This is a genomic window from Okeania sp. SIO2B3 (assembly GCF_010672525.1).
GTDB lineage: Bacteria > Cyanobacteriota > Cyanobacteriia > Cyanobacteriales > Microcoleaceae > Okeania.
Genome location: NZ_JAAHGH010000045.1, coordinates 1 through 54,050, shown reverse-complemented (window position 1 = coordinate 54,050; position 54,050 = coordinate 1). Strand labels below are relative to the sequence as shown.

Sequence of the window (54,050 nt, the reverse complement as noted above, 5' to 3'; positions counted from 1 at the left end):
TCTCCCGGCTCAGGTTATTTAGATCAAGCTCTGGAAATAGTTCAGGTTAATCAAGGGAATTTACCAGTATTAGGTGGAGATAATCTTTACTCTGCAAAGACTCTTGAGAAAGGTGGAGATAGTGCTGTAGGAATGGTTGTAGCTGTAGCGTGGGACATTGAAGGAAATGAAACAGGTTCAGATTTTCCCAAACGCTCTCAAGAACTTTGGGGAACTTCAAGTGTGAATTGGCGAACAATTACTGCATATGATGCGACTCAAGCTCTGGTGAAAGCAATTGACGATCAAGCTCAACCTACTCGTGAAGGTGTTCGGGAGAAGTTATCATCAGGGTTTTCTACACCAGGAGCGTTCAAAGCAGTTAAATTTTCAGACACTGGTGACTATGATGGTGATATTCAATTAGTGGAAGTTGTGAAGATTGGCGATGGGTATGATTTTGTACCTCTTAAGCGTTAACGGAGTAGCGGTGGCGGGTTTATCAGATAATTTCAGGACTTACGAAATTCACCTCGAAAATGCCATCTGTAGGGGCGAATGGCATTGGCTAACGCCAAGCTCCGCTAACGCCCTCACTGAATTTAGTAACCCAACAATTATATACCCTATTCTATATATTTGTTGTAAGCTTGAAAATATTTACAGCGCTTCCCGTTGTTATGAGGTACACCCCGAAAATGAGGTCCAAAGCCTTCCCTTTTAAGGGGATGAAAAAATATTCAGTTCTTTAGTAGTCGGTACTGATAACTGATAACTGATAACTGAAATGACCCTGTACCTAATTTGCCCGAAATATGCTGTAAAAGATTAAACTATTCTAACTATTTTCTAATTCCTGACTCCTAAAAAAAAGCTATAATTTTCTCAAATAAATAATTACTAACATGATACTTAGGCATCGTTATAAAATTATCTCTGAGTTAGGAAAGGGTGGCTTTGTAACTACTTATTTAGCAGTTGATTTAGACCTTCCCGACCGTCCTCAATGTGTTGTTAAACAACTAACTCCATCTGACCCGCGTCCCCAAGTTTTTCAAGTTGCTAAAAGTTTATTTGATAAGGAAGCAAAAATATTACATCGTCTGGGAAAACACGAGCAAATTCCTCGGTTATTTGCCTACTTTGAAGAGGGTGGGCAATTTTATTTAGTTCAAGAATTTATTGAAGGTAATGATTTAACAAATGAAATTTACCCTGGTAAAAAAATTAGTGAAAAACAAGCAATTAAACTATTAGCTGAAATTTTAGAAGTTTTAAAATATGTACATGAGGAAAATGTAATTCATCGTGACTTGAAACCTCAGAATATTATGCGGAGAAAATCTGATGGAAAAATAGTTTTAATTGACTTTGGGGCAGTCAAAGAAATTAAAGGATTAACTGTTATTAGAGGAGGTCAAACAAGTATAACAATAGCAGTAGGAACTCCCGGATATATGCCTATGGAACAAGCAGCAGGTCAACCGAAGTTTTGTAGCGATATTTATGCTGTGGGAATTATGGCTATTGAAGCATTAACTGGAGTTGATGTAAATCAATTTTCTAAAGATACCTCAACTGGTGAAATTATCTGGAAAGATCGAGTTAATGTGAGTGATGATTTAGGTCGAGTTCTGGATAAAATGGTGTTGTATGATTGGAGAGATCGTTATCATAGTATTGCCTTATTATTATAATCTAATAGTTCTAACCCTTCTTCTTTTGCCAATTCAGTCATTAAAAATTGGATAATTTGAAACTTATCTCCACGGGATAATTTTTCTAGTTGAATAAGCAGCTCAGAATTTAACATCATCAATAAAATTAGTTGAATTTAGTTATTACTATACTATAATTTAAAGTAATCATTTTTTCAATAAAGCAATTATGAGTCAATCCCAATTACTAACTATAAAATTAAATGCCCAAGATTATATTGGTGCAGCCTAGCGTAGCTATATTGCCTAGTAAAAAAAGTTCAAAAATTCAATTGATCCATAAATATTATAGCCCAAAGATTACTTTAATTAATAAATCGGCTTGACAATATTTAAAAGATTAAACTACTCTAACTATTTTCTAACTCCTGACTCCTAAAAAAAGCTATAATTTCCTCAAAAAAATAATGACTAGCAAAATACTTAGACATCGTTATCAAATTATCTCAGAGTTAGGTAAAGGTGGTTTTGGAACTACTTATTTAGCGGTGGATTTAGACCTTCCTAATCATCCTCAATGTGTGGTTAAACAACTAGCCCCATCTGACCCGCGACCACAAGTTTTTCAAGTTGCAAAAACTTTATTTAAAAAAGAAGCAATAACATTACAACGTCTCGGAGAACACAATCAAATTCCCAGATTATTTGCCTATTTTGAAGAGGGTGGACAATTTTATTTAGTTCAAGAATTCATAGAAGGAAATGATTTAACAAAAGAAATTTATCCAGGGAAAAGTTTTAGTGAAAATCAGACTATTCAACTCTTAACTGAAATCTTGGAAGTTTTAAAGTATGTACACCAGCAAAATGTAATTCATCGTGACTTAAAACTGCAAAATATTATGCGGAGAAAATCTGATGAAAAAATTGTGTTAATAGATTTTGGGGCAGTGAAAGAAATTAAGGGATTAGCAATTACAACTGGGGGTCATACAACTATGACAATAGCAGTGGGAACTCCTGGATATATGCCTAGCGAACAAGCAGCTGGTCAGCCTAGATTTTGTAGTGATATTTATGCTGTGGGAATGATTGGCATTGAAGCATTAACTGGTATACAAGCAAATCGATTAGTTAAAGACAATTCAACAGGTGAAATTATCTGGAAAAATCAAGTTAATGTTAGCGATAAATTAGTTTTAATTCTAGATAAAATGGTGTCAGATTATTGGAAAAATCGTTATCAAAGTATTGATGAAGTAATAGTTAAATTATCTAAGATTAATAATAATCTCAATTACCAATCGCCACAAGAAATATCACAACAACATACAGTTGTAATAAATAGTAATCAGCATAATAGTCAGCCATCAACTACTATTTCTCCCGCTTCTTCCTCATCAACTTCTGCTAAAAATTTAGTCAAAATAGGTGTAGGTATTGGTATTGCCTTCAGTCTTATGATTGCTACTATTATTATTAATAATATTCCTAGAGGACAGGAAACATCCTCATCTTCACCTACTAGAAATAGTCAAAATGAGGGAGCATCAGTTAAAACATCAACTCCCAACCTCATATCCGACGCCACTAATATTTCTGAAGTTCGCACCCTCAGCGGTCATAACAACTGGATTCGTTCCATTGCAATTAGTTCCGACGGACGGACTGTTGTTAGCGGTAGCTGGGACAATACTATAAAAGTTTGGGATTTGGTAAATGGTAACCTCCAAGGAACTTTTACTACTCAGAGTGACAAGATTTTTGCTGTTGCTATTACCCCCGATGGACAGACTGTTATTAGTGGTGGCGCTGACGACAGCATCAACATCTGGGATTTGGCTACAGAAAGTCTGAAAGCGACTCTCACAGGTCATAGCAAAGCAGTTTATTCTATTGCCATCAGTCAAGACGGACAAACTGTTATTAGTGGTAGCGCTGACGGCACTATCAAAATTTGGGATTTGGCTACAGAAAGTCTGAAAGCTACTCTCAATGGTCATAGCAAAGCAGTTTATTCTGTCGCTATTAGCTCTGAAAAACAGATTATTGTCAGTGGTGGTGGTGATGGCAGTATCAAAATCTGGAATTTAGCAACAGGTAGTCTGATAAATACTCTTTCTGGTCACAGCGATCGGGTTTTTGCTGTAGCTATCAGTCCCGATGGACAGACTGTTGTCAGTGGTAGTGCGGACGGGACTATCAAAATCTGGGATATGGCAACGGGTAGTCTCAAAAATACTCTCACTGGTCATAGCAACGAAGTTTGGTCTGTAGCTATTAGTCCCGATGGCCAGACTATTGTTAGTGGTAGTGAGGACACAACTATCAAAATTTGGGATTTAGCAACGGGTAGTCTCAAAAATACTCTCACTGGTCATACATGGGTAGTGACTTCTATTGCCATCAGTTCCGACGGACAAACTATTGTTAGTGGTAGCGATGACAAAACTATTAAAGTTTGGTCGGCGCCTTAGTAGGTAGAATATTGATGCAATATCAAATCCAGTTAAACAGCCATAGAATGGTTAAGTCAGGAGGAGTCAATCCACCCGCGGACCCCTCCGGTGGAGCAGGGTCTATTTATTGTCACGCGAGCGAAAAATTGATGGGGGGATGGGGAGATGGAGACCCACCCCTAGCCCCTCCCAGGAGGGGAATTTGGGGGGATGGGGAGATGGGAGATGGAGATATTTGTATATTTGCACAATTAAATGTACTTCATATTAATATTCTCCCCAGGCAATGAATTAGCCCTGCGACCGTGGAGGGGAACTCAGAAGTCAGGATTCATATCAAATCCGGTTGAAGACTGATCATATATTTGGGGGTTGGGAGTAGGGGAGTAGGAGAGTAGGAGGGTAGGGGAGATTAAATATTGAAGTAATTTAAGAAATTATAAACATATCAGGACTTACGCAAAGACACTGTGTATAGAGTCCAGTAACTATTGGACAATAGTTATGAGTACTATATATAGCGTATCTGCGTAAGTCCTACATATATTATATAAGCGGATTCTATATCAGGAGGAGAGAGAATTACAAAGATGAGCGTAGTTATGACGATTGGAGATTTTTTTTATGTTCAATAAAACGGATTTGATATAATATGCACCGAAGTCAATTCCAGGAAGCTTTTTTTAATGTTAAAATTAGTAAGTAATACCAATTTGATAAATGTTTGCTACAAATAGCTAGGGTGTTTTTAAAGGATATGGAGTCATGAGTAAGGAGTCAGAATGAATGTTTTCGATGTCATTTATTAGCCCATAAATCATATTTTTAATCAAAGATACATCTATTTAAAAGTTTTTTAATCACCCTTATTATTCGTAACATTCTTTTTAAAATTGGTATAATATGTCCGGATAATTAATGATAAAAAACTTTCTCAAAAAAACAATGGCTGAAAAAATACTTAAAAATCGCTATAAAATCATATCAGAGTTAGGCAAGGGTGGTTTTGGAAATACTTATTTATCAGTAGATTTAGACCTTCCCAATTATCCTCAATGTGTCGTTAAACAATTGGCTCCATCTGACCCACGACCACAGGTTTTTCAAGTGGCAAAAACTTTATTTGAAAAAGAAGCAAAAATATTACAACGTTTAGGAGAACACGATCAAATTCCTAGCTTATGTGCGTATTTTGAAGAAGGCGAACAATTTTATCTAGTTCAAGAATTGATTGAAGGAGATGATTTAACAAAAGAGATTTATTCTGGGCAAAAAATTGGTGAGAAGAAAATAATTCAACTCTTCATTGAAATCTTAGAAGTTTTAAAGTATGTACATCACCAAAAAGTAATACATCGTGACTTAAAACCTCAGAATATTATGCGGAGGAAATTTGATGGAAAAATTGTATTAATAGATTTTGGTGCTGTTAAAGAAATTAATGAATTAACAGTAACAAGTACAGGTTATACAACTGCAACAGTAGCAGTAGGAACTCTTGGATATATGCCTAGCGAACAGGCAGCAGGAAAACCTAAGTTTTGTAGTGATATTTATGCTGTGGGAATGATGGGTATTGAAGCATTAACTGGAATTCCGGTTAGTAATTTACGAGAAGACAACTCCACTGGTGAAATTATCTGGAAAAACCAAGTTAATGTTAGTGAAACTTTGGTTCGAGTTATTGATAAAATGGTGTCTGATTATTGGAAAGATCGTTATCAAAATGTAGAAGAAGCGATCGGCGAATTAAGCAATATTAGTAATAATAATGTTAGCTATCCGTTACAGTATTCGATATCACAGAAAGAAACAGTTTTAATAGATAATAATCAGTCAAATATTCCTGTTACTCCTCCTGTTACTTCTGCTTTACCATCATTAGTGCCAGAACCTTTACCAACTCCTAATAACACTTGGGTCAAAATAGGTTTAGGTATTGCTTTAGGTGCTATTTTTACTTCTACAATTATTTATAATATTCCAAAAAAACCAGACATACATCTTCAACTTTCTGCCACTGCCTCACCTTCGCCTCTTTCTGAAGTTAAAACCCTAACTGGTCATTCAGAGGGAATATGTCCTGATGACTGCATTGCTATCAGCTCAGATGGGCAGACTATTGTTAGTGGTAGCAAAGACAAAACTATCAAAGTCTGGGATTTGACAACAGGCAGCCTTAAAGTTATCCTAACAGATAGTGATTCTGTTGATTCTGTAGCTATTAGTCCCGACGGAAAAACGGTTATTAGTGGTGATTATGACAACAGTATAAAAGTCTGGGATGTAGCCACAGAAACTCTCAAAGCTACCTTTACTGGTCATAGCGACCCAGTTGTTTCTGTCGCTTTCAGTCCTGACGGCAAGACAGTTATTAGTGCTAGCCTTGACAAGACTATCAAAGTCTGGGATTTAGCTACAGGAACTCTCAAAGCTACTTTGACTGGTCATGACGCTCGGATTTTGTCTCTTGCCATCAGTCCCGACGGGAAGACTATTGTTAGTGGCAGTGATGACAAAACCATCAAAGTTTGGGACTTAGCCACAGGAGCTATCAAAGGCACTTTGACTGGTCATAGTGCTCGGATTTTATCTGTTGCTATCAGTCCCAACGGGAAGAGAGTTGTTAGTGGTAGTAGCGACAAAACTATTAAAGTCTGGGATTTAGCTACAGGAACTCTCATGGCTACCCTCATTGGTCATAAAGACGATGTTAACTCTGTCACCTTCACCCCTGACGGACAGACTATTGTTAGTGCTAGTGATGATAGAACTATCAAAATTTGGGATTTCAAGACCGAAACTCTCAAGGCCACCCTGACTGGTCATAGTGATGATGTTTATTCTGTCGCGATCAGTCCCGATGGAAAGACTATTGTTAGTGGTAGCGATGACAAAACTATCAAAATTTGGGAGATGCCTTAGCAGAAGGAAGAAGATTTTTTATCACTAATTATCCGGACATGATATAATATCAATTACCATGTATGAATTCCGTTCTACTAAACTTACCCAAACTTACCCATGAGGGTTTTGGAGCTAGCTTCCTGCGCGTGCTGACGCAATGCTGCGCAAACACAAAAGACCACTGACCGCAGTCTGCAACTTATCTTCTCCACAGGCTTCAAATCGGTGGGAACTCCACCTACTGACTCACATAGTTTTCTAGGTTGACAGCAGCATTAAAGTCTCTGTCAGCAGTAAAACCACAGGCACTACATTCATACGTCCTCACACTCAATGGGATTTTCTGTTTATGCCCACACTGAGAACATATTTGAGAACATTGTTAACTTTTAATTTAGTCTTGATTGATTGCATTTCAATTTATCGGCCACCTCTTTTAATAGTTTAATAAATTATACATAAGTCTAGTATATCACAGTAAATGTCTATTTATGTTTAACTTTGTCTAATTATTTTAATACTGTTGATAGCCCTAAAAAGTTTGAAACAATCTCTGGCTAGAGATTATTGGTCGCCAATTATTTAGGCGATCGCCTAAACAACTCAATTCCCTAGAAAGTTCAAAACAATCTCTGGCTAGAGGTTATTGGCCACTAATTATTTAGGCGATCGCCTAAACAACTCAATGGCCCTACAAGATTAAAATATTTTCTTGGTGGCTAATAAGGGATTTAATTTGGAGTAAAGTCAGAGCTTTATAACTGGAGTAGGATATCTGTTGGGAAGAAAAGATTAATTTCTCAAGTTGGCTTAGAGATTCAGGCCAAGTTCGAGGAATACAAGGCCAAGTTGAATAGCGACTCCGATAGACAGAAAAAATCACAAACAGGAAAATTTACCAACTTAGTCCACTCTCGAACTGTAGCTTTTACCTTGAGGAGACTATTTCCATTGTTAAAAAAAAATTGCGTTGATTAGTTTTCTATTTTTACGTTGTAAAGTAATGAGCATGATAGACAAAAGTTATTTTTATACAAGTCAAGTGCTATCATCGAGGAACTTGCAAAACTGAAAGCATTTTTACCTCATATCACAAGGGGTAAATACAGAAAGCGAAAATTTATCTAAAGTTCATCAAACTTACTCATAATTATAGCTCTCAAACTAAAATAAGTAATTTTGCTCAGTGTTTCTGCTTCCTTGTCTACTTTGCCTGAGGTGCTATCCCTTTAGCTTGGTGGGTTGAAAATCTCCATAGACATCATTCTCGATTTTATTGACTACTGGCTGATGAATACTGACTACTGACTACTGATTTGATAATTAGCTATAGAACTTAAAAGAATTTAAGACCACTCTGCATTTTATATGTAAAATAGTCAGAATTGATTAATGCCAAGAATTAACAATGTCTTAGACATAAATAAAGAGTGAAAAAAGATGTTTCTGTATTGGCCATATACTTAAAAGCATCTTACATATAGAGACTCAAGCTGTAATCAAAGTGACATTCTTGTGGGTGAAAAGTGTATTTGTTCCAGAATCAAAGATCGGTCAATAATGACAATTCAAACAACACTTAGTCATAATGTAAAAAACAATACAGAATACAGTATTGCCTCTTTTTGTTGAAATTTGAGAAGCTACATCAGAGTAAACAACTGAAAAAAATATTAGTTTTACTCATCCTAATTGTAGTTCTACTTTTAGGTTACTTCCTAATCATAGAATGAATTAGTGAATAAACAAGATGCCATAAGGAAAACAAGATTTTCAGCACTAAACCTCTGAAATATAGACTTAAAACCTACTGGCCATTAGACCAGAGTATCTTAAAAAACACTTAAATAAAAAGACTCATCATCTCTTGGCAATATACTTTATCTAAATGGAGAAATCAACTAATGAAAACTCAAATTGCATTGGGTGTAAAAACTAATACAGAATACGGTAGTCGTACTTTTGTATACGAAGTTGAAGGTTTACGTCAGAGTAATATTACTGACAAAACAAATAGCCCCATCCGTCACAGTGGAACTGTTTATATCACTGTACCTTATACCCGCATGAACCAAGAAATGCAAAGGATTACACGGATGGGAGGCAAAATTATCAGCATTAAAGCTGTGAGTGAAAGCTCTCAAATTAACGGTCAAACAACTACAGGAAAAACAACTAAACCCATGACTCAAGCTAAACCTAAGTCACATAAGGATGTTCCGGTCAACACCTATCGCCCCAAAAATCCATTCATCGGCAAATGTCTTTCCAGCACTGAATTAGTACGTGAGGGTGGTGAAGGTACTGTTCGTCACTTAGTATTTGACCTTTCTGGTAGCGACTTGCACTATCTAGAAGGTCAAAGTATTGGTATTATTCCACCGGGAACAGATGATAAGGGTAAACCTCATAAGTTAAGGCTTTATTCCATCGCTTCTACTCGTCACGGCGATAATCTTGACGATCAAACAGTGTCTCTGTGTGTACGCCGTCTAGAATACAATCACCCAGAAACTGGCGAAAGAATCTATGGTGTATGTTCTTCTTACCTATGTGGTATGGAAGAAGGTGCAGATGTGGCCATTACTGGGCCTGTAGGTAAGGAAATGTTATTGCCTGATGATGAAGATGCAACTATTATTATGATCGCAACAGGTACAGGAATTGCTCCTTTCCGTGCTTTTATCTGGCGGATGTTTAAGGAAAGAGAACAAAACCCTGATTATCAGTTTAAAGGTTTGGCCTGGTTATTCTTTGGTTGTGCTTACACTCCCAATATTCTCTACAAAGAAGAGCTTGAAGAACTACAACGTCAGTTCCCTGATAATTTCCGCGTAACTTATGCTATTAGTCGCGAACAAAAGAATAAAGATGGCGGCAAAATGTATATTCAGCACAGAATTCAAGAAAATGCTGATGAGTTGTGGGAAGAGATTCAAAAGCCAAATACTCATACTTACATCTGTGGTTTAAAAGGTATGGAGGGTGGCATTGATGAAGGAATGTCTGCTGTTACCGAGAAGTTTGATGTTAATTGGAGCGAGTATCAGAAGCAGTTGAAAAAAGACCATCGTTGGCACGTTGAAACTTACTAATATTGGTGTGCATTCATCAAAATTTAGCAGTTATGCTATAGTAGTAAGTTAATCATCAATTCATTTTCGATCGCCGAGGGAGAGGTATCAAATAAGCCTCTCCCTTTTCGGTTTTAGGGACAAAAAACATCTGCCTCAGAATTGTTCGTGAGAAACAAATTCTGCTAGTATCAAGTTGGTTGAGTTACTAGCAAATTGGGATAAAGGATGAACATTTCCTGGAGATTTTTCCATATATAGGTTTGTGTCACATTTGTCAAATTTAATTAATCCAACTTGATTCGGCAAGGGGTCTCCCGTTATACGAATGTTAGCGGGAGGGGAATTGCCGACCAACAAATAAACCGCCTAGCGCCCGCTTAATCAGGTTTTTTTCGGTAAACGCTTGATGTAGTCTCGAATGATTTCCGCGAACATTGAATCTTTCCTTTTAGCGTATCGATTAAATTTTTCATAATTTACTTGATTTACTCAAATTACTATCCGTTTATCTCTTGTCATTGTATGGCTTTTTGTGTTACTCTGAACCATATTAGGAGTGGCGGTAATACGCACCTGATAACAGCACACAGAGAATAACAAAGAGTATGGGGTTCAATTCAGAAGTTCTAGTCAGCCTGTGAAAAGGTAAAACTCTTAAGGTTGCTAGATGAGTACAGAATTGTTCACTACAAAAAGGCGGTGGGTCTAATCGTCTCTGTCTTTGGAGGGCTCGCGTGGTTGCACTCCCTGTGTTTCGCTCCGCGACATGTAACGCGCAGCGTTGCACCTGCAAAACAGAAAGCCCTATCCGTGAGCTTGGGAAGCCTACATCATAATCTTTGATTTGATTTAGGAGAACGTCACAATCAAAATTAGGAGAACAAAATGAACTTTGGTAATCTTGCTAAAATTGTCGCTGGTGTTGCTGGTGTAGCAGCTACTGGGTATGGTGTAAAAAAAGCTGTAGATTATTTCCAGAACCGCGATCAAGAAGAACCCGATCCAGAAGCAACTGAAGACGCAGAAGTAGAGCTAGAAGCTGATGATATTGCTTTTGCGACTGTGGAACCTGAGTCAGTACAACCTTTCCTTGATGCCAGCTTTGGTGCTCCTGGTCGTTATGTTCCCACTCGTCCACCCAAAGTATTTGAATATCAAGACCAACAATATATGCTAATATGGTCTTACGATAATGAGAAAGAAAAAAATCAATTGATGGGTTTCCAATACACTGATGCAGGTAGGCAAATGGTTGCTAGTGTAGGATATACTGCTGATGCTACTGACTATAATGTTAACTTAGACGGTACAAATTTAGCTGTTGAAGTTAATGGAGAACAAATTACATCTGGTCAAGGTGAAACTGATGGTGCAGATGAAGTTGATTTAGTTCCCATTGGCTAACTTCTAGTAATTAAGTGGTAGTGGTGTATCGTTGGTAATAATGATTAATAGAATTACTAGCTAAACTATTAGTAATTGAGTTTTGCATCTGCCACAAGAATGCACCACTACCAAAAAATTAGTTGAAAATGATAGCCAGGGCTTGTAACTGTTGGCTAAAATCTGGTATTATCTATAAAAATCTGGGATTATCTGTTTATGCTACTTGGATATCATACTAAATTACACCCAAATAAACAGCAAAAAACATTACTGGCTAAACACGCAGGTGTAGCTCGTCACGCCTGGAATTGGGGATTATGGTTAACTAGAAATATCCTTAGTCACAATTGCAATAATCCTGATGGGAAACTTAAATTTCCTACTGCAATCGATCTGCATAAACTTTTAGTAGCAATGGTTAAACCTAAAAACTATTGGTATTATGAAGTATCTTGAGTCTGCGCCTCAATATGCTTTGAGGTATTTATCAGATGCTTGGAAGCGTTGCTTTAGTATCCCATACGCATAACCCTACACATTCCTATAATCATCAGGCATGGTATCACACAATTGGTAACAAAATCGTAAATATTGTACCTTGAGCAACTGTAGAATCATAAGTAATGTTACCACTATGGGCGCTCTGGAGTAAAAGCTTCTGTAGTGAGGTTGTTTTCTAGGTAGAGGATGCCAATAAGTTTTCCTTGGTAGAGAAGTAACGAAATAGTAAAGATTGTACCTTGAGCAAATGTAGAATCACAAGTAATCGTACCACCATGTTTGTCTGTAATACCAATTTGATAAATATTTGCTACAAATAGTTAGGCTATTGCTATACAATACCGATGCTACCGGACATGATATGAAGAATCTCAAATATTTGTCATTCAATAGTTTAGCAACTGTCAAAAAATACAAATCATTCCCACGCATCAGCAACGTCCGAAATGAAAACCGCTTTATGAATTATTTCTGATTGCTATAGTAGTTAAAAACCTTTAAATCCTAAGCCTGTTTCTCTTTGCTGAGGATGAGCCTTTTGAGCAAGTTGATTAATAGCAGTTTCGTTTCTATTCCCGACTTGGCTCAATATCATTCCAACTAAAATAATAGCTCCCCCGATATAGTGAGCAGCGATGGGTTTTTCTCCTAATATTAAATAGGCTGCTATAACTCCAGCAATGGGATTAAATGCACTGGCAATAGAAGCATCAGAACTACTGGTTTTACTTAATCCTTTTAACCACAGAATTTGACCTATTACGATAATAACTGCGCTATAAATTAACATCCATTGCCATAAAAAAGGCGACAATAGTTCCATAAAATGACCGCTGCCATAAAAATATAATGCAGCTATAAAGAAGATAAAACTTCCAAAACCATTACGAATAATATTAAAAAATCCTACGGGAATTCGATGAAGACGTGCTTTGCTAATAGTATTAGAAATTGCCGCAGCGACCGCTCCAATTGCTGCTAAAATCTCTCCTGAACTGATAGATATCATATTTGTAGAATCAACTGAGTTTTGCCCAAAATTTTGCAAAACTATAATTAGAATAACTCCGACAAATGAAATAATTGCTCCAGTAATTTTCCACCGATTAACTTTTTCTCCTAGCAAAAAAATAGCTAAGGCTAAAGTTAAGGGAGGTTCAATACGTCCAATTAATATTACATTGTTAACCATTGTGCGAGAAATTGCTTCAAATGAGGCAGCAGGAGATAGAGCGCCAGCTAAGAATGCAACGGCTAACATACTTGCCCAATCTTGACTTGAAAATTGTTGAAAGTAACGTAGATTTAGTTGTTTTCTATAGATAATAATTAAAATTAATAGGGCGCAGATATTTCCCACAAATAAAACATTACAAAATGAAATGGGATTTTCTCCAGGAAATTTTTCGGCACCAATTTCTGTTAATTGTTTTGTAATTGCGTTAGAAGCACCGAAAATAATGATTGCTAATAATAAGTAAATTTGTCCGGGAATTTTTTGCCAAAGGTTGGAGATATTTGCTATTTTTTGATTCATTTTTAACTATGGCTTGCTGGTTAAATTTAAAAGTATTGACATATAAAGACAAGTGCCTTTTTGGGGTCGAAAAAAATGCCTGGGATCACGTCTAAAATGCTTAAAAAGTTAGTATTTTAGGCTCATAGTTGGGCAGAAAAATCCCAAATTGATAATTCAAATCCGAATAATTAAGGTAAAAATCCTCTCACTCGCTGTCGAGAAACAAGAAAAATTTTTCATAATTATTCAGCCCATTCCGTTTTCACTCTGGAGGTAATAATTAATAATTAATTGTTAATTATTAATTATTGAATCCTACCTCCTCACTCATTCCAATTTCTCCTATCTTCCCCTCCTGGGAGGGGGAGGGGCGAGGGGTGGGTTGTCTCCTGTCTCCTATCCCTACTAAAAGACTTGTGAGCGCAAACCCTAACTAGAGTTTCCAAGATTGATGACAAGTCCAAGAGTTATTGGGGTGACGTTCATAAAATCGTAATTCCCATAATACCTCTGCTTGGGAATTGATAATTTTTTTTGCTATTTTTGCTAGTGTTTGTTGTTGTTCTGATGGAAATTTGTAGGCTAAACTGAGATGTAAATTATTTTTGAGGCGTAATTCATCAATACGAGTTTTTGAATTGGCAAGATTAGCAAAGTTAGCAATTAATTTTTCTAGCCAAATTGATTTTAATTGGAGATAATGAAAGTCTGTTTTTAATTCCATATTTACAACAACTATAGGTGGGAATGGGCTGTTATGACGAGCATTTTTTAAGGCAGTATCTAAAGCTTGAATATATATTGGAACTGCAGTTAATTGGTCGTGAAAAAAACCTGTTAAGGTACAGTGGGGCATATATTGATGTGCAGAATTTTCACTACATTCTGCACGAGTAGTGGTGAAATATTCTTCTAGTTGATTATTTAGTTCACCTACTGGGCAAGCATATACGATAAATTCTCGTAGCATTAGATTATAGATTAAATTTATGATTTTTGAGTATACAGCAGAAGGAAGAAGGAAGAAGGAAGAAGGAAGAAGGAAAAATCTTACCGATAAAGGAGAGAAAAAATTTTCACGCTCCGCATCAATCCTCTTCTTTTCAAGCAGAGGTAATTGGTAATTAATAATTATTAATTGTTGAAGTTGTCTTATACCAATTTGAAAAAAGAATGTTACGAATAGTAAGAGCTATAAAAATATTTTACCGAATTATTAATAATTAATTATTAATTATTAATTATTAAATAATTCGCGCCTTGAAGCCTCCCCTTGATCGGGGAAAAAAGCGGTCGTTTTGCTACGCAACATGTAAAGCGCAGCTTCCCATAGGGTGGGATGGCGAGGTCTCGGAGCTGTCCGACCATCGACCAAGAGAAGAAATAATATCTCCTGATATTCAATTCCGTAACGGTTTGAACCAGAGGTAATTATCAATTATCCATTATCCATTATCCATTAATGAAAAGAGATGTCTATTTGACAAAAAAGATAAATTATGCCCTAAAAAATGGTATTAAAGTCATTCCCATACGACTCGGTCCTCCTGACTTCCCCTCCCCTCCTGGGAGGGGTTAGGGGTGGGTTGACTCCTAAGAAATACCCTAGATATTTGTAGCAAAAATTTATCAATTTGGTATTAGTTTTAAGCTTTTGATATGTCCTAACTTTTCCTTCGACTGCTATACAGCGCTTTTCAAATTGATGAACCACATCGTCACAAAAAAAATCGTGTAGGGGCGTTTTGCTCCGCAACATATAAAGCAGCAGCTTTGCGGAGCGCAAATGGCCATTCGCCCCTACTTATTATTTGTAACATTCTTTTTTCACCCCTGATATTACTCTCCTCTCCTGAATTCTGACTCCTGAATATAGAACTCCATTCCACTTTCCTACGGAATGTTAGGCAAACAGGAACAAAAACTTTCTTTTACTCTCCACTCCTGACTCCTGACTCCTGACTCCTGACTTCTCATATTGTTTTTTTATTAAGAAAACTGTAGAGCTAGGGTGTCAGACATAGGTTTTTGAGGTAAGTAAGAACTAGAATTTACATATTTATTAACTATTTCTAGAACTTGTTTTTCTCTAATTGGTTTAATCAGATAACCTGAACATCCTACCATTGTTGCTCGAACTCTATCTATTAATCGATTACTGCTTGTTAAAATTATTACTGGTGTTTCTTTTAATGTTGAAATACGACGAATCTGGGCACAAATTTCATAACCATTTGCTATAGGCATGATTAAGTCTAAAAAAATCAGATCGGGTTTTCTTTCTATCAAGGTTATGATTGCTTTGAGTGAGCTGTTAATTCCGACAAAATCAAAACTATTAGCAGTCACAATTTGTTTCATTTGATGGCAAACTATTAGACTATCATCTATACAGGCAATTAAAGGTTGACTTCTTTTCTCTTGGTGAAGTTCTGTTTGTTTATATAACTGTAGATTGGTTTTTTGTAAGTGGGGAAACATTACGGGAATATCTGGTATTTTTCTCAGCTTAATTAATCCTTTTTGAATATGAGGCAAGAGAAATTTTGCTAGACGAAACTGGTCTGATTTTATTTTACTCGCGATATCTCTTAAACTACGTTTACTGTTGATTAATTTTCCTAATTTAGTATAGAGAGTGGGTGATATTTGTTTTTGGAATTGTTCTGGTTGAGATAAAACTATTCCAAAGTTAGGAGATAAATGTTTTAACCCTGAATTACTCCAATTACGCCAATTTTCTACTGCTTTTTTAAGAATGCTTTTCGTGTCAATTAAAGCTCTTGGCCAATTCAGGATATTTTGCTCAATATTTGGTTCAATTTTATAACTTATTTGTCTCTGATTTTCCTGTTGTAATATATCAAATAATACTTCTAAAATTATTGATTTAACAATCTTGTCAAACTGTTCTCTCGTAATTTGTTGTTCTTGCAGTAAGCTACACAATAATTGATAAATCCAGCAATTATGATTATTATTAATTTGGAAGCAGTCTAAATTTATCGGATTAATTTTAATTTGGTAACGTATGATATGTTGTCGTAATTGTCTTCGAGAATATTGTCCACTATCACCCCAAACTATACGACCTCTAAAAAAGTAAAGATTCCACTTATCTATGGAGCTAGCTACTACATTCAAACTACCTGTAAATTGCTTGCTACTAATAGCGCTCAGTTGATTAGTGAGACTCGGATTATTAATATTTGCAGTGGATAACATAAGTTGTCTAAAATAGTAATATTTGTAACGGATATTTTTTCTTATAAAACATAGTATACTTACGTATAATTTTTCGATACTGGTATTTAAGATATTTTTAACTTTATAACAATAAAATACTAAAAGTTTTGTAAATGTAGTGGTGAATTAAAATAATATTAGTTTTGGCTAAACTGAAACTTCTATTCCTTCGTTCGTTGCTACCAAAAGCTGATTATCAAGTGAGATTAGCCTCAAAGTCAGTTTTAGATTAATACTATTACGAAGGTTAAATTTTGTTATAGCTAAACAATTGCAAATAACTTATAAGCTTGTTTGATCTGGTTTTTCTGGTAACTTAGGAGGATAATTTTGTAAATATCGTTTTACTACTGCCAATATTTTTTTCGGTTCAAGAGGCTTGGTTATATACCCTGTAGCTCCCACCATTTTAGCACGAACCCTATCGACTACTCCATCATTTCCGGTGATGATAATTATAGGTGTATTCTCAAAAATGGGTACTCGTCGCAATTGAGTGCAAATTTCATAACCATTGGCAATTGGCATCATTAAGTCTAAAAAAATTAGATCGGGCTTATTTTCAATAATTATTGGTAATGCTTTAATAGAATCTTGAATTCCGATAAATCTATAATCTGCACTTTTAAGAATTCTCTCTAACATATAACAAATTTGTTTACTATCATCGACACAAACAATTAATTTTCGGACTTTAGTTGGAGCTTTCTTTTGATTGATATCGGGCTGTAATCCTGGACTTCCTTCAATACGTTCTTTATCTGGAACTGCTTTAAGAATAATTAATTCATTACGCACATAAGGCATTAAAAATAAAGTTAATTGACGCAAATCTTTATGCATCAAAATAGCCATTTCTCGGAGAGTTCTTTGACCATCGACTAATTTCGTGATTGCTTTAAAAGAGTTGGGTTTAGCTATTTGTTCTAACAATTTTTGTTTGATAATCTCAGGAACTAAATTAGGAGAATATTCAGTTAAATTAGACTGCTGCCATGCTAAAAATGATTTATGAAGAGTAGGAATTATAGCTTCAGGAGGAATAATTGCAGACATTAAAATTAAGGATTTTTCCAATCCTTTTGGAGATATATTATAAGCTAATAACTCTTGTGATTGCTGTAGTAAAATATCAAACAAAACTTCTTTGATATTCTCAATGACAACTGTTTTAAGTTGCCTGACACTTGAGACTTTTTTTCTATATAAAATAGAGAGCAGATGATAGTAATAATAATTCAGATCGTTCTGTTCTCGTAACTTCATATTAGCCAGAGAAATATTCGGGCAAAATTGATTCCAAATCCGATGAAACCTGCGGTTAGGATGTTCGCCACCAGCAGCCCAAACCAAACGACCAACACAAAAGAAGATCATCCAACTTTTCTGAGAACCTTTGACTTCTAACTTCCCTGTAAATTGATCGGGAAGCTCATTGAGCAACAAATTAAAAAGTTTATTTTTCCGATTTTCATTACTGTTCATTTTTAATACCAATTGAATAAAGAATTAGGGAAATCAAAATTGAAAGCTATAGAATATAAATATATAAGAAAATATTGTAGATGATTTTTGAGTACAGTATTCTAATACTAATCAAAATTATTTCCTATTTTCCAGCGAAATTTATTGGTAGTGTAAAAATGCAACTGTCAGAATGATTTTTTTGAAAAAAAAGGATATAAAGGCAAATAAATCTATCATTTCATGTATTTCTATAATTTATTGGTTCTTATTTTACACTGAAATTTTTTGATTAAAAGTAGTATAAGTCCTACTCATCCGAAATCAACTCCCTAATACACAAAAATTTCTAATAACTAGAATCTGAGAGAGACAAAATAGTACAAAATATCTTTTAAGAGAATATAGGGTAAGACCCATAATGTTAAATGGCCAGATTCAGATTATATGGTCTTTAAAGTTACAGTTCTATCCAAAATCTATCACTTGCCGTAAATTAGCAGGACTCCTACAGTGAAGAATTCCTATCTCTACCTTAGTTACTTGAGCGCGATCGCTATTATTCTTTTTCCAGTACCGACCATCACAAATATCTCGAATGTCTTGGCCCAAACTCCCGAAGTGGAAAGTTCGCCAGAATCTTCTGCCTCCAAGGCTGAAGCAGATCAGTTATTTGGAACAGGTCTGGAACAATTTCGGACAGGAAAATTTGATGAGGCACTCGAAAGCTATGAAAAAGTTTTAGCCATTCGTAAGGAGCTGGGAGACCAGGCCGGAATTGCCCAAACCCTGAATAATATGGGGGATGTTTATGTTAACCAAAGGGAATATGCACAAGCTTTAGATGTTTTGCAACAAGCTTTAACTATTCGCCGAAAAATAAATGACCGCCCAGGGATATCGGAAACTCTGAACCTTATTGGTTTTACCTATCAACGACAGAGGGAATTTTCCCAAGCGTTAAATCTACATCAAGAAGCTTTAGATATTTCTCAAGCAGTGAATGACCGTCCTAATGAAGGAGAGTCATTGCATAATATTGCTGCGGTTAAGGCCAGTCAGGGACAACTTGACCAAGCACTTGAATTTTATGAACAGGCACTGACTATTCGTGAAGAAGTGGGCGATCGCCGAAATAGAGGACGTACTCTCAACAATATGGGAGTGGTTTACTTTCGGATGGGTAATTATGACAAAGCTTTGGAAACATATCAAAAAGCTTTAACTGTGCGTAGAGAAATTAATGATAATGCTGGAGTTGGTAGGTTATTAAATAATATAGGTTTTGTCTATCGGGAAAAGGGTGAAGACTCTGAAGCTCTGAAATATTTTCGGCAAGCTGTGGCGATGTTAGAAGGTATTGGCGACCAAAGAAGTGTGGGGCGAATTTATGGTTTTATGGGGAAACTTTATGAAAAGCAAGGGGATGATGTTCAAGCATTAGAGGTTTATGAAAAAGGGTTGGAAGCTGCTAAAGTTGCGGAGGATAAAACTGCTCAGTTAGAGGCTTTGAATTATTTGGGTGATGCTTATTATGAGATAGGAGAAGATGCTAAAGCACAATCAATTTATGAACAAAGTTTAGCTTTTTATCAAGAAGCAGAAGATAAGGCGGGTGAAGGTAAAGCAACTGTTGGTTTAGGGAAAGTTTATAACCGTTTGGGTGAAAATGATAAAGCCAAGCAAGTTTTACTAAAGGCTTTGCCTATGAATAAGGAAGTAGGGGAAAATTCGGCTCTTGCTGCCAATTTTAATGCTTTGGGTGAAGCTTATTATAGTTCTGGCGATTATTCTATTGCTCTGAATTATCATAAACTTGCTTTGAATAATTTACCAGATAAAGAAGATAAAAATTCTGTTGCTGTGGCTTATGAAGGAATAGGAGATTCTTTATTTCAACTCAGACAATATCCCCAAGCTTTAGAAAATTTAGAGCAAGCATTAGCAATATATAAAGAGAGTGAAGAAACGGTTAAAGAGGGTAAAATTTATGAGCAGTTAGGCACAATATTAGCAGCTCAGGAAAAACCTGAATTGGCAGTAGTTTTTTACAAGCAAGCTATTAATTTGAATGAAGTTATACGGAGTCAGGAAAGTGAGAAAAGTTTCTTAGAAAAGCCTGAAGAAATTTATCGGAATTTAGCAGGTTTATTATTACAACAAGAACGTATTTTGGAAGCTCAACAAGTATTAGATTTGTTGAAAATTCAAGAATTAGATAATTATCTAGGGAATATTAAGGGGAATGAAGCAACAGCAACCGGAGTTAAACTATTAGCTGCTGAAGAACAAATCCTGACTGAAGAAACAACAGATATTTTAGAACGGGAGATTGACAAAAATAATTTAAAAGAAGATTTTCCAGAATTTAAGAATTTGCAAGCAAAATTACAAAAATTACCTGGAACAGTGCTATTTTATCCGTTAATATTGGCAGATAAATTAGAATTAGTATTAATCAAAGCAGAAGGCGACCCAATACACAAAACCATAGAAGTAAAAGCAGAAGAAATAGAACAAGCGATCGCTGAGTTTCGGCAAACAATTTTGACTCCGGTTGGAGATGTCAAAGATTCTGCGGAAAAACTCTATAATTGGTTAATCAAACCAATAGAAAATGAATTAATTAAAGCAAATGTAAATACTATTCTTTATGCACCAGATAATCAACTACATTATCTTCCTTTAGCAGCACTTTATGACGGAGAAAAATGGTTAGTAGAAAGTTTTGGAGTGAATAATATAATTGCAGCTAGTCTAACTAATTTTGAGACTCAACCTAAGAATCAACCCCGCGTATTAGCAGCAGCTTTAACCGAAGGTAATTATCAAGTTAAGATAGGAACTCGCCAAGTTGAATTAACACCAACAACAGTAAAATTAGTCGAAAATTTAACAGAAACAATTCCTGGTTCTCGTAAACTTGTTAACAGCGAATTTAGTTCTGAAACAACAATTAGCAGTTTTAATGACTACAATATTGTACATTTAGATACCCCCGTTGTCTTGTTAAATGGAGAAACAGGAAATGGGAAACCAGAAGACTCTTTCATATTATTTGGAGATGGCGATCGAGTAAATCTGCGGGATATGGAAAATTGGTCATTACCGAATGTAGATTTAGTCGTATTAAGCGCTGCTGAAACTAACATTGGCGGACAAATAGGTAATGGGGAAGAAATAGTCGGTTTTGGTTATCAAATGCAAAATGCCGGAGTTGAAACAATAGTTACTTCCTTGTGGCGAGTTAATGATGATTCAGCTCAATTAATGAATACTTTTTACACAGTATTACAAGAAGGAAAAAGCAGAACAGAAGCATTGCGGGAAGCTCAAATAAATATGATTACTGGAAAGGATAAAGAAGCAAATAATCCTTACTATTGGTCATCATTTATCTTGATGGGAAATGGATTTTAATTATTAGACTTCTTGCAGAAGTCAGGAGTCAGGAGTCAGGAGGGAATAAAGAAGAAGAAAGAAGGAAGAGGGAAGAAGGAATAAGAAAAAAGCTTGATTAGTAATATCTTACTGTTTGAGCTATTTGATAAGTTAAATGTAGTAATGACGACTGCTATATCAATTAGAAACCCGGTTACTGAAATTAACCGAGTTTTTTTTGTGCATAACCTCTAATCAATCAGATATATGTTGATGTGAAAGAGGTTGAGGTTTCCTTTTATATAATAGAAGAAGAAAGAGAGAAGAAGGAATAAGAAAAAAGCTTGATTAGTAATATTCTGCTGTTTGAGCTATTTCATAAGTCAAATACAGTAATGGCGACTTTTATCTCTCAAAGTAACAAGTTGCTGAGGACTTGCTGATGATGAACCTCAGACAGGAAAATGTTTTTCCCCTGTTCCCTATTCTCTATTCCCTATTCCCTATTCCCTATTCCCTATTCCCTGCTATAGACATAAAAATATTTGTACTATCTACCCCAAAAAACTATGTTTCCTTCAAACTATCCTGAAAATTCTACCGATAATCTTCTTCCAGTTATTGATGTGAATAACATTTCTATCATACCCGAACCCAAACAATTAAATAGTTATGAAAGTTATGAAGAAGAAATTTTATCTGTTAATAATATCTTAACAGATAAAATTGCTACAGATGAAATAAATTTCCCCCCACACATCAACAGTAATATTACTCCTTACCCAGAATCTCAAACTGAAGTTATCGAAAACCATTCCGGAACAGATATACTAACTGGTGAATTAATTGACTCTCAGAGAATAGCAAGTCAAATCAACCCATTCCCACAGTCAGATAACACCTTGATAAGCGCTCGCGATATTGGGGTTTTGAATACCAATCAAACTTGGAATGATTTTGTAGGTGACTTCGACTCCGTAGACTATTATCGTTTCCATTTGAATACAACCAGTGACTTTAACTTATTTTTATCTGGTTTGAGTGCAGACGCTGATGTAGACTTGCTCGAAGACAAAAATAACGATGGTTTTGAAGAAATAATTGATTATTCCATTGCTTCTGGCAGCGCATCCGAAGAAATTAATGTGTCTAATTTAGACCCCGGTACTTATTACGTTAAAGTAAGTCAATACAGTGGAGATACAAATTATAATCTGAGTCTGTCAGCAACACCTTCATTTAATTCTGGATCTTCATTTAATTCTGGTGGTTATAATAGTATCTATGGATATGGTTTAGTTGATGCAAGTGCAGCAGTTGCTCAAACTATCAACGCACCAACTCCTTTTCCTGAAGCTTTTGATTTTAATAATTGGGATGTCGAAGCAATTAATGCTCCCGAAGTCTGGAATCAAGGTTATACCGGGCAAGGTATTGTAGTAGCAGTTGTAGATAGTGGGGTAGACTACAATCACTTTGATTTAGCAGGTAATATCTGGAGTAACATCAATGAAATTCCTAATAATGGTTTTGATGACGATGGTAATGGATATGTAGATGATGTTAGGGGATGGGATATTATCAATAATGATAATGACCCGATAGACTTTTTGGGTCACGGTACTCATATTGCAGGTACGATCGCCGCTCAACAAAATGGCTTAGGAATTACAGGAATTGCTCCTAATGCTAAAATTATGCCTGTTAAAGTAGGAAATTTTGAGACAATTGCACCTGATAATGCTGCTGCTGGAATTTACTATGCAGTTAATAATGGTGCCCATGTGATTAATATGAGCTTTGGGAGAGATTTTTATTCTCCTGTAGTAGATGATGCCATCCGTTACGCAACAGAAAGAGGAGTTGTGGTAGTTATGGCAGCAGGTAATGACGGTAGTAGTTTTCCTAAATATCCAGCTAATAATCTACAACAATGGGGAATTGCTGCTGGAGCAACAGATTTTATAGGCAGAATTAGTGACTTTTCTAACCGTGCTGGGTCACTAACACTAAATTATGTTGTTGCTCCTGGAGAAAATATTTATTCAACTCTTCCTAATAATAATTTTGGAAGTCGAAGTGGTACATCATTTGCTGCTCCTCATGTTGCTGGTGTAGCTGCTTTAGTTTTGAGTGCTAATCCTTTTTTAACTCCCGACCAAGTAGAATCTATAATTACCACTACAGCTAATCCTAACCAAGTTATAGTTTAGGGAAGAAGAAAGAGGGAAGAGGGAAGAAGGAAGAAGGAAGTAAAGAAAAATCGGCGTTGGTGAATCAAACTATGAATTACAGCGGTTTTCATTGGGTAGACCACAGTAGAGACGTTCCATGGAACGTCCCTACAAGGTTTTGCTTGCGAAGATGTGGTTCATCAATTTGAAAACCGCTGTAAGATATTTGGGCGAACCTTCAATAATGAATAATGAATAATGAATAATGAATAATTACCTCTCCTTGAAAAGAAGAGGATTGACTAATCATGAAAATTTTTATTTATTATCCCCTTAAAAGGGGAGGCACATACCCACAATTTTTCGGTAATCAAGATATGATATCATGTCCGCTGGTATCGTTTGTGTAAACCCAAGAGTGAATATCTACAGGAAATTTAAGTTTTTTCTTGCTCTTAAGTATTCCTGCCTGTTGCCTGTTGCCAGATGAGCTGTTGCCTACCTTTGCTATACAAGACCGATGCTACCAGACATGATATGAATTATAAATACCCCTTTCATTACTTGCTCCCGAACAACATAAGAACGAACTAATCTGTAGGGACATTGCATGCAACCTCTCTACCTATTCCCTGTTCCCTATTCTCTCCTACTAGCTAATAATCGCTCAAAACGTTATTGAATCCTACTAATTACTTAATCATTGAAGTCTTGCATAAGTAGGGTTTGCTGATTAAATCTAAAAGCATTGACTTATATTGGTTGAGCGCATTTTTTAGTGAAAAAAAGTCCAAGTTTAATGGTCGTAATGGTTCAAAAAAGAGCGCATTTTAGGCTCATAGCTGCGCAGAATAATCCCTTGATTATTCTTCCTCCTACCTCCTCTATAATTCCCATTTCTCCTGTCTCCCTCTCCTGGGAGAGGCCCGCGGGTGGGTTGTCTCCTGTCTCCTACCCCTACCACTCATACTTTATTCAGCAAGCCCTAAGTATAGCATTCTTTTTGATAAATGGTATAACAGACAATAGCGAACAAAGCATTTCCCTCTTCCTTCTTCCTTCCACAAATATTGCATAACCTCTAGGAATATAGAAATATGTTCCAATTGACGGGATAAATATCCTGATATTAGAGCAAACTTTTGACCAGGAAAAAGATTATACAATTAACAATAATCAGCATTGTGGATTGAATATCTTACGGCTTAATGTTTTATAGCAGTCGAAGCAAAGGTTAGGACAGATCGAGAGTTTAAAACTAAGACAACGTAATACTTTTCCTTCTTCCTTCTCTCTTCTACTATAAGCTAATATATCTGGATAATTGTCCATTTTTATTTATCTCAAATCTAAAAGTGAATGGGTACTGCTTCTAAATACTGGAAACAGATTAAAATTAATAGTTCTGGGTCTCGTCAAATCCTGGAAATTACAGAGGCAAAACAATTTTTTACCTTAAATTTTCCAGAGTATGTAATAGATAGTGAAATTTCGGACATTAATATTCAGCGTCAACTTTTAGCATGGGTGCAAGATAATTCAGATACTAATCTAGAGAGAGATTCTTTATTAGCAGAACGCTGTCTTCTCTGTTTTATCTCTTGGCAAATTGACCGAGTTTGTCAACAATTAGCCACTAATTTTGGTAAAAATTATGGCTTTACTAGCCAAAATTTATTCCCTTATGTTTTGACCGATGATGGCAGAATTTCTAGTCAAAAAAATCAAACTTCTTCTTGTTCTTTTGCCCAAGAAATTCTCCAAAGTTTTAACCCAAATCAAAGCAATTTAGCTAGCTGGACAACTAGAAAAGTTAAACAGCATCCTGAACTGAATAGTTTCTTACTAGAATGTGGAGTCTATTTAATTAGTGATTGGGCAATCCTGAATGATACTCCTCCCAAACAAATAGAGAAAATTTTCTCATTATTCTATAATTTTACTGCTTTTGAAACTCGGGAAAGTATCGATATTTTATCAAGTTATCATGCTATTTATCGGGCGCAACGTCGCCAAAAAAGTTTATCAAGAGCAGGGAGAAAATGCTTACCACCAACCACAGAACAATTAGAACAAATTTCTCAATTAATCGAAACTAAAACTGGTAAAAATATTTCTCCAAAGCAAGTATTTACTAAATTGCAAGACCTGGCTTCTCAAGTACGAGAATATCGAATTTCTGTGAGAAGTGGTTCTCTACCGACAATACCATTAGATACTTCTAACCAGAAATCTTTAGATAATCAGATTTCTCTTGTTCAAGAAGCTGATACTATAGATGAACAAAATGAATTTTTGAGCAATTATAGAAAGCAATTTCTTTTAAGTTTAGATGATGCTATAGCTAAAGTGACTGATACTTGGCTGCAATTACTAAAGAGAAGAAAAAACCAAAAATTGGAACAATTTCTCCAAGCGTTGTATCTATATCATTGTCAGGGAAAATCAATGACAGAAATTGCTCAAAATGTGGGTTTAAAAGCGCAATATCAAGTAACTCGATTACTAAAATTAAAATCTTTTCGGGCTGATATTAGACAGGAATTATTAATTAGTTTGCGCGGTCGGATCTTAGATATTGCTCAAGATTATGCAGACCCACAACATCTAAAAACTATAGATAATAAAATAGAAATTGCTCTAGATGAACAAATAAATAGAGTATTTCAAGAAGTAGAATCAGACAGTTATAAGTCTCAATCTAGTCCTCAAGAAAATTTATTTGCTCAAAGAGTTTGTCATCATCTAGACCGGATTTAGTTATTGTAATTTATTTTGAAGAAGGCAGAAGGTTCATTAATGGATAATGGATAATTACCTCTAATTAAAACCCTAAACAATTTTAAACGCACCCATTGACCGAAAAATTGAGTAGTTACGCCTCCTCTTTTAAGGAGATAAAAAAAGGTACTGATAACTGATAACTGATAACTGATAACTGAAATGACGGTGGGGTATTAAACCCGCAAAAGAAAAGATAAAACTTATTATCAAGGAAAACTTTAAATGAAAAATGAACTAACTAATAAATTAGAAGACTTGCTAGATTTTCAAGGTATTGCTACAGAATCTATTCATTTATCATTAGATAAAGTTGAGCAAGCAATCAAAATTAGCAATCAAATCCCTAACGAATTGCGACAATGGCAAACATATTTGAATGGGTTAGCTTTGTTTGGATTTGAACAATGGTTAGAAGAACGAGGTACAGATAATTTAACAGTTAATTTGGCTGATGCTTCTATTTTTAATCCAGTTCTTTCTAACTCAATTCCAGCCGTTTGTAATCTGAATATTAATCAGTTTAAAGTTTGTCTAATTACTCAAGGTAGTTTTATAGATGAAGAAGTTAGTCTACCTAGAGCAGTAGTAGATTTACCAGAGTTCGCCCATCATTTATATGTAGTAGTAGAAGTACAAGAAGAGTTAGAAACAGTTGTGATTAATAGTTTTATTTCTTATGCAGATTTAATACGCAATAAAACACAGCTTAATCTAATGCCAGATGAAGATTGGGATTATCAAATTCCCTGGAGTTGCTTTGATACAGAAATAGATAATTTATTACTTTATCTTCGTTGTTTGGATGTAGCAGGAATTCCCTTACCAGAGGTAAAACCTAAGTCTAAGTCAAATAATTTAGCTTTAGCTAAAGCTGAATTAACAAAATTATTACCTCAGCTATCCGCACAAAATTTATGGGTTTTTTTTAACTGGGAACAGGGAAAAACTATCCTCACTAATTCTGAGTTATTAAATTGGATATATAATTGGCAATTGCAAATAGAAATAGAGCAGGGGAATATTCCGAATAATTCAGTAGAAGTTACAGAAAATTCAGAAAACTCTTTAAGTAACCTGAGTAAATATTTACCAGATTTACTTAATCTCTTGACTGAACCAACAATTAATGTGGGGCGTTGGTTAAAGAATGAATTAGATGATTTTGCCAATGAATTATCCTGGGTTTTACTACCAGAATTATCGGCACTATCTCCTATGAGAGGAATATCTTCTCCTACAGAAGAAATTGCTGGAATTATCAGAGAGTTGCCCAAAAATAATGTACATATTCCTCCTGATGCTAGGGTTGCTTATCACGATTTATTATTAGCTGGAATTCCTTTAAGATTGTATGCTTTAACCTGGTCTTTAGTCTCAAGTTCAACATTAGAATGGATGTTGCTATTAATATTAAGTACACCTACAGGGATGGGTTTACCGGAAAAAATAAAATTACGGGTTAGTGATGCAACGGGAATTTTAGTTGAACAGAAATTAAATTCCAATGAGGATGATTTTTATATATTTACTAATGTTGTAGGAGGTTGGAATGAGAAGTTTATTGCTACAGTTTATTTAACACCAGAAAATCAGAAAACTTTTCCCCCTTTTGAATTTAATCCTTGAGGAAGGAAGAAGGAAGAAGGAAGAAGGCAGAAAACAGAAAACAGAAAACAGAAAACAGAAAACAGAAGGCAGAAGGGAAAATTGCTTATCAACTCAAACCCCAAACAATTTTAAGCGCCCCCATTGACCGAAAAATTGGGTAGTTACGCATCCTCTTTTAAGGAGATAAAAAAAAGGATATTTTGTAGTTCAATCCCAATGCTTTCCTAGGTCATGCTGCGCAAACAGCTATAGGTACTGAAAACTGGGAACTGAAAACTGATAACTGAAAACTGATAACTGAAATGACGGTGGGGTATTGAACCCGCTACAGAAAAGATTATTTTGATCGGTTTGGCATTATCCAATTTTGCAACAATAATGCTCAATTGACTTTTAACTTATAATTTTTAACTTTTAACTTTTGACTTATAACTTCCGTGTTTTGAGCTGATCGAATCTAACTTTTGACTTATAACTTTTGACTTTTGACTTCCGTGAATGTATGCATAACCTGCCAAATTTGAGAAATAGAGTAGTTTACAACCGGAAAATTACAGCACTCTTCTGGAGGAACTACTTATGGGGTCCACTGCTATCCATTCCACAAAACTAAAACAACTATCTCAAACAGGCGATCGCTTATTCGATCTGGGACAATTTGAAATTGCATTAAATACTTTTCAGGAAGCATTAAAAATTGTCCTCACATCTGAGCAACAAATAAATATTTTAAACCGCATTGGATTAGTTTATCGTGGTCTGGAAAAATATGATTGTGCTTTAAAATATCTCAATTTAGCCTTACAACTTGCTCAAGAAATTGGCGACCAAAATCAAGTTGTAATGATTTTGAATGATATTGGCGAAACATATTGTTTATCTATAGAATATACATCTGCCTTAAGATACTATGCTCAAGCTTTAGAAATTGCCCAATATTTTTCTAATTTATTAGGCATTGGTATAGTTCTTAATCATTTAGGGGAAATATACAATTTACTAGGGTTATTTGAAAAAACTCTTAACTGTTGTCAAAAATCTCTAGAAATTTTCCATAAACTTGAAAGAAAATCAGAATTAGATAAATTAGCTTGCCAAATTAACATTGCTACAGCTCTTTATAATATAGGAGAAGCTTACTTGTGGATGGGTCGATATACCCAAGCAAAAGAAATTCTAGAACTTACTGTAGCTATTCGTCAGAAAATTTGCAAAGTAACTTTGAATAAATTTAGTCAAACTCCAGATTCTTTAGATAAAAATATTCTCCACAATAATTATCCTAACAGTAAAAAATCATCTCAAACAAACCAGCTACTTCAACAAGAAAAAATTTGCTTGAGTCAAAGTATTATCTCCCAACATGGAGCAGACTTAGCCAATACTATGAATTTAATCGAGAAAGTTTATCGCTACATAGGTCAACTGCAAAAAGCAGAGAAGTATCGTCAACAAAAACTTGAAATTTGGGAAACTTGTGGAGAAAAGTATGTAATTTATAATACCTATATTTTGCCCTTTTATTTAAGATTTTCTTGTCATTATGCGTAAAAATAACTTATCAGATTAGTAGGCAATATTTTGCATAAAAATTTCATAAAATGTAGTTCATAAGTAGTTATTTTTTTCCAAATATTTATATAGTAGGGTAACTACTTTATAATTAACCAGTGCATCGATCAAAAAATTAACTTTAATCAGGGAACAATGCTATGACAGGGAGCAATACTATGAAATCTTATCCTAGCCATCAAAATGAATTAAAACATCTATCTCAAACAGGCGATCGTTTCTATAGTATAGGTCAACTAGAAACTGCATTAAAAATTTTTCAAAGAGCTTTAGAAATTACTAGATTAATTAATAACCAGGAACAAAGGCTCAATATTGTCTATAGGATTGGATTAGTTCACTGTAAAATAGGAGAATATGCCAATGCTCTTAAATATCTAGAACTAGCCTTAGAATTAGCAAAAAAAATAGGAAACAAAGCAAAAATTGCCACTATATATAATGAAAAAGGAGAAATTTATTATCTTTTAAAAGAATATACTTCTGCTTTGAAGTGTTATTCACAAGCTCTAATAACATTTAGTAAACTCAAAGATATAGTAGGTATCGGCAAAACAATTAATCACATTAGCACGATTTATAATTTAACTGAATTATCAGCTCAATCCCTAGAGTATTCTCGCAAATCTTTAAATATTTTCCAAAAGCTTGCTCAATCGGCAAAAAATGATAAATTGACAATTCAAATCAACGAATCAATTGCACTACATAATATGGGAGAAGCATATTTTATCATCAGTAGACCTCGTCAAGCTAAAGCCTTTTTAGAACTTGCTTTAGAGATTAGGCAAAAGCTATGGGAAGATTCTCTAGACCGGTTAGCACTAACAGTAAATAATATTCCTAAAGTAGAAAAAAATCATCATTCTAGCCATATATATCCTCACAAAAAGGCAACTTATGAACAGAAAGAAAAAGATGGATTTCGCAGAAGTATTTTTGCTGAATATGGTAAAGATTTAGTAAAAACTCTTGATTTAATCGAAAAAGTTTACCAAAATATAGGGCAAGAAATGCAAGCTAAGAATTATCATCAACAAGCGATAGAAATTCGTGAAAAAATTAATAGTAATTCTTGGTTAGTTACCACTTAAGCTGAAGTAAGATTATACAAAATTTGTAAGCATTCCCTAGGTCATGCTGCGCAAACAGCTTTTGAATATATTCAAACCATTACTAAGATTAGCCGATCACCTTTTTCTTTCGGTGCGGAATGCGAAAGCAAACGTAACTTTTAATTCTCTTTGGAGACTAATCCCTCTTTCGATGCAATAATAAGTTAATAACTGATAACTAATAGCTGATAGTTGATAACTGACCGCTGAATTCTCACCAAAATTCAAAAAAAAATTGTGTATTAATAGCCTTTTTCTGGGAATTAGGAGTTATACCAAAAAGCATTTTTCTGCTCCCTACTCCCTACTCCCCTACTCCCCTACTTGCAAGCTTAATAAAATGTAGAAAAATTTTTGAGAAATGGTTTAATACCCCGCCGTCTATAGGGTGTTGACAAGTTTGTTACTATTTAAATCCCCATCCACTTCTTCCTTCTTCCTTCTTCCTTCTTCCTTCTTCCTTCTTCCTTCTTTATTCTTCCTGATTTAAGCCACAAATTCTCCTTGAGCGACCATGATAACTTTACCACCAACAAATACTTCTATTCCTTCTACTTTTTTCTCTGCTTGTAACAATAATAAAGAAGGTCGATTAATTTCATATCCCTGTTCTACCCTAATATTAATTTTTGCCTCACCAAAATAATTATACTCGGCTAAATATCCTGCCAAACAACCATTAGCACTGCCCGTTGCCGGGTCTTCAGTAATTCCTAAATATGGTGCAAACATTCTCACACTTAAATTATTAATACTATTGTATGTCTCTGGGCAAAATATTAAAATCTCTGTCACTTTTGCTATCTGAATAAACTGATAATATTTATCCAAATTTACTTTAGCTTTCTTCAATGCCTTGAGACTTTTCAAAGGCACAATAATAAAAGGCATCCCTGTCGAAACTTCCTGAATAGGAAACCTCATATCTATATCACCCACCTCTAAATTTAATACCTCTGCTAAAAATTCAATTTGATATTTTTCAGCAAAAGTAGGCACATTCTGACCCATCCATAAAACTTCACCTTCCCAACTAACAGTTATTTGTCCTACAGCCAGATTTAAAATCACTTTTTCAACCGAATTTTTAATAATTTCTCGTTGAATAATGTACGCAGTACCTAATGTTGGATGACCAGCAAAAGGCAATTCTTTAGTAGGAGTAAATATCCGCACATCATAACCGTCATTTCGTTGCTTTGAAGATAAAATAAAAGTAGTTTCTGAATAATTCATCTCTCTAGCAATTTGCAACATTTCATCATCAGAAAGATTCTCAACTTCAGAACCTTTAAACACAGCCAGTTGATTACCAGCATATTTAGTTTCAGCAAATACATCTACAATGTAAAAATTCATAGTATTTTGTTACTTTTAGGTTGAAATTTGATCGAATTTATCTCAACGTTGGCCCTTGACCCGCGCTCTCCCGTAGGGGAGCACAGAGATGGGAAAACCAATCAATAAGAGCGGTTTTCCAGATAAGCATATTAAAATACAAGTGTTACTCAACCAAAAACCAAGGTTGAGACTACTATCGCTTTTTAATCAAGTCGCCGAGGGGCACTGGTCGATTATTTATCGGACACGGAGGAAGCGTGATTACTGGTAAGCCAGCATTTTCCAGCGAGGTGTCAACCCGCCCAGAGTCATTTGTTCAGCTTGGTCTGTTTGAATGATGGATGGGAATCCCGCGCTGTACCGTCAGGTCAGCGTCGGGAGGATGTCAACAAACCATCAAAATTTACAGCTACAGAACACCTAGTGTCTAGTTGCAAAAATTAGTAATATTATCAGGACTTACGCAAAGGCACTATTTATAGAGTAAAGTAACTGTTGGACAATAGTTTTGAGCGCTATATATAGCGTATCTGCGTAAGTCCTAATTATTTTTGAGTTGACTTGGTTTGATTTTAGGTGAGTTTAGGCTTTTTTCATGTTGAAAATTCGGTAAATAGTCAATTATCAACATACTGTGTACCAAGCAAAATTTTTCGCGTTTGTCTTAAATATTTAGACTTTTAGCTTAACGACCAATACTCCTCTGAATTTGATACCCTAACTAAAATGGTCTTGGGAATAGAAAAGTAGTGGATATATATATTGGACGTGGAAAAACAGCTCGCAGAGCTTATGGAATCGATGAAATTGCCCTAGTTCCTGGGGGACGAACACTCGATCCAAGCTTAGCAGACACTAGATGGAGCATCGGCGGCATTGAAAGAGAAATTCCCATTATTGCCAGCGCAATGGATGGAGTAATTGATGTCAAAATGGCCATTCTATTATCTGAGTTAGGAGCAATGGGAGTCCTCAACTTAGAAGGTATTCAAACTCGCTATCCTGACCCAGCGCCAATATTAGAAAAAATTAGCTCTGTGGGCAAAGATGAATTTGTGGGTTTAATGCAAGAACTGTATTCAGCTCCAATTCAACCCGAATTAATTTCTCAGAGAATTAAGGAAATAAAAAGCCAAGGTGGCATTGCAGCAGTAAGCTTAACACCTGCGGGAGCAGTGAAATATGGAAAAGTAGTTGCTGATGCTGGTGCAGACTTATTTTTTGTCCAGGCAACAGTTGTTTCAACTGCATTTCTTTCACCAGAGTCAGTAGAAAACCTCGATTTGTTTAAGCTTTGTCAAGAAATGCCTATACCTGTGGTTTTAGGTAACTGTGTTACTTATGAAGTAGCCTTAAATTTAATGAAAGTAGGGGCTGCAGGGGTGCTAGTGGGTATTGGCCCTGGTGCTGCCTGTACATCTCGTGGTGTTTTAGGTGTCGGAGTTCCCCAAGCTACTGCTGTAGCTGACTGTGCTGCAGCACGAAATGATTATTACCAAGAAACGGGGAATTATGTCCCAGTTATTGCGGACGGGGGCTTAATTACTGGCGGAGATATTTGTAAATGTATTGCTTGTGGCGCTGATGGGGTGATGATTGGTTCGCCTATAGCTAGGGCTTCGGAAGCACCTGGACGTGACTATCATTGGGGTATGGCTACTCCTAGTCCCGTTTTGCCACGAGGCACTCGGATCAAGGTAGGTACTACTGGCACTATCAAGCAAATTCTGCGTGGTCCAGCACTATTGGACGATGGTACACATAATTTATTGGGCGCTCTTAAAACGAGTATGGCCACTTTAGGAGCTAAAGATTTGAAAGAAATGCAGCAGGTTGAGGTAGTTATTGCTCCTTCATTGTTGACTGAGGGTAAAGTTTATCAAAAAGCCCAACAATTAGGTATGGGTAAGTAGATTTACTGACCGGAAAATTGGGTCTTAAACCTCGCCCTTGTAGGGCGACTTTTAGATCGTTTTTGGTTGAATAAATTATGTTATAATATTATTAGTTGCCGGGGGCTGCGCCTCCTCCGGAGGAGCTTTCCTATGGGAATGCTACGCTAACGGAAGCTCGTGCGCGGACGCGGAGAAAAGCGTAAGACTAACGCATTAGTTAGCAGCATCCAATGTTAGCGGAAACTCTGAACCAGCAAAACGTCAACCCCCTAAATAGCTAAGGCTCAGTAGGAATCTCTGTCGCTTGAGCGCGGAGAGGATGTCAATTAAGATATCTTATACCCTTGACAAAATTTGTGAAATAGTTTTGAAATTTACAAATTACCCTGGAATTATCTGAAAAGAAATGCCACAATAGAAATAGCGGAGATGCATGTTTCCGTTCACTCCTCACACCACACTCCGCCCGAGCTTTTTTTAGTTTGGGCGGTTCCTTATGGCCACTTAAGGCTCGATCGGATAAATTTTTTTGATTTTAATGATTAGAGTATCACAGATTCAGCGTAAGCTACTGAAGTTAATTGCTTAATTGTTTATCACATTTATCGTCCAAATCAAGTACTGTACACTTGAAGAAGGAAGAAGGAAGAAGGAAGAAAAAGTGGATTGGGACTCAAACCCCAACCAATTTTCAATACCGTGCCGTGTAAATGGTGTGGTATTAAACCCAAAAGAATAAAGATAAATTATAGTTACTTGTTTGCTTAGTTAGTTATTTGCAGCTTGATAAAGTTAAAGTTATGGATAGATATCTAGAGTTTTTGAGAATAGGGAAAAACTTAACTTTAAAAAAAGATTCCGCACTTTGTATTTTAATTTTTATATGTACTACTTGACACAGAATAAGATATAAAAGAAAGTATGAACAAAGCTAATACTTTAAAGATTGTATGGTGGACTTAACTAACTAAAGTGACATTGTACTTAGAGAAGGCTTTAATTGAATATTCTATGATAGTTTGTTAACCTTGATACCAGTCTATACTATACTCTTTATAGACACATTGGTAGAATCAAAACCTACCATATTTTTCAGGATTTGATTTTAAGTTTTTCCCAAAACACTTAAACTAAAATAAATTTGGTGTTTTATGGGAAAAGTGAACTTGTTACAATCAAAAAATACCAAATTATAATAAAGGTGTTTTAAAACAGACGTAACTGGCAACTGATGAACTGTATAAAAAAATTTTGAGTTGCACTAAGCCCAGTAAATAGGCATACCTTTGCGGTCAGGCAGACCGTGGCTTGGACTAGCAACCAAGTCTGAAACGCTTGTGAAGCCAGCTTGGCTGATATATTTGGGAGAAATTCTAGGGTTTCGTTAGTACCAACTTAAGTATAGTCAAGAGGCAATCTGAAAGAAGCAGGAATCCTACGCCATACTATAAAGATTCATATTGAAGGATTAGTAAAGAATGACAGCAGCAACACCAGTTACCGATAGCAGTTTCAAGCAAGAAGTGCTTGAAAGTGATGTTCCAGTTTTAGTAGATTTCTGGGCACCTTGGTGCGGGCCATGCCGGATGGTGGCTCCTGTAGTTGAAGAAATTGCAGGGCAATACGAAGGACAAATAAAAGTAGTCAAAGTAAATACGGACGAAAATCCTAATGTAGCAAGTCAGTATGGGATTCGCAGTATTCCTACCTTGATGATTTTTAAGGGAGGCCAAAGAGTTGATATGGTGGTTGGAGCTGTTCCTAAAACTACATTGGCTCAAACTTTAGAAAAGTACCTATAAGTTAATGGTTGAGAACCTTTGAAATAGATATGTAGAAAGTTGCACAAAACTGTTTGTGTCCATAAATGTTTAGAACTAATTTAAGATAGACTGAACATTTGATTAAGTATCTCTAGAACAACAGGAAAAACGATCTAAATTGAGATATGTTTATGCTTAAAAGTAAAAAGTAGTTCTCAGTTATATTCTCATTGAGAGAATAATGCTTTGTACGGTTTCTAGTGGACTAATCTCAATAATTAAACTGTTTTCTTTCTACAGTCTTAGTTCTCAAGCAAGTAAGGTAGAATCAACCTATTTTATAACTTAACCGAGATTCTCAGTGGTCTCGGAAATTTTGTATTTTTATTTATAAATAAGAAAGTCCCAATCTAATATGGAGGAATGCGCATTAAGAGAAGCAATAGTGGAAAAAAAATTGGACAGTATTCGATATATAAAATGGCCTTCATTAATGAAAGGAGATGTCCCTTTGACAAAGCGGTGCGACCCCGCGACGACACCAGCTCGCTTGTGGAATGCTGACTCCTTTTCGGGAACGCGCACCAAGAGAAAAAGATAATTTACGTCCTAAAAAATGGTATGAAAGCTATTTCCATACGACTCCTGAGGACTGAGTTCCCCTCCTGGGAGGGGCTAGGGGTGGGTTGACTCCTAAGAAATACCCTAGCTATTTGTAGCAAACATTTATCAATTTGGTATTACAATACCGATGCTACCGGACATGATATGACCCGTCCGAACATGATATTATATCATGTCCGGATAAGAGCGTGATCAAAAACTTTTTCTCGTAAGCGCCTTTTCTTCCCTTCTACCTTCCCCTCCTGGGAGGGGGAGGGGCTAGGGGTGGGTTGCCTCCTGCCTCCTGTCTTCCTTCCTCCAAAGTGTAAGTATTCAACCGGATTTGATCTAACAACCGCCCTACTAAAAAACTGCTAAAACAGAGCGATCGCCCTATTTGATCTACCCAAGGCGATCGCTTCTAAGTTTTAGCCAAATACCACTACTGACATAAGTTAAGACTTACTCCATCAATACGAGTACCATAACCATCAGCTACTTCATTGAGATTATCAAAACTGAGAACAGTTTCAGTGCTTTTAGCTTGGAGGTTGTAGGTTTTCACCTCCCATGTAGTTTCAGCGTCAACTTTATCCAGTGCTTCAACTAATTCATCTCCCCAACGTAAATTCAGTTTGTCATGTTCTGTAGTTGAAGTGCCACTACCTGTAAATGCAAAAGTTAGCTTGTAGGTCTTCCCTGGTTGGGTAGGAATTTTCTGATAAATTTTGGTGATGGTTTTACCGTATTCTTGAGTTGCTAAACTATCTAGATCTACAAATTGTGACCCATCGTAGACATCAGTGAGGTTGGGGTAGGTGATGTATAGACTATTAAGTTCGATAACTAGCCCTTGAACTAGCTCCCAACCTTCAATTGATGTTTCAAAACCATAACCAGGGACTACTGGTTTTTCAAAGCTGCCATTGATTACTAAGTTGTTTGGTGCTGTATTGTCACAAGTCGGTTTTTCCACAATATCGTTAATATTGATAGTAAATGCTTTCTGGAAAATTCCTCCAGCAGAGTCAGTAGTTTGGACTCGAATACTATAGGTAGACTGTGTTTGATAGTCTGGTGAATTTGTGATTTTGAGTTGGTTTCCATCTATAGTGAAGGCTGAGTTATCAGTATCTTCGTTACCCCTGACTAATTGGTAGGTAAAGGTATTATCCTCAGTTTCTGTGGTAGAGAATGTTCCCACTACACTGTTAGCTGGTATGTTTTCATCAATAGTGTTGTTGCTCAGTGTAAGGTTGGTGGGAGGTTCGTTAATATCGTTAATATTGATAGTAAATGCTTTCTGGAAAATTCCTCCAGCAGAGTCAGTAGTTTGGACTCGAATACTATAGGTAGACTGTGTTTGATAGTCTGGTGAATTTGTGATTTTGAGTTGGTTTCCATCTATAGTGAAGGCTGAGTTATCAGTATCTCCGTTACCCCTGACTAATTGGTAGGTAAAGGTATTATCCTCAGTTTCTGTGGTAGAGAATGTTCCCACTACACTGTTCGCTGGTTCGTTTTCATCAATAGTGTTGTTGCTCAGTGTAAGGTTGGTGGGAGGATAATTGATATCGTTAATATTGATAGTAAATACCTTCTGGAAAATTCCTCCAGCAGAGTCAGTAGTTTGGACTCGAATACTATAGGTAGACTGTGTTTGATAGTCTGGTGAATTTGTGATTTTGAGTTGTGCACCATCTATAGTGAAGGCTGAGTTATCAGTATCTTCGTTACCCCTGACTAATTGGTAGGTAAAGGTATCATCATCAGTTTCTGTGGTAGAGAATGTTCCCACTACACTGTTCGCTGGTTCGTTTTCATCAATAGTGTTGTTGCTCAGTGTAAGGTTGGTGGGAGGATAATTGATATAGCGGTCTAGGTTGTTTAACCAAACTGTGTTAGGCTGACTATTATTAGCAACAAAAGCATCAATATCGCCATCTCCATCCACATCCGCTAAACTCATACCATAGCTTCTGGAACGCCCCAAAGCTTGCTGTGAGTCAGTGAAATTACCGCTACCATCATTTAACCAAACTGTGTTAGGCTGACCATTATTAGCAACAAAAGCATCAATATCGCCATCTCCATCCACATCCGCTAAACTCACACCATAGCTTCTGGAACGCCCCAAAGCTTGCGGTGAGTCAGTGAAATTCCCCCTACCATCATTTAACCAAACTGTGTTAGGCTGGCCATTATTAGCAACAAAAGCATCAATATCACCATCTCCATCCACATCCGCTAAACTCACACCATAGCTTCTGGAACGCCCCAAAGCTTGCGGTGAGTCAGTGAAATTCCCCCTACCATCGTTTAACCAAACTTTATTGGGCTGGCCATTATTAGCAACAAAAGCATCAATATCACCATCTCCATCCACATCCGCTAAACTCACACCATAGCTTCTGGAACGCCCCAAAGCTTGCGGTGAGTCAGTGAAATTCCCCCTACCATCGTTTAACCAAACTTTATTGGGCTGATTATCATTAGCAACAAAAGCATCTGTGTCACCATCTCCATCCACATCTGCTACACTCACATACAAGCTGCTGGAATTCCCCAAAGCTTGCCGTGAGTCAGTGAAATTGCCCCTGCCATCATTTAACCAAACTTTATTCTGCTTATGCTGACTATTGTAATTAGCAACAAAAGCATCCGTGTCACCATCTCCATCCACATCTGCTACACCCACATCTATGCTTCTGGAACTCCCCAAAACTTGCTGTGAGTCAGTGAAATTGCCCCTACCATCATTTAACCAAACTTTATTGGGCTGCTCAAAATTATTAGCAACAAAAGCATCAATATCACCATCTCCATCTACATCCGCTAAACTCACACCATAGCTATAATAATTCCCCAAAGCTTGCTGTGAGTCAGTGAACTCAATATTAGGAGTAGCATTAACTGTTTGTATCGGTATGGCAAATATCGCAACTGCCATTACAATCACTAGCAAAGCTAGAAACCATTTCTCCCACGTTTGTTTCAGTTGTGGTGAAGGATTAAATTCATCCTCTATTGTAGTTTCAGCTACATTTGTTTTATGTGGCAATTTTGAAAATGCTGTCATAGAAATTAGCCTCCTATTTTGACTTAAATATTAACATTCATTAAAAACCATAATTTTCTAGAACTGCCAAATTTGGCGTTGGTGATTTGAGGTATGATATCATGTCCGGAGCAGAGCGCCATAGAACTCTGTTCCGCGCTCCGCGAGCAAAAAACTTTCTCCTTCTACTCCTCTTTCTTCTTCTTTCTTCCCTCCTGAATTTTTAGGACTGAGTAATTACAGCGCTTTTCAAGTTGATGAACCACATCTTCACAAACAAAACCTTGTAGGGACGTTCCATGGAACGTCCCTACTGTGGTCTACTAATCATGAAAACCGCTGTGAGATTAATATCATACACGCGCTTCACCAACGCCCCAAATTTTATAATTCGTAATTCGCAATAAATCAACACTTTCTTCCTCCTGCTATAGCAATGAGCGCTGGCATATTTACAAATTGCAGGAAGGGCCAAATAGCTAAAAGTCTTATATTATCGGCAATTTATTCCCCCTGTTGCCTGTTGCCTGCGCACAGCGCTATATATCATTCACTATAAGCAGTCCGCACCAGAATTACAGTACAATCACAACCACGAGCGATCGCCTCTGGAATATTGCCATTAATTGCTTGTTTCAAAAATCCTTCCTTACTAGCACCAATAACTACAACGTCACAGTTATGAGTATCTGCCAAATCAACTATAGCAGTTGAAACAGAACTAGCACAGACTGAAGTGGCCATAACTTCTGTATCCAAGCGATGCTGAAGAATCTTTGCTGCTTGTTTCATTTCCTCAATATTAGGCTTAACAACAGACTTAGTTAAAACCTGACATAAGAGAATTTCTGGTTTCACACTCAAAGAAACCAAGGCAGGCAAAAGCTTTACTGCTGCTGCTTGTGTAGGAATATCTCGAATGGGCACTAACCACCGTCGCCATCCTAAAAAAGAATACATACGCTCGGAAACAAGATTATCCAGGTTGGCTTCAAATCTTTCATTAGTATTAGTAATATCTTTGAATATTTCTTCCTCTTTTAACTTTCTACCTCCCCATTTCACTACTATTACTTCACAAATAGCTTGTCGGATCAGAGTATCCACAATACTGCCAAAAACACGACCAGAAGCAGAAGAGTCACCCTTCCAACCCATCAGTATTAGAGATATATGTCTTTCCTTAATAATTTCCAAAATAGTATCAGCAACATCGTGACCAACCCGAATTTGAGTGTGCATAGGAATTTTCAAATCCTTAGCTATGCACTCCGCCATTGCTAATAAACGACGACTCTTAGTTGTATCTACCACAGTTTCTGCGGGAGAACTTTGACGAGGCACAATCACAACTTGTACGCATTCCAATTCATAATTACGTTGCCGAGCGATAACAGTGGCTAATTTTAATAATGCAGGAGCGGTACTAGGATTACTTAATGGTACTAATAATCGACCATTCCCTATCTGGGGCGATCGCGTTTGATAAACTATATAAGAAGGTTCTTGACTATGAGTTCCCAGATTTGTCTTACCTATTTGTTCTGATTCTACTCGGATAATATCAGTATCAGTAATAATTCCTACCAGGTGACGACCTTCCATCACAGGTAAACGACTCAGTTTGTATTGATGTAAAAGATACAAAACCTCGCTCAGATTATCTGTAGTTTTAACTGTCATGGGATGAGGTGTCATAAACTCTTTTAATAGGGTGTCTCCGGGAAGTTCGCGTTTGCGAGTGTAAGCTAAATCTGTCTGAGTGACAATACCTACGAGCAAGCCACTATCATCAAGCGCTGGAAAACCTCGATGATGGGAATTAGAAAATTTCTGCTTCACCTTATCCAAAGTTAAATTAAAATCAAGAGTTTCTACGGGAGTGTGCATGACTTCATCCGCACGAATATTGCTCAAATAATCATTTGCTGATTTCTCCTTCTGAGGTTGCAGACCTTTGAAATCTAAAACTCGGTCGGATAGAGACTTTTTATCTATCTTTTCTGCCATCAATAAAGCGACAATAGAAACAATCATTAGTGGCAACACTAAGCGAAAATCTTGTGTCTTCTCAAAAATAATTACTACTGCCGTCATGGGTGCTCTTGATACAGCACAAAAGAATGCACCCATTCCTGCTAGAGCAAAAATTGTTGGTTGTTCAATACCGACTAAATTACTTTGCAAAATTCCAACTATCTGACCGAGGGCGGCCCCAATAACTAACGATGGAGCAAAAAAACCGCCAGGGGCACCGGAACTGGCGGCAAATATTGTCAAGATAAAGTATTCGGCAAAAGCAATGAAACTCCATTTCAAGTTTGCTTCGCTACTGCCTAGCAATTCTCTTAAACCAGTATGATTACGAAATGATTCTGGTAAAAATGCGATAATTAAACCACTAATTAATCCTGTGATAGCTATTCGCCAAGGTAATGTTAATTTGAGTCGGCGCTGAAATATGGAAGTCGCAATAATTCCTCGACTAAATGCTGTTCCTAATAAACCTGCTAACATTCCCAAAATTATGTAAAAAGGAATTTCTTTGGGGTGTAAAAATCCTGTAATTGAGGTATCTAAGTAACTGTTCTTATCTAAGTATAAACTTTCTCCCCCTAGCATTTGGGAAACAACTGCACCAACGAAAGAAGCGATAATTGCTGGCCCCAAGGTGATACCAGAAACATCGTGCATCAGGTCTTCTACTACAAATAAGACTCCAGCGATGGGAGCGTTGAAACCAGCAGCTAACCCAGCAGCAGCACCACAGGCAATTAACTGACGACGATAACTCGGAGAAGTAGGAACTAAACGGCTGATCCAAGCTGCTAAGGATGCACCTATTTGTACTGTTGGGCCTTGTCGGCCTAATGTTAATCCAGAACCCACTGTCAAGATGGTAGTAAACATTTTAACCATGGCGATCGGGAAGTTTAACGGAATTCGCATACCTGCGAGTGCAGCTTTGACTTGGGGTACTCCACTTCCTCCAGTTTCTGGTGCTAAACGTTTTACTAATAAACCTGCGACAAATCCTCCAACGGCACCAAAAATTGGTAATAATAACCAAGGTGGATATTTGAGGGATGCAGCTATACGCAGACTACCTAGCCATCCTGCACCTTCTTTTAGTATGACTGCTGCTAATCCAGATACGATTCCTATTAAGCAAGCTTCAAAGACTGCTACACGTTTTGGTCTGAGCAGTGGATAAATAAAGTTTTTCAGATGGATTTGAACTTCTTGTCGGATATACTGATGCCACATAACAGAGTTTAGGGTGTTGTTTTGGCAGTATGGAATAGAGTTTTGTGTTTATTCTAGTTCTTAGTGGCTCTTTTTTATCTTTTTCGTTATGGGTTAATATCAAACCTGGTAGCGGGGGAATGTGGGGAGTGTAGAGAAAAACTACAACTATAAGGGTTGAATTAACTGTTTGGGGGTTCGATTTTCTCATATCCCCCTCTAACCCATACCTTCTAAACTCACTTTCTCAATACGTTTCACGTTTGAAATAGCAGTCAGCGGTCAGCGGTCAGCTATTAGCTTCTCTGGAGTGTATAATGGGGGTTTGAATCCCCCATAAAAGGCGCACCACGGGCTTTTTCAAATCAGCGTGGGGGACGCCGAACCCTTGGATTTTTAGCGCTCTAGCTAGGGCTTGCTGAAAAAGTCTTATGGGCAAGGGTAGGAGACAGCTATACTGGAGACAACCCACCCCTCGCCCCTCCCCCTCCCAGGAGGGGAAGACAGGAGAAATGGGAATTATAGAGGAGGTAGAAGGAAGAATAATCCCTTGATTATTCTGCGCAACTATAAGCCTAAAATGCGCTCTTTTTTGAACCATTATGACCATTAAGCTTGGACTTTTTTTAACTAAAAAATGCGCTCAACCTTTATATGTAAATGCTTTTAGATTTAATCAGCAAACCCTAGCTAAATGCTGGCAAGGGTCCCATGACCTAAGGAAAAGCTAATAGCTTGTTAATGAAACAACCCTGATTAATTGAAGTGCGAATGTGCTTAATGGGATGAGAGTCTTTATCAACCAAATTATTTTGATGTATATGCTTAATGGGATGAGAGTCTCTATCAACCAAATTATTCTGACTCCTGTATGTCGGTAATCTGATGGCAACCGTTCTTAGAAACCTATAGAACGATCGTATCTTCATAAATTTAGCAAGGAGACAGGAGACAGGAGACAGGAAACAGGAGGGAAGAAGAAAAAGGGAAGATATGGGGAGAAATAATACACAAAATTCAACACACCAACACCAAGATTTTAGGTCAAAATTGATGCGCGAAAAGACTTGAGTTCCATAATTATATAGCGATCGAATAGGTTCTATAAATAATAAGAAGAATTAAATGGTACTAATATTACTTGTAAGTATTCTATTTCATAATTTTTTTCATAGGCGATCGCCATGGCAATTTGTAGTAAAGTGATTGCTGTTTCTGAATTGTCTAGCAATAGTAGCAAACGACCTTTTCCTACTAATGCAACATTTTTCAATAGAACTATAATTTTAACAAATTAAATTAAATCCACTAATGTTTTCAAATCTGGCACTTCTAAATCTGGTTTTTCACTAGCTGGTAAAGTTGCGCCAAATCCTTCTTTTCCTTGTCGGCGATTTACCCAAATTGTTGATAATCCCATTGCTTTTGCTGGTACTATATCATGGTAAATACTCTGGGCAATATGTAATAGTTTTTCTGGTGTAATTTCCATTTTTTTAATTGCCATTTCAAAGTTATTTTTTGATGGTTTATATGATTTGATTTGTTGAGCTGTAATAACAAAATCAAATTCTATCTGAAGGTGTTTGGCAGTATCAGTAAATAAGTCATCATCAATATTAGAAATTATGGCAAGACGATATTTTTGTTTTAGGGTTTGTAAGGCTGTGATTGTATCTGGAAAAGGTTGCCAGTTTTTGATGGAATTTGCTAGAGAATTTAATTCTGATTCTGTAGGTTGAAAGTTTAGTTCTTTACCAATTTTTTCTACTACTTGTTTCATAACTTCTCGATATTTTATATATTCTCCTGCTTCTGCTTCTGACTCGAATTTAGCAAACATTTCGAGAATTTGTTGTGCGCTAATATTAATTTGATGATTGGCAATTAAATTTTTTAATACTGTAATTATGCCACTTTCCCAATCAATCAGAGTTCCATAACAATCGAAGCTTACAATTTCAAAGTTTTCCAAATTCATTAATTTTGCATCTCCATAATAGTTTTGCTCGAAAAAATAATTTGATTCAAATGACCTTGAAGAAGGCAGAAGGCAGAGGGGAAAATTACATGGGGATAGTCTTCGACACGCCACTCTGTGTCTACAAACCCCAAGCAATTTTAAGCACCATATAGACGGTGGGGTATTAAACCCAGAAAAGAAAAGATAATAAACTTTTTTTAATTTACCATAATTTGATTAATTTGAAACTATAAAATTGTTCATAAAAGTGAATTATACCTGGAATTCAGGTATTGATAGTCTTCTCTTGTACCTGTTGACTAAAATTTTAAATATCGACTCAGCATAGCAGTATAACCGCCCTTTACCGAATAATTAATAATTAATAATTAATAATTAAATAATTCGCGCCTTGAAGCCTCCCCTTTTAAGGGGAAAAAAGCGGTCGAGGGATGGCGAGGTCCCCTCGCCATATCCATGAGACCAAGACAGCGGTCGTTTGCTTTTGCTTCGCAAAACTGGCGTAACGCAACGCTGACGCGAAACGCGCATCTCGGAACGGAGTTCTCTCTTCGGAGCTTCCCGAAGGGTGGGATGGCGTTTGCTATCGCAAAGCTGCGCTAACAGCGGAGCGGCTCTGTCAAGAGCAGGTCTCCTCGCTGTCCGACCATCGACCAAGAGAAGAAATAATATTTCCTTATATTCAATTCCGTAGCGGTTAAAACCCGAGGTAATTATCAATTATCCATTATCAATTATCAATTAATGAAGTTTCTTCCAATAAAGTATAAGTATTCAAGCGGACATGATATAACTCGCTAATATTAACTACTGAATATTAACCAATAAAACACCAATACCACTAATCACAAATACCAAAATAGATGGCACTAAAGGCAGCACAAAACCTTGAGTAAAACAATACAAACTAACTGAATATAAAATAATAATACTTCCTCCTATAGATAAGAAAAACAATAAAATTCGGCGAAAACGCAAACCCACTAAAACACCCACACCAGAGCAAAAAAAAATCAATAACCAGTCTACCCACCAACTCCAAAACGTAATTAAAGGTCTATCATCCAAAACCGCACTAATAATTTGACTAACCTGATGCGCGTGTAAAACAACCCCAGACATTTTCTTCTGAGAAACAGCTTCAACATAACTATAAGGAGTATAAAATTTATCACTAGCATTATTAGGGTCTGTACTACCAATAAGTACAATTTTATCTCTCACTAAAAAATCATCAAAATTCCCAGACAATACATCCGAGACACTAATATATTTACCAATTTTATCGGAATTTCTATAATTAAGTAAAACTTGAAACCCACCAGCATTAACTTTTTGATAAATACCTTGTCTTTCCACAAGCTCCTTAAAAACAAGATCACCAACTTCAATATTTTTAATACTTCTACTTGAAGTAAACTCTAGTTTAATTCCTTGACTTTCCAAATAATTAAAAGCAACCCTAGCACTTAATGAATAACTTGTTTGACAAGGGTCTTTCTCTTCTTTTCCCATAAACATTAAATGGCGACGGAGGATATCAACTTGACCATGATCGACAACAACATCAGTAAAACCTAAACGTTCTTCTGGCACTCCTTGAGGAGGTTTAGTACCAGGTTTATTGTTGTGATATTCACTAGCACTACAAACAGCAACTATTTTCTGATTATTACTCAAAATTTTTAATAACTTTCTATAACCATATTCAGAAGGTAAAGGTTTTTCTCGCCAAAAGTCTAAACCGATAATTGTAGGTTGATAAATTTCTAATTTAGCTATTACCTCAGCCAAAATTTCATCACTTAAATTACTACCAATACCATATTTATTAATATCTTTTGCCGTAGCTTCAACAATTAAAATATTAGGGTCTGGCTGTTCTGGAGGTCGCCATCGCATTAAGCGGTCGTACTCATTTAACTCTAAATTTTGTAGCCAACCTAAACTTCTAAAACTAACAACTCCAACCCATGCTAAACCAGCAAAAATTACACTCATTCTCAATTTTTGAGGTTGAGTTTGAGGTGGCTCTAAATTACTTTCTAAATAAGCTAATTTTTCCGCCACCCAATCTAGATTAAAAATTGTCCGATAAATTTTATTAAAAATAACTAATTTATCCTGTTTTTTAATCACTACACCAGACAACCGCAAAGCCATTTGGATTCGACTATTATTAGCTTTAACTTCTCCTTGCAAGAGAATTTTTTTATATAATTTCAGTAATTGATGAGCAAATTGACCATGATTGACCAAATAATCGTGCATATATTTTAAATGAGTGGGATTATCTTTTTCTTCCCAATAAGTCAAAATATGTTCCTCTACCAATTTATCAACATCCGGTTCAGAATCATCTGCATAATCAACAATAATTTGACAGAGTTTCTGAGTTAAAAAAGGTTGACCACCACTCCAATCAAAAACTTTTTGCAAAACAACTTCCGGTTCTTCTACTATTCCATCTAATCCCTGAGTTAATATTTTTCCATCTGCAAAAGTTAACTCTGTTAATTCAATCGGATGACCAATATTAAAAGGAGTATGTTTTTCTTCTCTAATTAAATCTTCGGGAGTTGCTACCCCAAAAAAACAAAAAATGAGGCGATGATAATCAGATTTTTCATCTTCAGCACGACGATTATAACAAGAGCGAATAAAAGCTAAAATTTCATTTTTAAAAGGGCAATTTACCAGTACATCAATTTCATCAAGAAAAATATATATTTTTTGGGGATGAGGAAAATTAACAAATAAAATTTCTTCAATAAACTGAGCAAAACGTTGAATATTAGTCAAATTTTGATGACTGATTATCCACTGTTGATAATTGATACTATTGTCTAACTCACATCCATAAAATATTTCTCTGAAAAAACCCTCATACCAAGATTGTTTTTCTATTGAAAAATCGCATAATCTAGTCATGTCAATTGGGATACATTGACAACCTTGAGAGCGTAATTCTTTCATCACTCTTACCCGTAAACTAGACTTACCCATTTGACGAGCATTAAATACATAACAATATTCTCCTGCTTGGAGTTTTTGAGATAATTCTCCATCTTGTTTTCTGACTACATAAGTGGGATTATTTGCGGATAAACTCCCCCCAGTTGATTGATAATTCATGATTTTTTAAATAATTTAATTGGTGTTTTTTTAGAAGGAATCAGTTGAAGAAGGAGTCAGGAGACAGGAGGAGTCAGGAGACAGGAGGAAGAGGTATTAGGTATTATACCAACGTTATAAATGTTTGCTACATTTTCGCATTGCGGGGAACCCACCCCTCGCCCCTCCCCCTCCCCCTCTCCCTCCCAGGAGGGGAATTAAACATAAGAATAATTAACAATAACTAGGGTGCTAATTATCAAAAAAGTTATTCAGTCTGTGTTAATTACTTAATAATTTAAGTACCACTTAACTATAGCATTTTTTTTCAAATTGGTATGAGAAATTACCTGGGTTTTTCAATGAAGTTTATATATGAATCTAATAGTTTACTTACTTCTTTGAGATGCAATATAACTTTTGAAATATCTCCATATTCAAGGTCATTTGCTAGAATTAGGTAATACCGACTTTCTTCTTTTCTTCTAATGAACCTTGTGCAATATTCAAAAATCTGTTTTGGGGAAATTGCTGCTAAAACCATAGACTTCTAAAACAAGTTAATGTGCTTTTTGCCAAACTATTAAATCTCGAAAGTTTTTCGCAGATTCTCTTTTCATTCTGACTGTTAACTCCTTCTTCAAACTAGGTTCCAAAAAGCATAATTCTAACTCCTTCTTCCATCTCCTGTCTCCTGACTCCTGTCTCCTGACTCCTTCTTCCATCTCCTGACTCCTTCTTCTCACCGCTCCTGAAAATACTGTCTATATAAATTACAACGAGGTTGAGCATAATCACCTTTAATTGTAATTAATCCCATAGCTTCTAATTGATGTACTTCTCGATTTTTATTAGGTAAACGCACTGGAGAATTAGCTTTTAATATTTCCTGAAAAACTGCTTTGATGTTTGATTTTTCTGCCATAGTTTCTAAATGTCTACTTAAATGTTCTTGATAAATTCCACTTTCAGTAGGAGCATATTTTAATAGTTCTTCAATTGTCAATTCATCTTGAAACATTTTGTATAATGCTAATCTGATTAGATAAGGATGTCCTCCCACCATAGACATTAAAGGAGTCACTATTTCTGGGTCAAGTTGATGTAAATATATTAATTGAGTTACCTGCTCTGATGTAAATTCTTTTAATTCTATGGGTAAACCTACATTAAAAGGAGATTGATAAATATCTAATTTGCCATGATATTCTGTGGAATAAGCAATTACCATTCTGAGATTTCCCCAAATTTCAAAATTATTACTTTCTTCGTACCAACTTCTTAACATGGTAAAAAAGTTTTTAGATATTTCTGGGTAGTTAAAAATTTCATCGACTTCATCTAATAGTAAAACAAGCTTTTTTTCTAAATTAAATAACAAAGCTTTCAATTCTTGAGTACAAGATATTTTTGCATTATCATCATCCCAGGGATTTGCCTCTGGTACATCAGTAAATCGACTTTTTATATTTTTATTGAATGCTTTGATAAAACTATTAATATTGCTGATATTTTGGGGTTCAATCAGAGTGTCAAATCTCAGATAAACAGGAATATAATTATTTTGATTGGCTTTGGCTTGTATTCGTTGAATTAGAGAAGTCTTACCCATTTTTTTGGGTGCTTTTATTCTTACTAAAGAACCTGATTTTTCTATTTCTCCGTAACATTCAGACTCCACAGAACAACGTCTAATTCGATAACGTTGTATATAAAAAGGAGAATCTAATTTTTCTGGTCTACCAGGAATAACAACTTGAGTGATATGAAAACCATAATAATTCCGTAACTCATTACTAACTAGATCGGGTTTATATTGGCTGAATATTTTCACTAAATATTCTTCCCGCTCCAGACTAGATTCTGAATAGTTGAATTTAGTAGCGATCGCTTTTAATTTTCGACCTACATTAGATTGGTCACAATTCATTATCTGAGCAATTTGTTGATATTTTTTATCTGATAAACGTAAGTGCAGTATTTGTTTTTCATTTTCTGGCAAATGAGAGTAAATGTGGTCAAATATTTCTTTATTCATAATTTTTATTCAAGCTTCAGTCTCTCTGGTTATTGATATCAAGATAACTTACGGACTCTTACAGCGTCAAGGGATGAAAAGTGATAATATTCAGACTATAAGTAATCCTAAATATGTTCTGAAAAAAAATCTGAGAATTAGGAAATAGGCAACATAGTTAATGAAGTCAGAAGTCAGAAGTCAGAAGTTAGAAGTTAACCCACCCCTAACCCCTCCCAGGAGGGGAAGTAGGGGATGCGTGAGCAACTATCCAAAAATATTGCGCCTTAAAAGGCGGGGTTTTAGACCCATGTTATTTTGATAAGAGCTTCATAGTTTTTATTTATTTTTCTATTTTTTACAAATCATTTAGGATTGCTATATAGTAGCTAATATATATTCATCTTTTTCTTTATGGGTTTAATACCCTACTGTCTACACAGTGTTTACAATTGATTAGGGTCTCGTCGAGAGTTGCGACAACTTTTCAGTACCCTCATCCACTTTTTCCTTCTTCCTTTTTCCTTCTTCCTTCTTCCTTCTTCTAGAAATTTGCTGATATTTAATCTTGAGATATTTCTGGTTCAAATACGACAATGTGAATTAATTTACACAAAAAATTATGTTCCTACCCTGAACGTGCAAAAAAATACACATTGACAATTGTGGAATGATTTTTGAGGGTAGTTCAAAATCAAATGTGCAATTAAATGCAAATTTTTTTTAGAGCAAATAAACCTTAGCTATGATTATTTGTAATGGAACAAGGTTGAGAGACAAACTATTCTAATTAACCTATTCCAACAACTAATCTACTTTTACTATTTTACCGAAAAATTGTGGGTATGTGCCTCCCCTTTTAAGGGGATAAAAAGCGGTCAAGGGATGGCGAGGTCTCCTCGCTATATCCAATCGACCAAGAGAAAGAAAATATTTCAGATTTCAAGCCTCCTTATTGCAGAGGTACTGTTAGCGTAGCTCCTCCGGAGGAGGCTAACTGATAACTGATAACTGATAACTGATAACTGATAACTGAAATGACAGGAGTTAAATAATGCAAATTTTACTAACAATATCACAAAACTGCCTAAATTTAATCAAAAAGTGGGAAGGATTATATCTTGATGCTTATCTAAACCCAGTAGAAATATGGAGTATTGGTTATGGAAATACCGAATATCCTGATGGTAAAAAGGTCAAACAAGGAGATGAAATTAGCATACAGCAAGCCAGAAAATTCCTTCAATATAAAGTCGATATGGTTACTGATGAAGTTAATCAATTAATTAAAGTTTCTCTTACCCAAAGCCAGTTTGATGCTTTAGTATCTTTCTGTTATAACGTAGGAATTATTACTTTTAAATATAGCACTTTGCTAGAAAAACTCAATCAAGGAGATTATCAAAGTGCTGCTAATGAGTTTCCCAAATGGAACCAAGTTATAGTTAATGGAGTAAAAACAATACTACCTAGTTTAGTCGAGCGTCGGGATGATGAAAAAAATCTTTTTTTAAGCAATAATTTCACCAGAAATAATGAATTATCATGTCTAGCTGGATTAGGATTATTCGACCCTATGGCAGTAATCTTGAAACCCTCACATTAGACATCTCAGAAAAAGATATAGACTTTTTGCAGATAGTAGGCAATAGGGAACAGGGAACAGGGAATAGATTTTCAACGAAAAGGTACAAAAAATGATTTTGTAAGTGACTTTTACAACTCTAGATTATCTTAAATAAACTTGCTCTTTATTTTCTAGAGATGTCTATTTAGTCAATGCATAAATCAAAAATTGTATTAGTAGGAAAAACTCTTTTAATCCAACAAAGCCAATACAAACTATTCTCATTAACCTGCTTCAGCACCTAATTTACCGAAAAATTCTGGTCTAAAGCCTCCCCTTTTAAGGGGATAAAAAAAAGAGAATTCCCTATTTCAAGCCTGCTTATTGCAGAGGTACTGATAACTGATAACTGATAACTGATAACTGAGATACCCCTCACTATTTTTAAGGATTCCAATTATGAATAATACCAGATTTCCTGACTCAAAAATACTTGATTTTGTTAAGTATTATGATAGTAATAACTCCAACCATCGTAATGCTTTCCTGAAAATTGCTTCCTCTTTGCCCGATGACTTTTACAATAACGATGCAGAGTGGGTAAAAATTTACCGTTCTCACCCTGCTAAAAAAATTGCCCGTTCCTCTGCTGGAGTAAGCCTAGATGTCACTTACTTTTCTCAGAGTGACAACTATCGCGATGCTCATCGCACTTGTTTTTCTTCTTCTTGTGCCATGTTGTTAAATTATCTCCGACCTGGAGTCATCAGGAACGATGATGATTACGTTCGTGAAGTTTTCAACAGAGGAGACACTACTGACTCCGGGATTCAAATTCAAACTCTGCGACACTTTGGAGTTACTGCTAATTTTGTTCAAAACGCAAATAATAATACCCTCAAGGAGTACCTCAACCGAGGCATTCCTGTTCCCTGTGGGATTCTTCACAAAGGCTATTCTCATAACCCATCAGGTGGAGGCCACTGGATTGTAGTTATTGGTTATGAAGACAACAAAAATGCTCCAGGTGGGGGATATTGGGTAGTTAACGATCCCTGGGGAGAGATCGATCATGCCAGTGGCACTTACATTTCCGAAAATGGTAGAATGTTGAAATATTCTTATAGTCTGATGAACGCCCGTTGGACTGTGAGTAATAGTACCGATGGATGGTGTGTTTTGGCAAAATCTTGGATTGATTGAAGAAGGAGTCAGGAGACAGAATCAATGTTTGTGGGAAGAAAAAGACATCTATAGAACCCCTGAATGGTATCTCTAAAAATTTAGGCGTTAGCGGAGCTTTGCGTCAGCAATTGCTTTGATTACTTAACTTAAGCTTATGTCTTTTCCTCAAAAGACATCTTCAATCATCAAAAATCAAATCAATCATCGTAGAGTATGTCATCAATTATTTCCCTCTACTCCCTACTCCCCTCCTGGGAGGGGCTAGGGGTGGGTCCCTACTCCCTCTTTTCTCAAGAGAGCTAAAAGATACGATCAGGGGTTCTATAAACAAAAATAAGAGTGCAAAGTTTTAGCTGTGGAGCGTCTACTAAGAGTACAAAGGTTTCTAAGTATAAATACTAAAACTCCCAATAATATTTTTGACCGGAATTGCCAGCATAATTACTGTTATATATAGTCATAGGTAATTTCAAAAGCTTTATTGAGACTTTGGTTTCTTGAATTATTTGGATTCCTACAAATTCTCTCAAAGGTCAATACAACAACTTGAGAAAATATTAGAGGAACGTTATGGCAGACATTAATGAGTTAATTGAAGAACTAGCAGAACTTGATGAGGAGACATTGCAAGCTCAACTAGGGATGCAAGTACAAAGTTTGGAAGATAATTTAACCAAAAGTACTTCTGTAGAATCTATCAATATCAATACCCTGACGGCTGTTCCCAGAAGTCCAGAGGGTAATAAATTTGGCGTTGGTGAATTAGGGTATGATACTAATCTTAATTACTTAGGAGTCAACCAACCCCTAAACCGTCCCAGGAGGAGAAGTCAGGATAACCCAGTCAGGACGGAAGAAAGAAGAAGAAACCCCAATAGGGAGTCGGGAGACCGGAACAGAGTTCTATCGCGCCCTGATCGGGACAGATATCATACCTCTTTTCACCAACGCCATAAATTTATAGAATTTGGTCAGAATTTTTTTAAACGCCTAAATGGAGAAGCTTACGATTTATTATGCGGTCGCGACCCATTTGGTGATGGTGGTGAGACAATGCAAAAAATTGACGATGCTTACAATGAAAGTTCCACAAAAGCTGCGGGTATGTTGGCTCCCATTTTGGTTACTAATTTAGGGTTAGCTCCGGCGATCGCTGCTATTGTTGCTACCTTAATTGTGCAGAAAATTGCTAGTGCAGCAGGGGAGACAATTTGCTCAATGTGGCAAGACAGTTTTGATGGGTCTAAACCACTTGATATCAAATCTGGTTGAATATTTATTATTCAGTTGAGAGTGGGGGAGTAGGGGAGTAGGGGAGCGGGGGAGTAGGGGAGCGGGGAGTAGGGGAGCGGGGGAGTAGGGGAGCGGGGGAGTAGGGGAGTGGGGAGTAGGGAAACAGGGAGAGCGGGAGGGCGGGGTGTAGGGAAAGGGTGTAGAGTGCGGTGGT

The 54,050-nt window shown here is 36.2% G+C and carries 37 protein-coding genes and 1 pseudogene; 21 read left to right on the top strand and 17 right to left on the bottom strand.

Annotated features, from left to right (window positions below; translation table 11 throughout):
* Positions 1–459: pseudogene (locus F6K15_RS23575) on the top strand (receptor ligand binding family protein); the annotation flags it as partial.
* A 425-nt stretch (positions 460–884) separates the two neighbouring features.
* Positions 885–1,676, top strand: coding sequence for a serine/threonine-protein kinase (locus F6K15_RS23570; RefSeq protein ID WP_293065087.1), 792 nt, complete (start codon positions 885–887; stop codon positions 1,674–1,676).
* Here F6K15_RS23570 and F6K15_RS23565 read toward each other — a convergent pair.
* Positions 1,652–1,795, bottom strand: a complete 144-nt coding sequence (locus F6K15_RS23565; protein ID WP_293065085.1) for a hypothetical protein — start codon at positions 1,793–1,795, stop codon at positions 1,652–1,654. The genes F6K15_RS23570 and F6K15_RS23565 overlap by 25 nt on opposite strands.
* 309 nt (positions 1,796–2,104) lie before the next feature.
* Here F6K15_RS23565 and F6K15_RS23560 point away from each other — a divergent pair, with 309 nt between their 5' ends.
* The 3 genes from F6K15_RS23560 (at position 2,105) to F6K15_RS23550 (ending at position 7,021) form a co-directional block, all read left to right on the top strand.
* Positions 2,105–4,114 (top strand): serine/threonine-protein kinase, encoded by a 2,010-nt coding sequence (locus tag F6K15_RS23560; RefSeq protein WP_293065083.1) that lies wholly within the window; start codon positions 2,105–2,107, stop codon positions 4,112–4,114.
* A 14-nt stretch (positions 4,115–4,128) separates the two neighbouring features.
* A complete protein-coding gene (locus tag F6K15_RS23555; RefSeq protein WP_293065081.1) occupies positions 4,129–4,386 on the top strand; it encodes a hypothetical protein in 258 nt (85 codons plus the stop codon).
* Positions 4,387–5,041: 655 nt separating this feature from the next.
* Complete coding sequence (locus tag F6K15_RS23550; RefSeq protein WP_293065080.1) at positions 5,042–7,021, top strand: serine/threonine-protein kinase; 1,980 nt, start codon at positions 5,042–5,044, stop codon at positions 7,019–7,021.
* Positions 7,022–7,241: 220 nt separating this feature from the next.
* Here the strand turns inward: F6K15_RS23550 and F6K15_RS23545 are convergent, their stop codons facing one another.
* On the bottom strand, positions 7,242–7,373 hold the full coding sequence (locus tag F6K15_RS23545; protein WP_293065092.1) for a zinc ribbon domain-containing protein: 132 nt from the start codon (positions 7,371–7,373) through the stop codon (positions 7,242–7,244).
* A gap of 1,534 nt (positions 7,374–8,907) precedes the next feature.
* On the opposite strand from F6K15_RS23545, the gene petH reads away from it, so the two are divergent.
* Positions 8,908–10,098 (top strand): ferredoxin--NADP reductase, encoded by a 1,191-nt coding sequence (gene petH / locus F6K15_RS23540; protein WP_293065078.1) that lies wholly within the window; start codon positions 8,908–8,910, stop codon positions 10,096–10,098.
* Between the two features lie 135 nt (positions 10,099–10,233).
* On the opposite strand, the gene F6K15_RS23535 is transcribed toward petH, so the two are convergent.
* Positions 10,234–10,386 (bottom strand): hypothetical protein, encoded by a 153-nt coding sequence (locus F6K15_RS23535; protein WP_293065076.1) that lies wholly within the window; start codon positions 10,384–10,386, stop codon positions 10,234–10,236.
* A 579-nt stretch (positions 10,387–10,965) separates the two neighbouring features.
* Here F6K15_RS23535 and F6K15_RS23530 point away from each other — a divergent pair.
* Positions 10,966–11,484, top strand: a complete 519-nt coding sequence (locus F6K15_RS23530; RefSeq protein ID WP_293065074.1) for a hypothetical protein — start codon at positions 10,966–10,968, stop codon at positions 11,482–11,484.
* A gap of 198 nt (positions 11,485–11,682) precedes the next feature.
* On the top strand, positions 11,683–11,922 hold the full coding sequence (locus F6K15_RS23525) for a helix-turn-helix domain-containing protein (protein ID WP_293065072.1): 240 nt from the start codon (positions 11,683–11,685) through the stop codon (positions 11,920–11,922).
* Between the two features lie 532 nt (positions 11,923–12,454).
* Here the strand turns inward: F6K15_RS23525 and F6K15_RS23520 are convergent.
* Both F6K15_RS23520 and F6K15_RS23515 read right to left on the bottom strand, forming a co-directional pair.
* Positions 12,455–13,504 (bottom strand): DMT family transporter, encoded by a 1,050-nt coding sequence (locus F6K15_RS23520; protein ID WP_293065070.1) that lies wholly within the window; start codon positions 13,502–13,504, stop codon positions 12,455–12,457.
* Positions 13,505–13,919: 415 nt separating this feature from the next.
* The gene (locus F6K15_RS23515) at positions 13,920–14,456 is read right to left on the bottom strand and encodes a hypothetical protein (RefSeq protein ID WP_293065068.1); all 537 of its coding nucleotides are present in this window, start codon (positions 14,454–14,456) and stop codon (positions 13,920–13,922) included.
* Between the two features lie 19 nt (positions 14,457–14,475).
* On the opposite strand from F6K15_RS23515, the gene F6K15_RS23510 reads away from it, so the two are divergent.
* Positions 14,476–14,610 (top strand): hypothetical protein, encoded by a 135-nt coding sequence (locus F6K15_RS23510; protein WP_293065066.1) that lies wholly within the window; start codon positions 14,476–14,478, stop codon positions 14,608–14,610.
* Between the two features lie 865 nt (positions 14,611–15,475).
* Here F6K15_RS23510 and F6K15_RS23505 read toward each other — a convergent pair.
* Positions 15,476–16,711, bottom strand: a complete 1,236-nt coding sequence (locus F6K15_RS23505; protein WP_293065064.1) for a response regulator — start codon at positions 16,709–16,711, stop codon at positions 15,476–15,478.
* A gap of 303 nt (positions 16,712–17,014) precedes the next feature.
* Positions 17,015–18,217, bottom strand: a complete 1,203-nt coding sequence (locus F6K15_RS23500; RefSeq protein ID WP_293065062.1) for a response regulator — start codon at positions 18,215–18,217, stop codon at positions 17,015–17,017.
* Between the two features lie 492 nt (positions 18,218–18,709).
* On the opposite strand from F6K15_RS23500, the gene F6K15_RS23495 reads away from it, so the two are divergent.
* From F6K15_RS23495 to F6K15_RS23465, 7 genes are all read left to right on the top strand, one after another.
* Positions 18,710–21,616, top strand: coding sequence for a tetratricopeptide repeat protein (locus tag F6K15_RS23495; protein WP_293065060.1), 2,907 nt, complete (start codon positions 18,710–18,712; stop codon positions 21,614–21,616).
* 530 nt (positions 21,617–22,146) lie between these two features.
* A complete protein-coding gene (locus F6K15_RS23490; RefSeq protein WP_293065058.1) occupies positions 22,147–23,790 on the top strand; it encodes a S8 family serine peptidase in 1,644 nt (547 codons plus the stop codon).
* Between the two features lie 1,320 nt (positions 23,791–25,110).
* Positions 25,111–26,511 (top strand): hypothetical protein, encoded by a 1,401-nt coding sequence (locus tag F6K15_RS23485; protein ID WP_293065057.1) that lies wholly within the window; start codon positions 25,111–25,113, stop codon positions 26,509–26,511.
* Between the two features lie 246 nt (positions 26,512–26,757).
* Positions 26,758–28,161: a DUF1822 family protein gene (locus F6K15_RS23480; protein ID WP_293065055.1), complete on the top strand. Its 1,404-nt coding sequence runs from the start codon at positions 26,758–26,760 to the stop codon at positions 28,159–28,161.
* Complete coding sequence (locus F6K15_RS23475) at positions 28,158–28,304, top strand: hypothetical protein (protein WP_293065054.1); 147 nt, start codon at positions 28,158–28,160, stop codon at positions 28,302–28,304. The genes F6K15_RS23480 and F6K15_RS23475 overlap by 4 nt, the downstream gene beginning before the upstream one ends.
* 418 nt (positions 28,305–28,722) lie before the next feature.
* On the top strand, positions 28,723–29,694 hold the full coding sequence (locus tag F6K15_RS23470; protein WP_293065053.1) for a tetratricopeptide repeat protein: 972 nt from the start codon (positions 28,723–28,725) through the stop codon (positions 29,692–29,694).
* A gap of 179 nt (positions 29,695–29,873) precedes the next feature.
* Entirely contained in the window at positions 29,874–30,809 is a 936-nt protein-coding gene (locus F6K15_RS23465; RefSeq protein ID WP_293065052.1) for a tetratricopeptide repeat protein, read from the top strand.
* Between the two features lie 507 nt (positions 30,810–31,316).
* Here the strand turns inward: F6K15_RS23465 and F6K15_RS23460 are convergent.
* The gene (locus tag F6K15_RS23460) at positions 31,317–32,189 is read right to left on the bottom strand and encodes a PhzF family phenazine biosynthesis protein (protein WP_293065051.1); all 873 of its coding nucleotides are present in this window, start codon (positions 32,187–32,189) and stop codon (positions 31,317–31,319) included.
* A 731-nt stretch (positions 32,190–32,920) separates the two neighbouring features.
* Here F6K15_RS23460 and F6K15_RS23455 point away from each other — a divergent pair.
* Together F6K15_RS23455 and trxA are read left to right on the top strand one after the other, a co-directional pair.
* Positions 32,921–34,084, top strand: a complete 1,164-nt coding sequence (locus tag F6K15_RS23455; RefSeq protein WP_293065050.1) for a GuaB3 family IMP dehydrogenase-related protein — start codon at positions 32,921–32,923, stop codon at positions 34,082–34,084.
* A gap of 1,460 nt (positions 34,085–35,544) precedes the next feature.
* Positions 35,545–35,868: a thioredoxin gene (gene trxA / locus F6K15_RS23450; protein WP_293065049.1), complete on the top strand. Its 324-nt coding sequence runs from the start codon at positions 35,545–35,547 to the stop codon at positions 35,866–35,868.
* Between the two features lie 1,006 nt (positions 35,869–36,874).
* Here trxA and F6K15_RS23445 read toward each other — a convergent pair.
* From F6K15_RS23445 to F6K15_RS23405, 9 genes are all read right to left on the bottom strand, one after another.
* Positions 36,875–39,511, bottom strand: coding sequence for an FG-GAP-like repeat-containing protein (locus tag F6K15_RS23445; RefSeq protein WP_293065048.1), 2,637 nt, complete (start codon positions 39,509–39,511; stop codon positions 36,875–36,877).
* Between the two features lie 525 nt (positions 39,512–40,036).
* On the bottom strand, positions 40,037–42,757 hold the full coding sequence (locus F6K15_RS23440) for a chloride channel protein (protein WP_293065047.1): 2,721 nt from the start codon (positions 42,755–42,757) through the stop codon (positions 40,037–40,039).
* A gap of 1,081 nt (positions 42,758–43,838) precedes the next feature.
* Entirely contained in the window at positions 43,839–44,009 is a 171-nt protein-coding gene (locus F6K15_RS23435) for a hypothetical protein (RefSeq protein WP_293065045.1), read from the bottom strand.
* A gap of 21 nt (positions 44,010–44,030) precedes the next feature.
* The gene (locus F6K15_RS23430; RefSeq protein WP_293065043.1) at positions 44,031–44,717 is read right to left on the bottom strand and encodes a haloacid dehalogenase type II; all 687 of its coding nucleotides are present in this window, start codon (positions 44,715–44,717) and stop codon (positions 44,031–44,033) included.
* An 810-nt stretch (positions 44,718–45,527) separates the two neighbouring features.
* On the bottom strand, positions 45,528–47,855 hold the full coding sequence (locus F6K15_RS23425; protein ID WP_293065042.1) for a CHASE2 domain-containing protein: 2,328 nt from the start codon (positions 47,853–47,855) through the stop codon (positions 45,528–45,530).
* A gap of 325 nt (positions 47,856–48,180) precedes the next feature.
* Complete coding sequence (locus F6K15_RS23420) at positions 48,181–48,378, bottom strand: hypothetical protein (protein WP_293065040.1); 198 nt, start codon at positions 48,376–48,378, stop codon at positions 48,181–48,183.
* A gap of 16 nt (positions 48,379–48,394) precedes the next feature.
* Positions 48,395–48,559, bottom strand: coding sequence for a hypothetical protein (locus F6K15_RS23415; RefSeq protein ID WP_293065038.1), 165 nt, complete (start codon positions 48,557–48,559; stop codon positions 48,395–48,397).
* A gap of 17 nt (positions 48,560–48,576) precedes the next feature.
* Complete coding sequence (locus tag F6K15_RS23410; RefSeq protein ID WP_293065036.1) at positions 48,577–49,872, bottom strand: AAA-like domain-containing protein; 1,296 nt, start codon at positions 49,870–49,872, stop codon at positions 48,577–48,579.
* Between the two features lie 435 nt (positions 49,873–50,307).
* Positions 50,308–50,448, bottom strand: a complete 141-nt coding sequence (locus tag F6K15_RS23405; RefSeq protein WP_293065034.1) for a hypothetical protein — start codon at positions 50,446–50,448, stop codon at positions 50,308–50,310.
* 457 nt (positions 50,449–50,905) lie between these two features.
* Here F6K15_RS23405 and F6K15_RS23400 point away from each other — a divergent pair, with 457 nt between their 5' ends.
* The 3 genes from F6K15_RS23400 to F6K15_RS23390 all read left to right on the top strand — a co-directional run bounded on the left by F6K15_RS23400 (position 50,906) and on the right by F6K15_RS23390 (position 53,875).
* A complete protein-coding gene (locus F6K15_RS23400) occupies positions 50,906–51,457 on the top strand; it encodes a lysozyme (protein WP_293065032.1) in 552 nt (183 codons plus the stop codon).
* Between the two features lie 420 nt (positions 51,458–51,877).
* On the top strand, positions 51,878–52,621 hold the full coding sequence (locus F6K15_RS23395; protein ID WP_293065030.1) for a C39 family peptidase: 744 nt from the start codon (positions 51,878–51,880) through the stop codon (positions 52,619–52,621).
* Positions 52,622–53,173: 552 nt separating this feature from the next.
* Positions 53,174–53,875, top strand: a complete 702-nt coding sequence (locus F6K15_RS23390) for a hypothetical protein (RefSeq protein ID WP_293065027.1) — start codon at positions 53,174–53,176, stop codon at positions 53,873–53,875.
* Positions 53,876–54,050: the final 175 nt, after the last annotated feature.

Bases quoted from the DNA above. Each gene is read 5' to 3' on its own strand.
- F6K15_RS23465 (WP_293065052.1), top strand. From the start codon at position 29,874: ATGAAATCTTATCCTAGCCATCAAAATGAATTAAAACATCTATCTCAA.
- F6K15_RS23530 (WP_293065074.1), top strand. From the start codon at position 10,966: ATGAACTTTGGTAATCTTGCTAAAATTGTCGCTGGTGTTGCTGGTGTA.
- petH (WP_293065078.1), top strand. From the start codon at position 8,908: ATGAAAACTCAAATTGCATTGGGTGTAAAAACTAATACAGAATACGGT.
- F6K15_RS23430 (WP_293065043.1), bottom strand. From the start codon at position 44,717: ATGAATTTGGAAAACTTTGAAATTGTAAGCTTCGATTGTTATGGAACT.
- F6K15_RS23400 (WP_293065032.1), top strand. From the start codon at position 50,906: ATGCAAATTTTACTAACAATATCACAAAACTGCCTAAATTTAATCAAA.
- F6K15_RS23395 (WP_293065030.1), top strand. From the start codon at position 51,878: ATGAATAATACCAGATTTCCTGACTCAAAAATACTTGATTTTGTTAAG.
- F6K15_RS23525 (WP_293065072.1), top strand. From the start codon at position 11,683: ATGCTACTTGGATATCATACTAAATTACACCCAAATAAACAGCAAAAA.
- F6K15_RS23470 (WP_293065053.1), top strand. From the start codon at position 28,723: ATGGGGTCCACTGCTATCCATTCCACAAAACTAAAACAACTATCTCAA.
- F6K15_RS23510 (WP_293065066.1), top strand. From the start codon at position 14,476: ATGATTTTTGAGTATACAGCAGAAGGAAGAAGGAAGAAGGAAGAAGGA.
- F6K15_RS23440 (WP_293065047.1), bottom strand. From the start codon at position 42,757: ATGTGGCATCAGTATATCCGACAAGAAGTTCAAATCCATCTGAAAAAC.
- trxA (WP_293065049.1), top strand. From the start codon at position 35,545: ATGACAGCAGCAACACCAGTTACCGATAGCAGTTTCAAGCAAGAAGTG.
- F6K15_RS23505 (WP_293065064.1), bottom strand. From the start codon at position 16,711: ATGTTATCCACTGCAAATATTAATAATCCGAGTCTCACTAATCAACTG.
- F6K15_RS23425 (WP_293065042.1), bottom strand. From the start codon at position 47,855: ATGAATTATCAATCAACTGGGGGGAGTTTATCCGCAAATAATCCCACT.
- F6K15_RS23445 (WP_293065048.1), bottom strand. From the start codon at position 39,511: ATGACAGCATTTTCAAAATTGCCACATAAAACAAATGTAGCTGAAACT.
- F6K15_RS23500 (WP_293065062.1), bottom strand. From the start codon at position 18,217: ATGAACAGTAATGAAAATCGGAAAAATAAACTTTTTAATTTGTTGCTC.
- F6K15_RS23550 (WP_293065080.1), top strand. From the start codon at position 5,042: ATGGCTGAAAAAATACTTAAAAATCGCTATAAAATCATATCAGAGTTA.
- F6K15_RS23515 (WP_293065068.1), bottom strand. From the start codon at position 14,456: ATGCTACGAGAATTTATCGTATATGCTTGCCCAGTAGGTGAACTAAAT.
- F6K15_RS23555 (WP_293065081.1), top strand. From the start codon at position 4,129: ATGCAATATCAAATCCAGTTAAACAGCCATAGAATGGTTAAGTCAGGA.
- F6K15_RS23565 (WP_293065085.1), bottom strand. From the start codon at position 1,795: ATGATGTTAAATTCTGAGCTGCTTATTCAACTAGAAAAATTATCCCGT.
- F6K15_RS23480 (WP_293065055.1), top strand. From the start codon at position 26,758: ATGAAAAATGAACTAACTAATAAATTAGAAGACTTGCTAGATTTTCAA.
- F6K15_RS23390 (WP_293065027.1), top strand. From the start codon at position 53,174: ATGGCAGACATTAATGAGTTAATTGAAGAACTAGCAGAACTTGATGAG.
- F6K15_RS23420 (WP_293065040.1), bottom strand. From the start codon at position 48,378: ATGGTTTTAGCAGCAATTTCCCCAAAACAGATTTTTGAATATTGCACA.
- F6K15_RS23415 (WP_293065038.1), bottom strand. From the start codon at position 48,559: ATGGAAGAAGGAGTCAGGAGACAGGAGTCAGGAGACAGGAGATGGAAG.
- F6K15_RS23560 (WP_293065083.1), top strand. From the start codon at position 2,105: ATGACTAGCAAAATACTTAGACATCGTTATCAAATTATCTCAGAGTTA.
- F6K15_RS23490 (WP_293065058.1), top strand. From the start codon at position 22,147: ATGTTTCCTTCAAACTATCCTGAAAATTCTACCGATAATCTTCTTCCA.
- F6K15_RS23410 (WP_293065036.1), bottom strand. From the start codon at position 49,872: ATGAATAAAGAAATATTTGACCACATTTACTCTCATTTGCCAGAAAAT.
- F6K15_RS23485 (WP_293065057.1), top strand. From the start codon at position 25,111: ATGGGTACTGCTTCTAAATACTGGAAACAGATTAAAATTAATAGTTCT.
- F6K15_RS23460 (WP_293065051.1), bottom strand. From the start codon at position 32,189: ATGAATTTTTACATTGTAGATGTATTTGCTGAAACTAAATATGCTGGT.
- F6K15_RS23570 (WP_293065087.1), top strand. From the start codon at position 885: ATGATACTTAGGCATCGTTATAAAATTATCTCTGAGTTAGGAAAGGGT.
- F6K15_RS23520 (WP_293065070.1), bottom strand. From the start codon at position 13,504: ATGAATCAAAAAATAGCAAATATCTCCAACCTTTGGCAAAAAATTCCC.